The sequence below is a fragment of the Ensifer sp. BR816 genome, assembly GCF_000378985.1.
Taxonomy (GTDB): Bacteria; Pseudomonadota; Alphaproteobacteria; order Rhizobiales; family Rhizobiaceae; genus Sinorhizobium.
The window spans coordinates 1,197,263-1,253,286 of record NZ_KB905370.1 but is presented as its reverse complement, the minus strand read 5'-3'; the positions used below and the strand labels follow the sequence as shown (position 1 = coordinate 1,253,286).

General features: G+C 63.1%; 49 protein-coding genes and 1 tRNA gene (2 of these 50 running past the window's edge). 30 read left to right on the top strand and 20 right to left on the bottom strand.

All coding sequences use genetic code 11. The features are described from left to right. Window positions 1-1,696, bottom strand: the 5' portion of a protein-coding gene (gene ilvD, locus RHIBR816_RS0106050; protein ID WP_018235639.1) for a dihydroxy-acid dehydratase. The gene continues 143 nt to the left of window position 1, outside the view; the window shows 1,696 of its 1,839 coding nt (coding positions 1-1,696); the start codon lies at window positions 1,694-1,696; its stop codon lies off the left edge, out of view. A gap of 102 nt (window positions 1,697-1,798) precedes the next feature. Next, window positions 1,799-2,041 (bottom strand): hypothetical protein, encoded by a 243-nt coding sequence (locus RHIBR816_RS37890; protein ID WP_018235638.1) that lies wholly within the window; start codon window positions 2,039-2,041, stop codon window positions 1,799-1,801. Here RHIBR816_RS37890 and RHIBR816_RS0106040 point away from each other — a divergent pair. The 3 genes from RHIBR816_RS0106040 (at window position 1,974) to RHIBR816_RS35645 (ending at window position 6,442) form a co-directional block, all read left to right on the top strand. Beyond that, window positions 1,974-5,240 (top strand): AAA family ATPase, encoded by a 3,267-nt coding sequence (locus RHIBR816_RS0106040; protein ID WP_026186693.1) that lies wholly within the window; start codon window positions 1,974-1,976, stop codon window positions 5,238-5,240. The two genes, RHIBR816_RS37890 and RHIBR816_RS0106040, sit on opposite strands and share 68 nt — an antisense overlap. A gap of 41 nt (window positions 5,241-5,281) precedes the next feature. Beyond that, the gene (locus tag RHIBR816_RS0106035) at window positions 5,282-5,962 is read left to right on the top strand and encodes a peroxiredoxin-like family protein (RefSeq protein ID WP_018235636.1); all 681 of its coding nucleotides are present in this window, start codon (window positions 5,282-5,284) and stop codon (window positions 5,960-5,962) included. Between the two features lie 312 nt (window positions 5,963-6,274). Then, on the top strand, window positions 6,275-6,442 hold the full coding sequence (locus tag RHIBR816_RS35645; RefSeq protein ID WP_018235635.1) for a hypothetical protein: 168 nt from the start codon (window positions 6,275-6,277) through the stop codon (window positions 6,440-6,442). 328 nt (window positions 6,443-6,770) lie between these two features. On the opposite strand, the gene RHIBR816_RS0106025 is transcribed toward RHIBR816_RS35645, so the two are convergent. Beyond that, window positions 6,771-6,959 (bottom strand): hypothetical protein, encoded by a 189-nt coding sequence (locus RHIBR816_RS0106025; RefSeq protein ID WP_018235634.1) that lies wholly within the window; start codon window positions 6,957-6,959, stop codon window positions 6,771-6,773. A gap of 308 nt (window positions 6,960-7,267) precedes the next feature. Between RHIBR816_RS0106025 and RHIBR816_RS0106020 the strand changes: the two genes are divergently transcribed. From RHIBR816_RS0106020 to RHIBR816_RS0105970, 12 genes are all read left to right on the top strand, one after another. Next, window positions 7,268-7,741 carry a hypothetical protein gene (locus RHIBR816_RS0106020; protein WP_018235633.1) on the top strand — a complete coding sequence of 158 codons (474 nt, stop codon included), beginning with the start codon at window positions 7,268-7,270 and terminating at the stop codon, window positions 7,739-7,741. Window positions 7,742-8,042: 301 nt separating this feature from the next. Beyond that, window positions 8,043-8,276 (top strand): hypothetical protein, encoded by a 234-nt coding sequence (locus tag RHIBR816_RS0106015; protein ID WP_157628144.1) that lies wholly within the window; start codon window positions 8,043-8,045, stop codon window positions 8,274-8,276. Window positions 8,277-8,282: 6 nt separating this feature from the next. Continuing rightward, window positions 8,283-9,128 carry a helix-turn-helix domain-containing protein gene (locus RHIBR816_RS37420; RefSeq protein ID WP_157628143.1) on the top strand — a complete coding sequence of 282 codons (846 nt, stop codon included), beginning with the start codon at window positions 8,283-8,285 and terminating at the stop codon, window positions 9,126-9,128. Window positions 9,129-9,254: 126 nt separating this feature from the next. Further along, entirely contained in the window at window positions 9,255-9,725 is a 471-nt protein-coding gene (locus tag RHIBR816_RS37415; protein WP_157628142.1) for a hypothetical protein, read from the top strand. Next, window positions 9,722-10,054, top strand: a complete 333-nt coding sequence (locus RHIBR816_RS0106005) for a hypothetical protein (protein ID WP_018235630.1) — start codon at window positions 9,722-9,724, stop codon at window positions 10,052-10,054. The genes RHIBR816_RS37415 and RHIBR816_RS0106005 overlap by 4 nt, the downstream gene beginning before the upstream one ends. Before the next feature lie 141 nt (window positions 10,055-10,195). Continuing rightward, window positions 10,196-11,227, top strand: a complete 1,032-nt coding sequence (locus tag RHIBR816_RS0106000; RefSeq protein WP_018235629.1) for a phage major capsid protein — start codon at window positions 10,196-10,198, stop codon at window positions 11,225-11,227. A gap of 60 nt (window positions 11,228-11,287) precedes the next feature. After that, window positions 11,288-12,802, top strand: coding sequence for a phage portal protein (locus RHIBR816_RS0105995; RefSeq protein WP_018235628.1), 1,515 nt, complete (start codon window positions 11,288-11,290; stop codon window positions 12,800-12,802). Continuing rightward, window positions 12,799-13,029, top strand: coding sequence for a hypothetical protein (locus RHIBR816_RS0105990; RefSeq protein WP_018235627.1), 231 nt, complete (start codon window positions 12,799-12,801; stop codon window positions 13,027-13,029). The genes RHIBR816_RS0105995 and RHIBR816_RS0105990 overlap by 4 nt, the downstream gene beginning before the upstream one ends. Before the next feature lie 78 nt (window positions 13,030-13,107). Then, window positions 13,108-13,332, top strand: a complete 225-nt coding sequence (locus tag RHIBR816_RS0105985) for a hypothetical protein (protein WP_018235626.1) — start codon at window positions 13,108-13,110, stop codon at window positions 13,330-13,332. Between the two features lie 2 nt (window positions 13,333-13,334). Further along, a complete protein-coding gene (locus tag RHIBR816_RS0105980) occupies window positions 13,335-16,544 on the top strand; it encodes a tape measure protein (RefSeq protein WP_034815005.1) in 3,210 nt (1,069 codons plus the stop codon). Then, window positions 16,541-17,209 (top strand): hypothetical protein, encoded by a 669-nt coding sequence (locus tag RHIBR816_RS0105975; RefSeq protein ID WP_018235624.1) that lies wholly within the window; start codon window positions 16,541-16,543, stop codon window positions 17,207-17,209. Before RHIBR816_RS0105980 ends, RHIBR816_RS0105975 begins: the two co-directional genes overlap by 4 nt. Then, on the top strand, window positions 17,202-19,406 hold the full coding sequence (locus tag RHIBR816_RS0105970; protein ID WP_018235623.1) for an Ig domain-containing protein: 2,205 nt from the start codon (window positions 17,202-17,204) through the stop codon (window positions 19,404-19,406). Before RHIBR816_RS0105975 ends, RHIBR816_RS0105970 begins: the two co-directional genes overlap by 8 nt. A 39-nt stretch (window positions 19,407-19,445) precedes the next feature. Here RHIBR816_RS0105970 and RHIBR816_RS0105965 read toward each other — a convergent pair whose 3' ends face one another. After that, window positions 19,446-19,727: a hypothetical protein gene (locus tag RHIBR816_RS0105965; RefSeq protein WP_018235622.1), complete on the bottom strand. Its 282-nt coding sequence runs from the start codon at window positions 19,725-19,727 to the stop codon at window positions 19,446-19,448. Window positions 19,728-19,993: 266 nt separating this feature from the next. On the opposite strand from RHIBR816_RS0105965, the gene ligD reads away from it, so the two are divergent. Continuing rightward, window positions 19,994-20,965: a non-homologous end-joining DNA ligase gene (ligD, locus tag RHIBR816_RS0105960; protein ID WP_018235621.1), complete on the top strand. Its 972-nt coding sequence runs from the start codon at window positions 19,994-19,996 to the stop codon at window positions 20,963-20,965. 74 nt (window positions 20,966-21,039) lie between these two features. Here ligD and RHIBR816_RS0105955 read toward each other — a convergent pair whose 3' ends face one another. The 3 genes from RHIBR816_RS0105955 to RHIBR816_RS38950 form a co-directional block, all read right to left on the bottom strand. Next, entirely contained in the window at window positions 21,040-21,693 is a 654-nt protein-coding gene (locus RHIBR816_RS0105955) for a hypothetical protein (protein WP_018235620.1), read from the bottom strand. A 94-nt stretch (window positions 21,694-21,787) separates the two neighbouring features. Continuing rightward, window positions 21,788-21,994: an Arc family DNA-binding protein gene (locus tag RHIBR816_RS37410; protein WP_157628141.1), complete on the bottom strand. Its 207-nt coding sequence runs from the start codon at window positions 21,992-21,994 to the stop codon at window positions 21,788-21,790. A 201-nt stretch (window positions 21,995-22,195) separates the two neighbouring features. Then, entirely contained in the window at window positions 22,196-22,633 is a 438-nt protein-coding gene (locus RHIBR816_RS38950) for an Arc family DNA-binding protein (protein WP_084811233.1), read from the bottom strand. A gap of 113 nt (window positions 22,634-22,746) precedes the next feature. On the opposite strand from RHIBR816_RS38950, the gene RHIBR816_RS37035 reads away from it, so the two are divergent. From RHIBR816_RS37035 to RHIBR816_RS33730, 3 genes are all read left to right on the top strand, one after another. Then, entirely contained in the window at window positions 22,747-22,914 is a 168-nt protein-coding gene (locus RHIBR816_RS37035) for a hypothetical protein (RefSeq protein WP_018235617.1), read from the top strand. A 134-nt stretch (window positions 22,915-23,048) separates the two neighbouring features. Next, complete coding sequence (locus tag RHIBR816_RS0105935) at window positions 23,049-23,315, top strand: hypothetical protein (RefSeq protein WP_018235616.1); 267 nt, start codon at window positions 23,049-23,051, stop codon at window positions 23,313-23,315. Window positions 23,316-23,525: 210 nt separating this feature from the next. Further along, the gene (locus RHIBR816_RS33730) at window positions 23,526-24,671 is read left to right on the top strand and encodes a site-specific integrase (RefSeq protein WP_018235615.1); all 1,146 of its coding nucleotides are present in this window, start codon (window positions 23,526-23,528) and stop codon (window positions 24,669-24,671) included. Between the two features lie 61 nt (window positions 24,672-24,732). Here RHIBR816_RS33730 and RHIBR816_RS0105920 read toward each other — a convergent pair. Together RHIBR816_RS0105920 and cpdR1 are read right to left on the bottom strand one after the other, a co-directional pair. After that, window positions 24,733-24,807, bottom strand: a tRNA-Val gene (locus RHIBR816_RS0105920). Between the two features lie 302 nt (window positions 24,808-25,109). Continuing rightward, window positions 25,110-25,472: a response regulator CpdR1 gene (cpdR1, locus tag RHIBR816_RS0105915; RefSeq protein WP_003531148.1), complete on the bottom strand. Its 363-nt coding sequence runs from the start codon at window positions 25,470-25,472 to the stop codon at window positions 25,110-25,112. A gap of 191 nt (window positions 25,473-25,663) precedes the next feature. Here cpdR1 and RHIBR816_RS0105910 point away from each other — a divergent pair, with 191 nt between their 5' ends. Continuing rightward, window positions 25,664-26,545: an N-formylglutamate amidohydrolase gene (locus RHIBR816_RS0105910; RefSeq protein WP_018235614.1), complete on the top strand. Its 882-nt coding sequence runs from the start codon at window positions 25,664-25,666 to the stop codon at window positions 26,543-26,545. A 292-nt stretch (window positions 26,546-26,837) separates the two neighbouring features. Beyond that, complete coding sequence (gene hisN, locus RHIBR816_RS0105905) at window positions 26,838-27,614, top strand: histidinol-phosphatase (protein WP_018235613.1); 777 nt, start codon at window positions 26,838-26,840, stop codon at window positions 27,612-27,614. Between the two features lie 161 nt (window positions 27,615-27,775). Here hisN and RHIBR816_RS0105895 read toward each other — a convergent pair whose 3' ends face one another. Next, window positions 27,776-28,759, bottom strand: coding sequence for an alpha/beta fold hydrolase (locus RHIBR816_RS0105895; protein ID WP_026186689.1), 984 nt, complete (start codon window positions 28,757-28,759; stop codon window positions 27,776-27,778). A gap of 406 nt (window positions 28,760-29,165) precedes the next feature. On the opposite strand from RHIBR816_RS0105895, the gene RHIBR816_RS0105890 reads away from it, so the two are divergent. Next, window positions 29,166-29,627 carry an Hsp20 family protein gene (locus RHIBR816_RS0105890; protein WP_026186688.1) on the top strand — a complete coding sequence of 154 codons (462 nt, stop codon included), beginning with the start codon at window positions 29,166-29,168 and terminating at the stop codon, window positions 29,625-29,627. 75 nt (window positions 29,628-29,702) lie between these two features. Here RHIBR816_RS0105890 and RHIBR816_RS0105885 read toward each other — a convergent pair whose 3' ends face one another. Then, window positions 29,703-30,749 carry a low specificity L-threonine aldolase gene (locus RHIBR816_RS0105885; protein WP_018235609.1) on the bottom strand — a complete coding sequence of 349 codons (1,047 nt, stop codon included), beginning with the start codon at window positions 30,747-30,749 and terminating at the stop codon, window positions 29,703-29,705. A 551-nt stretch (window positions 30,750-31,300) separates the two neighbouring features. On the opposite strand from RHIBR816_RS0105885, the gene gltB reads away from it, so the two are divergent. From gltB to RHIBR816_RS0105870, 3 genes are all read left to right on the top strand, one after another. Further along, complete coding sequence (gltB, locus tag RHIBR816_RS0105880) at window positions 31,301-36,025, top strand: glutamate synthase large subunit (RefSeq protein WP_018235608.1); 4,725 nt, start codon at window positions 31,301-31,303, stop codon at window positions 36,023-36,025. Between the two features lie 100 nt (window positions 36,026-36,125). Continuing rightward, entirely contained in the window at window positions 36,126-37,583 is a 1,458-nt protein-coding gene (locus RHIBR816_RS0105875) for a glutamate synthase subunit beta (protein WP_018235607.1), read from the top strand. Window positions 37,584-37,724: 141 nt separating this feature from the next. Next, window positions 37,725-38,828: a transposase gene (locus RHIBR816_RS0105870; protein WP_026186687.1), complete on the top strand. Its 1,104-nt coding sequence runs from the start codon at window positions 37,725-37,727 to the stop codon at window positions 38,826-38,828. Window positions 38,829-39,096: 268 nt separating this feature from the next. On the opposite strand, the gene RHIBR816_RS0105865 is transcribed toward RHIBR816_RS0105870, so the two are convergent. Beyond that, window positions 39,097-40,353, bottom strand: a complete 1,257-nt coding sequence (locus RHIBR816_RS0105865; RefSeq protein ID WP_026186686.1) for a DUF459 domain-containing protein — start codon at window positions 40,351-40,353, stop codon at window positions 39,097-39,099. Window positions 40,354-40,465: 112 nt separating this feature from the next. Beyond that, on the bottom strand, window positions 40,466-41,683 hold the full coding sequence (locus RHIBR816_RS0105860) for a lytic murein transglycosylase (protein ID WP_018235604.1): 1,218 nt from the start codon (window positions 41,681-41,683) through the stop codon (window positions 40,466-40,468). A gap of 301 nt (window positions 41,684-41,984) precedes the next feature. Between RHIBR816_RS0105860 and galU the strand changes: the two genes are divergently transcribed. The 3 genes from galU to RHIBR816_RS0105845 all read left to right on the top strand — a co-directional run bounded on the left by galU (window position 41,985) and on the right by RHIBR816_RS0105845 (window position 44,377). Continuing rightward, window positions 41,985-42,872, top strand: coding sequence for a UTP--glucose-1-phosphate uridylyltransferase GalU (galU, locus tag RHIBR816_RS0105855; protein WP_018235603.1), 888 nt, complete (start codon window positions 41,985-41,987; stop codon window positions 42,870-42,872). A gap of 144 nt (window positions 42,873-43,016) precedes the next feature. Further along, window positions 43,017-44,018, top strand: coding sequence for a threonine/serine dehydratase (locus RHIBR816_RS0105850; protein ID WP_018235602.1), 1,002 nt, complete (start codon window positions 43,017-43,019; stop codon window positions 44,016-44,018). A gap of 29 nt (window positions 44,019-44,047) precedes the next feature. Further along, the gene (locus RHIBR816_RS0105845; RefSeq protein WP_018235601.1) at window positions 44,048-44,377 is read left to right on the top strand and encodes a DHCW motif cupin fold protein; all 330 of its coding nucleotides are present in this window, start codon (window positions 44,048-44,050) and stop codon (window positions 44,375-44,377) included. A gap of 36 nt (window positions 44,378-44,413) precedes the next feature. Here RHIBR816_RS0105845 and RHIBR816_RS0105840 read toward each other — a convergent pair whose 3' ends face one another. From RHIBR816_RS0105840 to RHIBR816_RS0105830, 3 genes are all read right to left on the bottom strand, one after another. Continuing rightward, window positions 44,414-45,856 (bottom strand): outer membrane beta-barrel protein, encoded by a 1,443-nt coding sequence (locus RHIBR816_RS0105840; RefSeq protein ID WP_026186685.1) that lies wholly within the window; start codon window positions 45,854-45,856, stop codon window positions 44,414-44,416. 105 nt (window positions 45,857-45,961) lie between these two features. After that, window positions 45,962-46,417 carry an NfeD family protein gene (locus RHIBR816_RS0105835; protein ID WP_018235599.1) on the bottom strand — a complete coding sequence of 152 codons (456 nt, stop codon included), beginning with the start codon at window positions 46,415-46,417 and terminating at the stop codon, window positions 45,962-45,964. Window positions 46,418-46,427: 10 nt separating this feature from the next. After that, window positions 46,428-47,411 (bottom strand): SPFH domain-containing protein, encoded by a 984-nt coding sequence (locus tag RHIBR816_RS0105830; RefSeq protein ID WP_026186684.1) that lies wholly within the window; start codon window positions 47,409-47,411, stop codon window positions 46,428-46,430. Between the two features lie 207 nt (window positions 47,412-47,618). On the opposite strand from RHIBR816_RS0105830, the gene RHIBR816_RS0105825 reads away from it, so the two are divergent. Further along, window positions 47,619-49,505, top strand: a complete 1,887-nt coding sequence (locus RHIBR816_RS0105825; protein WP_018235597.1) for a diguanylate cyclase — start codon at window positions 47,619-47,621, stop codon at window positions 49,503-49,505. 157 nt (window positions 49,506-49,662) lie between these two features. Continuing rightward, window positions 49,663-51,099, top strand: a complete 1,437-nt coding sequence (locus RHIBR816_RS0105820; RefSeq protein ID WP_026186683.1) for an amidohydrolase family protein — start codon at window positions 49,663-49,665, stop codon at window positions 51,097-51,099. 5 nt (window positions 51,100-51,104) lie between these two features. On the opposite strand, the gene RHIBR816_RS0105815 is transcribed toward RHIBR816_RS0105820, so the two are convergent. From RHIBR816_RS0105815 to RHIBR816_RS0105800, 4 genes are all read right to left on the bottom strand, one after another. Continuing rightward, window positions 51,105-52,724: an MFS transporter gene (locus tag RHIBR816_RS0105815; protein WP_245262556.1), complete on the bottom strand. Its 1,620-nt coding sequence runs from the start codon at window positions 52,722-52,724 to the stop codon at window positions 51,105-51,107. Between the two features lie 60 nt (window positions 52,725-52,784). Further along, window positions 52,785-53,783 (bottom strand): glutaminase A, encoded by a 999-nt coding sequence (glsA, locus tag RHIBR816_RS0105810; RefSeq protein WP_018235594.1) that lies wholly within the window; start codon window positions 53,781-53,783, stop codon window positions 52,785-52,787. Window positions 53,784-53,864: 81 nt separating this feature from the next. Further along, complete coding sequence (hemH, locus tag RHIBR816_RS0105805; RefSeq protein ID WP_018235593.1) at window positions 53,865-54,902, bottom strand: ferrochelatase; 1,038 nt, start codon at window positions 54,900-54,902, stop codon at window positions 53,865-53,867. Between the two features lie 217 nt (window positions 54,903-55,119). Continuing rightward, window positions 55,120-56,024, bottom strand: partial view of a 5'-nucleotidase C-terminal domain-containing protein gene (locus tag RHIBR816_RS0105800; RefSeq protein WP_018235592.1) — the end only. It continues 973 nt past the right edge of the window; only the last 905 of its 1,878 coding nucleotides appear in the window; its start codon lies beyond the right edge, outside the window; the stop codon is at window positions 55,120-55,122.

Below are 56,024 nucleotides of genomic sequence, written 5' to 3'. Positions count from 1 at the left end.
CAAGTTCGGCTTCCTCGACACGCAGGCTGATCGTGCGGTTGGGGATATCGATGTCGATCATGTCGCCTTCGCGGACGAGCCCGATCATGCCGCCGTTGGCCGCCTCGGGCGAGACGTGGCCGATCGACAGGCCGGACGTCCCGCCGGAGAAACGGCCGTCGGTGATCAGCGCGCAGGCCTTGCCGAGCCCCTTCGACTTCAGGTAGCTCGTCGGATAGAGCATCTCCTGCATGCCCGGTCCGCCCTTCGGTCCCTCATAGCGGATGACGACGACGTCGCCGGCCTTGATCTCGTTGCCGAGGATCGCCTTGACGGAGGCGTCCTGGCTCTCGAACACCCGGGCCGGCCCGGAGAACTTCAGGATGCTCTCGTCGACGCCGGCCGTCTTCACGATGCAGCCGTCGAGCGCGATGTTGCCCTTCAAGACCGCGAGGCCACCGTCCTTGGAGAAGGGATGCTCGACCGAACGGATGACGCCCTTTTCGCGGTCGGTGTCGAGGTCGTCCCAGCGCGCCTCCTGGCTGAAGGCGACTTGCGTCGGGATGCCGCCCGGAGCGGCGCGGAAGAAGTTGCGGACGGTATCGCTCGAGGTGCGGGTGATGTCCCAGCGATCGATGGCGTCGCCGATCGTTTCGCTGTGCACCGTCGGGCAATCGCGGTTGATGAGGCCGCCCTTTTCCAGTTCGCCGAGGATCGACATGATGCCGCCGGCGCGGTGCACGTCTTCCATATGCACGTCGGCCTTCGCCGGAGCGACCTTCGACAGGCAGGGAACCTTGCGCGACAGCCGGTCGATGTCGTCCATGGTGAAGTCGACTTCGCCCTCGTGGGCGGCGGCGAGGATGTGCAGCACCGTGTTGGTCGAGCCGCCCATGGCAATATCGAGCGCCATGGCGTTCTCGAAGGCCTTCTTGCTGGCGACCGAGCGGGGCAGGACGCGTTCGTCCTCCTGCTCGTAATAGCGGCGCGCCAGGTCGACGACGAGATGGCCAGCCTCGACGAAGAGGCGCTTGCGGTCGGCGTGGGTCGCGAGCGTCGAGCCGTTGCCGGGCAGCGACAGGCCGAGCGCTTCGGTCAGACAGTTCATTGAGTTGGCCGTGAACATGCCGGAGCAGGAGCCGCAGGTCGGACAGGCGGAACGCTCGATGACCTGGACGTCTTCATCTGAGACACTGTCGTCGGCGGCAGCGACCATCGCGTCGACGAGGTCGAGCGCGTGTTTCTTGCCATGCAGAACGACCTTGCCGGCTTCCATCGGCCCGCCGGAGACGAAGACGGCGGGAATGTTGAGGCGCAAGGCCGCCATCAGCATGCCGGGGGTGATCTTGTCGCAGTTGGAGATGCAGACCATGGCGTCGGCGCAATGGGCGTTGACCATGTATTCGACGCTGTCGGCGATGATCTCCCGCGACGGCAGCGAATAAAGCATGCCGTCATGGCCCATGGCGATGCCGTCGTCGACGGCGATCGTGTTGAATTCCTTGGCGACGCCGCCGGCCGCCTCGATCTCGCGGGCAACGAGCTGCCCGAGATCCTTCAGGTGCACGTGGCCGGGTACGAACTGGGTGAAGGAGTTCACCACCGCAATGATCGGCTTGCCGAAATCGCTGTCCTTCATGCCCGTCGCGCGCCAGAGGCCGCGGGCGCCGGCCATGTTGCGGCCGTGAGTGGTGGTGCGGGAGCGATAGGCAGGCATGAACGGGTTCCTTCACGGACGAATGTCGATACGCGAATATGGCGATCCTGGAGCGCCGGTAGAGGGTACTAGCGCAAAATTGCGTGCGCGTCATCTTTTGCGTCAGATAATTTCCGGCCCGCCTTGCCCGGCTTTCGCTCCGGTTCGCTCCGGGTCGGGCTCCGCCATGGTCGCGCGTTGCTTGCCAAGCCGCGGCAACAAGTCCATTGTTTTTGCAGCATTCACGCCCACGCCGCGGACGTTTTGGCCGCCGGGCGCCGATCGAGGTTCGTCCGCGATGAACTGCCATGAATGCGGTAGCGAGATAGAGAGCGGCTTCGCGTTTTGCCCGAAATGCGGCGCCAAGCAGAAGAGTTCGTGCCCCGATTGCGGCTATCTCTGTGCTCCGCATTTTGCCTTCTGCCCGCGCTGCGGCACCCGGCTCGGAGCGGTCGTGGGGGTCCAATCGGCGAGGAAGCAGCTCCCGACCCCGTCCGTGCCAACGCCGCCTGCAACATCTGCGGCCCAGGATATCGGCGCCGACCGGCGCACCGTCACGGTCGTGTTTGCAGATCTGTGCGGATTCACCGGCCTCAGCGAGCAGATCGATCCGGAAATTCTGCAGGCGCTGCAGAACGAGCTCTTCGAGGAACTGACGAGTGCGGTGGAATCATTCGGCGGCTTCGTCGACAAGTTCATCGGCGACGCGCTGCTTGCCCTCTTCGGTGCCCCCGTGGCGCATGAGGACGATCCGGAGAGGGCGCTTCGGGCCGCCCTGGAGATGATCAATCGCGCCGCGCAGGTGAGCGACCGCTGGCACCGGCGCATCGGACTGCCGCTCAGCCTCCATATCGGGGTCAACACCGGCCCGGTCGTCACCGGCGGTTTCGGGGCGGGCGACACGAAATCCTATTCGGTCACCGGCGATACGGTGAACACGGCGCAACGCCTGCAGACGATGGCCGGCCCGGATGAAATCCTGGCGGGGCCCGTGACCCACAAGCTCACGCGGCATGCCTTCGCCTATGAAACGCTCGGCGCCGTTGCCTTGCGCGGCAAGACCGGCAGCCTGCAGGTGCATCGCGTGAGCGGTGCGCTCGAGACGCCGCGCCCGGCAAGGGGCCTCGACACGCTCGGGCTCAGCGCGCCGCTCATCGGACGCGATACCGAAATCGCCCGCATGCGCGACTGCCTCGCGCTCGCCTGCGCCGGCACGGCGCAAGTGGTACGCCTTACCGGAGAAGCCGGCATCGGCAAGTCGCGCCTGGTAAGCGACTTCCTGGCCGCGATCGACGATGATCCGCGCTTTGCGCATGTGGTCGTCAGGCGTGCGGCCTGTTCTCCGCTGGGTGAGCCGTCCTACGGGACGCTTGCTACCGTGCTGCGCAGTGCCTATGGCATTTCGACCGGCGGCTCCGCCGAGGAGATGCAGGAGCGGCTGGCCACCGGCCTCACGGAGATCGGCTTTACCGCCGGCGAGGTCGGCGAACTGATGCCGCTCTTCTACCACATACTCGGGATGGGGGATCGAGAAGGCTTCCTGCAGCATGTCGCTCCCGAGCAGGTCCGGCGCCAGCTCTTCTCGGTCATCCGCACCATGTTCGAGCGGCGGCTCGAACGGGCGCCGCTGCTGCTCGTCATCGAGGATCTCCATTGGGCGGATGCCGCCTCGCTCGAGGCCTTGCGCTTCGTGCTCGATCGGCTGGATCACAGCCCGTTGATGGTGATCACGACGCAGCGACCGGATGCGGGGCCGGAACGGCTGATTCCGGCGCGCACCAGTGTCACGGCGCTTCGCCTCGGTCCGCTCTCGCCCGTCGATGGCCAGCGGCTCCTCGAAGGGCTGTTCGGCGAGAATTGCCTTCCCCGAAACCTTTCGGCGCAGATCCTCCGCCGGGCGGGTGGCAACCCGCTGTTCACCGAGGAAATCGTCCGCGGCCTGATCGAGCTGGACAGGCTGCGGCGCGACGGATCTCGCTGGCGCGTTGCCGAGGGTGAGGCGAGCGTCGACATTCCGGTTGGCATCGAGGCGATGCTGCTTGCGCGAATAGACCGGCTGCCGCAGGAGGTCCGGCGTCTCGTCCATAGCGCTGCGGTCATCGGCCCGCGCTTCGACGCCGAGCTTCTGGTCACGATTTTTCCCCAGGCAGCCGGGGTCGAACCGGGTCTGGAGCTGCTTTGCGACGCCGAAATCATCGAGGAAACGGCCCCGGGCGGGGCTCAGGGGGCGCAGACCTACCGCTTCGTGCAGTCGCTGTTGCATGAGGTGGTCTACAACAACCTTCTGGTCAAGCGACGGACGGAGCTTCATGTGGCGGTCGCCAGGGCGTTGGAGCGGCGCCATGGGGAAAATCCCGAGCGTTTCGAGGACCTGGCACTTCTGGGGCATCACTACAGCCAGTCGGACGACCGGGCCAAGGGTGCACGCTACCTGATGGCCGCAGGCGACCGCGCGCGCCAGCTCTGCGCCAACGAAGACGCGATCAGGTTCTATAGCCAGGCGATGGCCGCTCTTGCCGCGCTGGGCGAAGAGAGGCCGGAATGGTTCGCCGCCCGCGAGCGCATTGCCGATCTGCTGGTGCCTTCCGGCGAGCGCGCGCAAGCGGAGGAGCATTACCGGGCCCTGCTTGGCGCCCGTCCCGTCTCCGCAGACCCCATCGCCTCCGCCCGGGTTCTGCGCAAGCTCGGCCATGTTCTCTGGGAATCCGGCAGGCGAGAGCACGCACAGGCGAATTTCGTCGAGGCGGCTGCGCGGCTCGAACATGCGGAGGCACCGGTCGAAAGTGCGTCGCTGCTGCAGGAGCGCGCGCATCTTGCCTTCCGCATGGGCGACTATGTCGCGGCCTCCGAATGGGCGGGCGAGGCCTTGAGCCGGGTCGAGTCGCTCGCGGCCGACGCGAACGACGAACTGCGGCGCGAGGCGGCTCTGGTGACGGCCGAGGCGCTGAACACCAAGGGCGTGGCGCTCGCCCGGGGCGGCAATACGCGAGAGGCGATCGGCGCGGTTGAAAGGAGCGTCGCGGTCGCGGAAGGCGCGGCGCTGATGCATGCGGCCTGCCGCGGCTATACCAATCTTGCGGTGCTCTACACAATCGTCGATCCGAAGCTTGCCATCGAAGTCTGCCGGCGAGGCCTCGATATGGCTCGCCGCATCGGCGACCTCGGCTTTCAGGCGCGGCTGCTTGCCAATCTGGCGGTCGCCTATTGCACCTTCACCGACCGTTGTGCGGCTGAAGGCGTGCCGGCGGCGCAACGGGCGATCGAGATCGACCGGGCGCTGGACCAACGCGACCATCTGCCGGTATCGCTGCTCGTGCTCGGGCAGATATACCAGTGCCACGGCAGGCCGGGCGACGCCCGCGCCCTCTACGGCGAAGCGCTCGACCTTGCCGCCGAAACCGGCGAAGCGCAGGTGCTGTTTCCATGCTATGATGGTCTGGCGACGCTGTGCCTCGACGAAGGCGATCTTGCGGGGGCCGAGCGCCATTTCGGTTCGGCGCGAGACATCTGTGAAAGTCACGATCTCGACCCCGAAGCTCTGGTGGTACTGCCGTTCCTCGACTGAACCGCCCTTCCGCGAGCCCCGCGAGGTGAGGAGAAACAGCCATGGAAGACTTTCGTAGTTCCGGTCCGCTGCAGCCGGGTGATCGCGCGCCGAACGTCGTGCTCGATGCGATCACGCAGGAGGGCAAGATTGCCATTGACGATTTTCGGGGGCACAAGCCTGTTCTGGTGGGCCTGTTCAGGGGGTTGCAATGCCCGTTCTGCCGCCGGCAGATCGCCACGCTGGCGCAACTCAAGGCCGCTCTCAACGAAAAGGGCGTCGAGACCCTGACGGTGATCAACACACCGATCGAGCGGGCGCGGCTCTATTTCCGCTACCACCCCTTGCCGAATTTGCTTGCCGCATCGGATCCCGATAGGCTTTCGCATCGGGCGTTCGGCCTGCCGAATCTCGAATTCACCGAAGACGAGGACGACTGGCCGCGCAAGTTGGGGATGCGGACCGTCATGTCGATGCGCGTCGACTTGCCCGGCGAATTGCCGGAGCCGATGGACCCGGTCGCCGCTGGGGATTATCTCCAGAAGGCCGATGGCTACGAGATGACGGACGACGACAAAAGGATGGAGGCGGCCGCCATGGCGCAACTCGTCGGCGAGTTTCTGCTCGACCGCGACGGTATCGTGCGGTGGGCCTTCACTGAGGCTTCCGGCGAAGGTCGCAACATGTTCCGCAACCCGAGCCCGGACGAGGTGATGTCGGCGGCGTCGCAGGTTGTTCATTGAGAAGCTGGCGGTAGGGAGCCTTCCGCGTTCGCGTTGTCCGAAGGCTCCCGACAAGCATCTTCGGGACTGTGTCGGGCAACAAAAAAGGCCGGGACAAATCCGACCTTCCTCATCACCTTCCGCCACTGCCAGTCCATCCGTGGTCAATGGCGAGGTGGGTCCCTCCTAGCCGCCGATCATGACAACCGCATGACGCGCAATCAAAAAGATGATCGTTCGCGTCGACCGGGGAGCCCGGGAACCGATCCGACTATGTCGAATGCAAGTGTGAACGTTAGAGCTTTCTAAAGAATTCATCGACAAGCTGTCGATATGCGCGGCTTGCTACTCTTCATTGTTGCGTTAACTGGCCTCTGGGCGATCGACCGGATCGCCTGCGAGGGTCGATACGGCCGCGCGGCCTGGCGCGAAGCCAAGGAGCAAGCCAATTCCGTTCGCTATCGGGTGGAATATTGGGTCGATGACATCGTCAGGCTCTAAAGCATTTTGCGGTGAGCTGGAATCACCGGCCGTCGCACAATGCGGCAAAAAGAACAGACAGAGCGGCGGCGGCGCGAACCTTTGGGAGCGCATCCCGATCTACTGCATGCGTCCAGAGTGCTGCAGCGTCCTTAGTGCGTCTGAAAATGTCTGAAAAGACGCACGGCGCTGTAGGCCCTTGATCAACGGCATAATTGGCCGGAACAAGAATGGGCCGGGTTCCCCCGGCCGCCTTTCCCGCCATCTTCAACCTTTGCCGGTGCTCGATGGCGAAGTGCATCCTTCACCGCCGTTGGTCGAGGCATGACGATCTATCTGCCGCTGTGACCTATTGCTTGGGCATGACGCCCTTGCTCACCAGCCACGCCTCGAAGGTACCGGGACACCCATCATTAGTCCATTTCTCGCGGTACGACAAACCAGGGGTTTTGCGCTTAACGGCGATGCTGCCGTCATCGATGCTCTCGGTTACACCTAGTGCTTGTTTCTTTCGGGGATACTTCTTCTTCACCTTCATCAGTCTCACTGCGTGCTTCCCCCGCGGTACACCTAAGAGCCCGAGGGTCGCACAAGGAACGTTTCAGTCAAGGATTACCAGAAATATCAATGGGATAATGATATATGGGCTAAGACCTCTGGCCCATCTTTTGTTGGACTAAGGTCCGAACGAGAGCTCCGGACAAACTCACTCGGCCCCAGGCTGGGTGCGGCTGAGGGTTCGTTTCTCGAATGCTCGTCATAATTGTTTTTCGATGGATTACCTACCCAAATGTGTAACTAGACAGGTCCCATATCGCGAAGCATTTTTACGCCGGAGGGTGGACCATGTCGAGTATGCAGGAACTCGCAAAACAGAATCCCGGCCTTATCTCGGGGTGGCGTCTTTCCGTCACGCTGCAGCCCGGCACATCTCTAAAATGGCTTCTAAGGCACGGGGAAGTCAGGGAGGGTGCCTGCTACCCCGGCGAAGAAATCCCCACAAGCTCCGCAGTGTGGATGCCGGTCGTGAAGACATGGGCAGAACTCGGTATTCGGCGGCAAGAGTCCGCGCCGACGATGTCGTCCGCCGTCGGGCAAATACCTATGAATGGAGGCGACCTTCTACCTTTCCTTATCAAGTACCGATCGATTGTCGAACTCGTACCCGTCTCCCAACAGGGTCGTCAGATAAGGCGGCTGAAAACGGAGTATCCGGAATTTTCTCACCTGGTCGAACAGGCGACCAGACCCGCTGGAGGAAAACCGAAGAGGTTTTCGGGAATCTACAAAAGACACCTGCGGAGGCTGGGGAAGCGCTGAACCGGAGGGCGGTCGTCCGATCGGCCGTTGGAAGGCGTCACGGATGCTTCACACGGTCAACCGCGGACAGGTAGGTGCTCGCCAATGTGCTCCTCCACCGGGCGCAGTCGCGGCAAAACAACGGAAGGCGCTCGGGCAGCCTCCGCAAGGTTCAGTGACCCCAAGGAGCACTACGTAAAAAGGCCTCCCGATTTCCCGAAAGGCCTTTCAAATCAGAAACTTGGATGGTGGGCGTGACAAGGATCGAACTTGTGACCCCTACGATGTCAACACGGTAGCCGCGCCAGAAACGCGGGCTTTCTTGTCGTCGAAGATCGTAAAATCCAACACCTGTTCCGGTTCTGATCCCGCGTTTCTTGGGTATAACTTGGGCGAGCAAGAGGGCACGGTGAAGGTCGCCGCGATGTGGTTGGCTGCTCAAGGGGCCGACATAAAGGGGCCGATCATTCCCCTTCTGCGTACCCGATTTGGCTTCACGATCCTTGAGGCGATCGAAGCTTCCAAGCTAGCTCATCAGTTGAAATATGGAAGGTAACCGCCTGTGGCGCTGCCTTCCGTTAACGACATCCTCTTTGCGTATAAGGCGCTGCATGCCGCGCCTGGACTTTCGGCAGCCGATCGTCGCGTCGGCTTTGCGATCATAGACCATTTCAACAAGAGGACCGGTCAATGCGATCCCAGCATCGGGCGCCTGGCTACGCTGCTTGACATCGACGAGAAGACGGTGCGTCGCGCCACGAATGAGCTTTGCGCGCGAGGTCTGTTCAGGAAAGTCAGTCACGGCGGGAAATCGGGTCGCTCGAGCTATGAGCCATTATGGCCGTCGTTTCGCGCCATCATCGACCAATGGGAAAGGGCGATGCGCTCCGGAAACGAGCCGGAAGACGACGGCGGAGACCGGACAAAAATGTCCGCAGATACCGGGCAAAAATGTCCGGTTACCCCGGGCAAAAATGTCCGACAAACCCATAGAAGGAACCCATTGAAAGAACCCATAGCGCCGTTCGGAGCAAGTGGAGACGCGGATCCGGCTAGCTCGACGGACCCGGAAAAGCGGCTGCGAAAGAGCGAGCCTGAAGGCCGCAATGGGCTCTTGAGAGGGTGTGTGCAGCAACCATCTTCATCTCAATCAGAACGACCTGCGGTTGTGCTTTCTCCGTCTCACAGGGAAGCGGCCAGGGAGCGAGCATTGCAGCGGTGGGATGCCGATTTGCGCTCGCTCGGCTGGCATGCCCACAGCGAGGCGATTGAACACATGACCGACGTCCTGATCGAAGCCGCGACCGTCGCGGAGATGCGCCGCCGAGGTGGCGGACTGCGCGTGCTGATGGAGCGGCTGGGTCATCGCTTGCTGCTCAATGCGGCCGCCGTCGGCCGGAAGAACTGAGGGTGGGGGGGGGAGGGTAAGTCGATGAAGGCCGTTTTTCCTAGACCCGCGCCCCTCACATTCAGACTTTTTTTTTTCTGAGCGGTGCGTTTTTGGAGCCTGCTGGCCGGCAAGAGCGGAAAGCCAATGACAAATAATGAAAACAAAAACAAAGAGTTGCGACTGTCACCCCTACTATATGCTGGGCAAACCGACCTGTTTTCCGATCATTTTTTAACCGCCGATCCGGTTCCGTCAGTTCCCGCCGAAAATCCCCTCTCGCCGGCGGTTGTCGCCGCTTGCGCTGAGTGCGGCGCGACCTTCGAGGCAACTCGGCGCGCGGGCAGACCGTTCAAGTTTTGCTGCGATCCGTGCCGCCTGGCGCACCGATCTGCGCAGAGCCGAGAATGGAACCGCGCTGCTCGCGTCGAGCCGCCTGTGGCTGTGGTGGGCTGCCAGCGCTGCGGTCGTGCGCTGCCCGATCGCTCCGTCGCCGCCGGCCGGATGCGGCTGTTCTGCTCGAAGAGCTGCAGCCAGGCGACGTGGCGCCGGAGGGGCAAGGCCGAGGGCGCCGAAGGGCCTAAGGACCTCTTCGACGGCAAAGGAGGGTGGGCATGACCACTGCTCTCAATCGGCTCGACCATGAGATCTCAGAAACGCGACGGCATCTGGCGGCTCTCCTCGAGCTGCGCGACGAGCTGGCAGCTCCCACGCGGTACGAGCCGCAGATCGGGGCAGCTGGTTTGCTGCGGCAGGCCTGTATCGATCTCGCCATCCCCATAGGCGTCGACGATACCGTCTCTGAAGCGGATGCGGCGCGTTTGCTGGGGCGTTCCAAGCTGACACTGAGAAATCGCCGACTGACCGACAATCCGATCCCTTTCGTCAGGTCCGGAAGCCGCGTCATGTATCGCCTAAGTGACCTGGCGCGAATCGTAGACGAATAAGCGCCAGCCTTTCTGTCAAGTTCGTTTCGGTACGTTTTATGTCGATTTCTGGCGTTTTTTTCCGCTCCAAACGTACCGAAACGAACTACCGGGCGCCTCCGTTGTCGACCACCATCAAGGAACAAACGACAGGAGGTGAAGATGTCGGGTGCATTGTCCGCCGCTCCGCGCGGCATGAGCTTCGTCCGTCTGGCGATCGCAAAGTCGATCGGCGAAAGTCCGTCCGGGGCCGCAATGGTCGCCGCCAACAGGTGGGGCGAAACCAGCGCGCCGGCGCGGATCCTGCGCGCGGCCGTCGGCGCCGCCACTTCGGCCGGCCTGGGGGAAGGATTCGAGGACGCGGCGACGGAATTCTTCGACCAGGTCGCACAGATGTCGATCGTTGGCCGCATGGCCGGGCTTCGACAGGTTCCGCTGCTGACGCCGATTCTTAGCATCGTCTCCGGCGCAACGGGATTTTGGGTGGGAGAGGGCCAGGCAAAGCCGCTGTCGAAGATGATTTTCGCACGCGACAGCCTGCATCCCCTGAAATGCATCGCCCTCACTGTCGTCACGGAAGAGCTGCTGAAGAGTGCCGACCCAGCCGCCGAGTTGGCGATCAGGCGCGACATGCTGCGCGCCGCGGCCGCCGCGATCGACACGAGCTTTGTCGATCCCGGCAATGCCGGCGTCGACGGCGTGGAACCCGCATCTATCACGAATAGCGTTGTCGCTCAGACGGCCGGTTCCGATGCCACAGCCGATCTCAAATCGATGATCGCCAATTTCTCCGGCGATCTGGAAACGGCTTACTTCGTCATGCGGCCTGACGTGGCAGTTTCCCTCGCCGGCGCCGATCGACCGAACATCGGCGCGCGCGGCGGCGAAATCTACGGCATTCCGGCGATCACCAGCCGCTCGGCTCCCGAAGACACGATCATACTCGCCGACGCGGGCGGAATTGCTGTCGGCGAGGGCAGCGCAGCCATCAGGATGAGCCGGCAGCCGGCCATCGAAATGCTCGACAGCGCACTGCAGCAGGATGGAACGACGGGGGCTGGCGCCGCTGTCGTGTCGCTTTGGCAAGCCAACGCAATGGGCATCCTCGCGGAAAGGACGATGAACTGGAGCGTTGAGAGATCCGGCAGCGTTTCGGTGCTCGACGGCGTCGATTACGCACCTTTCGCCACCTGATCAGCGAGACGAACGTTCTTCAACCTGGCACGCGACAGAGATAGAGGCGAGAGGTGAAGCATGAGACTTCCGGCAATCCTTAGCGGGCTGATCAAGCGCCGCCAGCCGTCGGCAATCGAAACGAAGGCACTCTCGAGCATTACCGAAAACCGTGGGGGCTGGTTCCGGCTGTTCGAGAGCTTCCCTGGCGCATGGCAGACGAACGTCGTCGTAGATCGCAACCTGGTGCTCTCCTATCACGCGGTCTATGCCTGCATGACGCTGATCGCCTCCGACATCTCGAAGCTGCGCGTCAAGCTGATGCGCCGTGAGGAGAACGGAATTTGGGCCGAGTTCAAGAACGCCGCCTATGATCCGGTGTTGCGGCGCCCTAACCCGATCCAGAACCGGGTTCAGTTCTGGGAAGGCTGGATGCTTTCGAAGCTCATTCGCGGCAACACCTACGTGCTCAAAGGCCGCGACAGCCGCGGCGTCGTAAACAGGCTCTACGTGCTCGATCCGACGCGGGTGACGCCGATGATCGCGGACGACGGCAGCGTCTTCTACGAGCTCTCGGCCGACAACGTCGCGGGGCTGACGCAAGACGTCATCGTCCCGGCACGCGAGATCATCCACGACCGGATGAACTGCATGTTCCATCCGCTGGTCGGCGTCTCGCCGATCTTCGCCGCCGGCGTCGCAGCGACGCAGGGCCTTCGGATCCAGAACAATTCGGCCTGGTTCTTCGGCAACCGCTCGCAGCCGGGCGGCGTGCTGACGGCGCCAGGGGCGATCAGCAACGAGACGGCGGCGCGGCTCAAGGAAAACTGGGACAACAGTTTTACCGGCGAGAACTCCGGCAAGGTTGCGGTGCTCGGCGACGGGCTCAAATATGAGCAGATGATGCTGACGGCGGAGGAGTCGCAGCTCATCGAGCAGCTGAAATGGACGTCCGAGGTCGTCTGCTCAGTCTTCCATGTGCCGCCCTACAAGGCGGGCGTCGGCGTCATGCCGAGCAACAGCAACATTCAATCGCTGAACATAGAATACTATTCGCAGTGCCTTCAGTCCCTGATCGAGGCCGCCGAGATCTGCCTCGATGAAGGTCTCGAGATGGGGCCAGACATCGGTACAGAGTTCGACGTCGATAACCTCCTACGCATGGACACTGTGACCATGGTCACTGCGGAGAAGGAAGCTGTCGGCGCCGGGATCAAGTCGCCGAACGAGGCTCGCCGGCGCTTCGATCTCCCGCCTGTCGATGGAGGCGATACGCCTTATCTGCAGCAACAGAACTTTAGTCTCGCCGCACTTGCCAAACGCGATTCCCAGCCCGATCCGTTCAACGTCGCGCCCACGCAGCAGGAAGCCGCGCCTCCGCCGGCAGAACCGGAGGGGGGCGCCACCAAGCATGCATTGCCGAAACCCCGATATCGCATTCCCTGCGATCGAAAGGTTTTCGCTGCCGAGGAAACCACGGCAAGCGGCGATCTGATCAAGGCGCTTCTTTCCAACACGATCAGCTACGAGCAGTTCAAGGCGTCCTGGTCCGGTCTCCAGACATCGAGAGCTGAATTCGAAATGGGTGCGGCATGAACGTCGACCGTGTGCGATTGATCGAGCAGGAGTGCATCCTCTTCGAGAGGGTGCTGAAAGCGTCGAACGCAGTGTTTTTCAAGCATGTCGGCCGCCCGCCAAATCAAGAGGAATGGCGGGCGATCTTCGACGCAGTGCTGAAACATTTCAGGGTTCGGTGGCGCCGCGCGTCCTTTCGTGTCGTGAAAAGTGATCAAGCCGGTGACCTGCCCGTCATGCCGGTTTGATCATCGCGGCGGCCGGACCTCCGCGCCGGGACCTCGTTCGGTCGCCGCACCCCGGGAAACCAATCAGGGAAATGACGCATGCCCGAAGGCCGCCCGCCGACAAATCCGATCATTGACGCCGCAGTCGATCGCCTGATTGCTGCCATGCAGGCTCTCGGGGTCCGCGACGACGATATCGTCGGCTCGTTGCTCGGTCGCGCGTCGTTCCTCGCGGCAAGCACCATCGGGCGCAGCGAACTGGCGCGCATCCTTGATCTCTATGCACGGCTCCTTCGAGCCGACGATCATTCAACGGAGCAATGAAGATGGCGACCGATCTGGAAAGACTGCATGTCCAACTCTCCGCCGACATCCGCAAATTCGAAAAGGAAATGGCAAAGGCGCGCGCTGTCTCCAGCCGTGAGTTTAACGCCATCGAAAAGCGGGGTAAGCAGCTCAATCGCAATCTCGACGTGATCGGCAAGAATGCGGCGCGGTCGCTGGTGGCGCCGCTCGGCGGCGTCGTCGCGGCGCTCAGCGTGCGTGAGGTCATCCAGTATGCCGATGCCTGGACGAAGGCCGGCAACGCGCTGAAGGTCGCCGGCGTGCCGGCCGAGCGGATGACCGGCACGCTCGACCGACTGTTCAACATCGCGCAAGGGGCGGGCGCCGATCTCGGCGCGACCGTCACGCTGTTCTCGCGGCTCTCGCAGTCGGCCAAGGAACTCGGCGCCGACCAGGAGCAGCTGTTCAAGTTCACCGAAGGCGTCGGCGACGCGCTGAAGGTTGCGGGCACCGATGCCCAGTCGGCAAGTGGCGCGCTGCTGCAGCTGTCTCAGGCGCTCGGCGGCGCGGTGGTCAGGGCGGAGGAGTTCAATTCCATCAATGAAGGCGCGCGGCCGATCCTGCAGGCGGTCGCCGAAGGCATGGAGGAGGCCGGCGGCTCAGTCTCGAAGCTGCGCCAGCTCGTGATCGACGGCAGCGTCACCAGCAAGGAATTCTTCGCAGCCTTCCTGCGCGGCTCGGCCGGACTGAAGGCGCAGGCCTCGCAGGCGGCGACGACCTTCGACCAGGCGTTCACGAAGATCCAGAACGCCTTTACGCGCTATATCGGCCAGACCGATGAAGGCCTCGGCGCCTCGCAGCGGCTGATCAAGGGCCTCGAGGCGCTGGCCGACAATTTCGAGGGGACGGCTGACGCGGCTGTTGCCTTCGCGAGTATTCTTGCCGCGGGTCTTCTCGGACGCTCGATCGCCGGCATGATCGTGAAACTCGGCGAAGCCGGACTTGCTTTCGGAAAGTTCGTTCGGGAACTGCGTGCGGCTCAGGTTGCGGCGCGTGGCGGGCTGCTGCTTGGTGGGCTCAGTGCTGCCGCGGGACCGCTCGGCGCGGCGATCGGCGTGGCGGCGACCGCGGCTCTGTATTTCGCGACAAGCGCCGATGACGCGGGCAATTCGGCCGAGACGGCGGCGCAAAAGGCCGATCGCTATGCCGAAGCGCTTAAGCGGGTCAAGGGTGCAGCCGATGGCGCTGGGGAGGCCGCCGCCAAGAGCGGCAACAGGTTTGTCGAAACCGAAACATTCCGCCTTTCACAGCAGGTAAAGGGCGATATCGACGAATACAAGAAAACGGCCGCCGAGGTCCGGGAAGCTGCGCAAAGCGCGCTCGATCGCCTGAATGACGTTCGCGGCGAGTTTGGGGATGATCCTGAGTTCCAGGCACAGGTCAGAGCGCTCGAAACCCTCCGGGATTCGCTCGACGGTACAGCCGGCGGCGGTGCGAAGGCGCAAGAGGCGCTGAACAAGCTCGCCACGAGCGATCCCGGGTTTACGAACCTCGCAAACAAGCTGAACCCTCTGCTCGACAAGCTTATCGCCATCGGTGAGGAAGTGCGGGCAACGACATCGGACCTTCAATCGCTTGGCGGAGCACAGGCAGGAGATCCACGCGCGGCCGGCTTCCGCCAACTGTCCGAGCGCGACGTCGAGGATCGCAAGCGTCAGGATTTCCTGCGTGAGCGGCAGACCGAAGCGAGCCGGACGGAATTCCAGCGCGAACTGGATACGCGCACCGACCAGATTCTGAAGGCCGCAGAAGAGGCGGGCGTCGCGCTGTCGGAGGCAGCGGCGCGCATCCAGGCGGAAACGGAACTGGCAGCGGAGAAGGGCGTCAAGACGTTCGAGGGCGCGATCGGCGGCTTCGTTGATCGCGTCGTCGGTGCCGAGAGCGGCGGCGACACTGATGCCCGCAACCCGCGATCCTCTGCAACCGGTCTCGGTCAGTTCATCGAATCCACCTGGCTACGGCTGTTCCGCGAGCACTTCCCTGATCGCGCTGCGAACATGTCGCGCGAGACGATCCTGGCGCTGCGCACCGATGCCGACACGTCGAGGACGCTGATTGAGGCCTATGCGCGCGAGAATGCCGCTCTGCTTCAAAGGGCGGGGGTCTCCGTCAATGAAGCGGCGCTGCAACTCGCGCACTTCCTTGGTCCGCAGGGCGCGATCAACGTCTTGAAGGCAGCACCCGGCACGCCGGTTTCGGAGGTGCTGTCTGCCGGTGCCATCAAGGCCAATCCGGAGATACTAGGAGGCGGCGCCACCGTCGATGATGTGCGCGGGTATGCCGAGCATCGCGCCGGCCTCAATACCGTGCTGGCTCGCGAGAACGAAATCCGGGCGGAGCAGCGCGACCTGATCCGTGAGACCATGGCGGCGCTCTCCGAGGAAACGGCCGGCATCAGCGCAGAGACGCAGATGCTCGGCGCCTCCAATGCCGAGCGCGAACGCGAGCGGGTGATCCGTGAGACGCTGAACGAACTGCAGCGTCAGGGCGTCACCATCACCGACGAGATCCGCGCCGCAGTCGAGGCGGAAGCGAATGCCCGCTATGGCGCCGTCGCCGCCTACGACACGGCGACGGAAGCGGCCGAGCGTCTGCGCCAGAAGCAGGAAGAGCTTGCCGCCGTTAACGACGACATCGGCTATGCCTTCCAGAGTTCGATCAAGGGGCTGATTTCCGACCTGGTGCAGGGCAAAAGCGCCACGGAGGCGCTTTACAACGCGGTCAGCCGTCTCGCCGACCGGCTTCTCGACATCGCCCTCGACCAGATTTTCGCCGGCATTTTCACCGGTGGCGCCGCTGGTGGTGGCTTGCTCGGCGGTCTGCTGGGCTTCTCCTCGGGCGGCTACACCGGCAACATCGCCAAGAACAAGCCTGCCGGCGTCGTGCACGGGCGCGAGTTCGTCGTGAATGCCGAGGCGACGAAAAAGAACCGCGCTCTCCTCGAGGCAATCAACGCCGGCATGAGCGGCTATGCGCAGGGCGGCTATGTGATGCCGCGGATCGGCGGTGGCTCCGCGCCTCCGGTATCCGCGGCGGTGGCTCCGAGCGTCGACGCGCGCACGCAGATCGTCAACACCTTCGACGCGCAGTCCTTCCTGTCGCAGGCGATGTCGACGCAGGCCGGCGTCAAGACCATTCTCAATGCGGTCCGGGCGCAACCCGGCGCATTCAAGGCGGCGCTGAACGGATGAGCGCTCTTCTTGCCTTCGCGGAAAAATCAGCGGTGCACGTGATCTCCGATGCCGCATCGACCGAAGATGACGGCACATTGGGGTTCGTCGGTACGAAGGTCTTCGCGTTGGAGGATCTGCCGGCGGTTCTCGTTGTGCTGGGGCAACAGCCCCTTTCGCGGCTCTTCCTGGAATGGATGTCTGGTCGCGCCATGCATCGCGGCTTTGACGACCTTGCGACATCGCTGGCGCAGCACTTCGCCACGTTCGAAAGCGACGTATTGGCGCCGATCGCCGAGGCCGATTGCGACTATCTCGCGGTCGTGGCGGGATGGTCAGAAGCCGCCTTGGCCCCGCAGATCCGCTATCTCGCCGGGTCGGGACACCGCATGCCGAGCGGCATGCTGCACGACGCCAACGGCTTCCTTGTGCTAGGGCCGCGCGTTCCGATGCCGGCAGAGCTCGGAGGGTTTCTGGCGAAGGCGCGTTCGGGCGCCGATCGCCCGGCCTTCAGCGCGGAAGCTCACGCGCAGCCATATTTCGAGGCAATGCGCCACCATCGTCAGGGCGCCGGCTTCAGCACTGTCGGCGGCTTCCTCGAGGAGGTTGTCGTCGATCGAACCGCAGTGTCCAGGCGTGTGGTGAAGACCTGGCCCGATCGGATTGGAGAGAGAATCGATGTTTGACCAGCGCAACAGGCTAACCGAGGACAGTCAGATCCTTTCCTGGGGTGCTGCCGACGTCACGCCTGAGGACGGCCAGACGACGAAAATCACCGTGATGGATGCCGACCGCAACATTCTCGCGGTGCATTCCGGCATTACGGGCACGAGCTACGAAGTGCCGCTGTCGTCATTCTTCGACGGCGGCAGCCCGTCACAGCTGGTCGAGAGCGCGATCGTGCGCGTGACGTCCGAGCGCGACGGGCTCGAAAGCCTGCAGGGGCACGAGATCACCATCGTGCTTGCGGCGCTGACGATCTCCGGCACTCCCGTCCTGACCGCGACGGAGGGTTCGTCCTATGCCGGCTTCACGGTTTCCGCATCCTATGGCACGCCGCCCTATAGCTATTCGCTTGTTGGCGACTGGCCAGCGGGGATCTCCGTAGATTCATCCACTGGCGCCGTTTCCGGGACGCCGACGGAGGTTGGCAGCTTCACCGGCCTGTCGGTGCGGGTGACGGATGCTGTGAGCGATACCGACGACCTGCCGAGCTTCACGCTCGAGGTGGCCGACGGCTCGACCTATTATGCAGAGCTGACGATCGCGGCCGGCGAGGTCTCGTCGGATCTCACGGATTTCCCCGTGTATGTCGACCTCTCCGACATGCCGGCCGGTTTCTGGTCGCATGTGAAGGAAGACGGCGGCGATATTCGGGTGAAGACGACCGGCGGCGCCCTCATTCCGTTCGACCTCGTCTGGTTCAACCATGCGGCTTCCGATGGTCTGCTCTACTTCAAGCGGACGGTAGCGACCGCGACGGATACGGTCGTTCGAATTCACTATGGCGACAGCAACCTTAATCTGCTCCCAGCGGTCGATACGAATGGTCGCAACGCAGTCTGGTCCGATTATGATGTCGTGATTATCCCAGGCGTGGACATCTTCAACCGCACCGGCAAAAGCCAGGCGCGCGCGTGGGGCTATCCGCAAACCTTCGAACTTTTGTCTTCGGTAACGGTCACGGGCCATGAAGGCGTTATCCCGCTCCCAAATGGCGAGTTTGTTGTGCTCGGGTCGAATGCGCTGCGACGGTATAACGCCGCCCTTGACACCGTGCTGGCAAGCAATCTTGACCCTGCCGGCGACACAGGAACCGCAGCAACGGATGTCGGCGGCGGGTGCGTTGGCGGCGACGGTCGGCTTTACATTTCCGTGGGGTCGCCCTCGCAGATCGCGGTTTTTGATGCGTCAACCCTCGCCTTCATCGAGACTTTCGATACGTCAGGGGTAGCGAGCCCGGTCGGCGGGCCCGGCGCCTACTGCCCGGTCGATGGCTACCTTTATGGTGCGCCTTATGTGTTCTCGCCGGGAACCGATCAGCTATATAAATTCGACCCCGCAACCGGCGCGCACGTCGGCACGATCACGATGTCCGAGCCGCTTCAGAAAGTGCAAGGGGCTGTTTGGTACGGCAACGCTCTGTTCCTGGCGGACGACAATTTCGACCGTCATACCCGCGTCGAGCTGGACGGAACGGTCACTGTAGGTGGATTGTTCGGCAACAGCGGCACTATTCTCGAAGATGGCGGGCCAGCTGGCGGATTTTTCTACACGCTGCGCAATGTGAGCGGAGAGAATTCCATCGTTGAAAAATGGAAGCCGTACGACGGCGCCCTTGGTGGCGGCGCGTGCAGTTTCACATCCGATGCACGGCTCACCGCGCCGATAAGCGCCCCCGGAACGGTCTGGTCTCTCGGCGTGTCCCTCTCGCGCAATGACGGAACGACCCGCGTTGCCGTGGCGTTGGCGACTGCGAGCGCTTCTGTTGGCAACGTTGCCTATATTGCGAGCGGTGGCGCGCGTGTCCGAGCGTTCTTTGATGCAAGCAACAGTTCGCTGGAGTTTGCCTCGACGAAAAACCCAGCAGTCGGCACGATGGCCCGCGTCAATGTCGTCTATGACGGGACGACAGAGCGCCGGGGCTACTACAATGGCGGCGACAAGGTGACGGACTCCACGATCACGGCGGTCGGCTCAACCGTTCAATATCTTGTCTATGGGTCGGACCGCTACGATACGCAGTCGTTCTCATGGCGGGGCAAGGTCGGCTTTGCCTATCTGCGCATGAGCGCGCTCTCGGACGCCTGGATTGCGGCGGAGTATTCGAACCTCAACGCGCCGTCGAGCTTCTACGCGATCGGGGCGGAGCAGGAGACCTAAGGCACGGCTCAACCCCGCTTCGGCGGGGGTTTTTCATTTTCATTGGGCCATCTGCTCGGCGTAGCCATCGGCGGCCGGCTTCGGCATGAACATGTAGATCAGGGCGTCGCAGCCGAGACCGCAGCGCTGATGGTCAGCCGGATGCGTCCAGCGATGGCAGCTCTGGCCGATCGTGTCGATGAAATCGCGGATTGGCATTTCGGCGCCATGCGCCTCGATCAGCCGCGCAACGTCGTAGCGGCCGCGGCGTCCGCAATGCGAGCAGTTCAGGTGCATATGCGACAGGGTGAAATCGGCGAGTGTCTTCAGTTTTTCCGGCATGCGCGATCCTCCTCGGTCGAGGGTTTGATGGTCCCGCATGCCATGGATTTGGCGCCCGCCAGCGCCATGGGGCTGATATGATTGGCGGTCGCCCATAAGTCAATGGGGCCGGTTCTTTGCGCTAGTCTCAATGGGTTAATCGACAAATCCCCCGGATCTGTCACAATGACGACAGCCATATTATTGGCCTTTAACTCTGAGCCCGTGGCCCCCCGTTTCCCTCCATTAACCTTCGCTACGGGCTCTTTCCTTCGGCAAGAGCACGAATGGCCAAAGCCTCGTCGAAGCAGCCCCCAGACACGCCGCAGGATCCAATGCCGCCGCGCGTCGACCCATGCGTCGCGATGCTTGTCGATCGGCCGCCGAGGGGGCCGGAATGGGCCTTCGAGGTCAAATGGGACGGATACCGGCTGGCCGTCCATGTCGAGCCCGGGCGGATCCGCATCATCACGCGCGGCGGCTATGACTGGACCGATCGCTTTCCGTCGATCGCCGCCGAGGCGTCGCAGCTCGGCGTGACGACGGCCATCCTCGACGGCGAGGCGGTCGTGCTCGATGACAAGGGCCGATCCGACTTCGGCATGCTGCAGCGGGCGCTTGGCCGCCGGCCGGCCGCGCATGAGCCCGGCGAGATCGTGCTCTTCGCCTTCGATATTCTCTATCTCGACGGCCAGGATCTGCGCCGGCTGCCTCTCAGCGAACGCCGGCGGCTGCTCGAGCCGATCGTCGCCGGCGGCGACGGCGCCATCCGGCTTTCGGAGGAAGTCGATGCGGACGGCGACGAGCTGCTGCGCGTCGCCTGCGCGCATGGTCTCGAAGGCATCATCGCCAAGCACCGCGACCGTCCCTATCGTTCGGGGCGCCATCCCTGGTGGCTGAAGATCAAGTGCAAGCGACGCGACCGTTTCGCGATCGTCGGCTTCGAACCGTCGACCGCGCCTGGCGGGATCGGCCGGCTATTACTGGCGGCAAGAAGGGGCGGCGGCCTCGTCTATGTCGGCGGAGTCGGTACCGGCTGGTCGCAGGACCTTTCGCGGGAATTGCGCAAGCTCCTCGAGGAGATTGCGACCGAGGCGCCGGCGGTCGATCTGAAGCGCAAGGGCGCCGTCTTCACCGAGCCGTTGCTCGTCGCCGAGATCGAATATTTCGCATGGACGAACGAGGGGAGGCTGCGGCACCCGTCCTTCAAGGGGATACGTGAGCGTGCCGATGAATTGGCGATCTATGAGTTGAGATAGCAGGACGTTCATTGCGCGGCGATCGGGGGCCGTCACATGTGTGCGCCCTAATCGGGGTTTTAGATAGCGCATTACTAGTTGGCCAGATGCTCTCTCCAGGCCTTGAACGCTTCGGACGTCGCGATAATGTCGTTTGCAAACTCCCGCGCGCGATTCAGAGCATTTCCGATCAGCTCATCGCACGCATCTAAAACCTCCGGGTCGGTTTTCCCTACCTTTAGCGACATCACGGCAGTTTCCAGGCTGCTGCGAGCCTCCGACAATAGGGAAGGGCTTGCACTGCCGACCTCGTCTGCGAACTGGTCGAAAACGCTTACCATCGCCTTGCCCTGTACGTTCATTACGATAGCGCTTGCGAAGTCGACGCGGGCTTGTGTCAGGGGGGACTGTCTCAAAATGAACTCTGTGCTCGCGACCGAGGCGAGCAGATCATGCGCATGGCTGCGAGCGCGATTAACGACCGAATCCGTGCGAAGCAGTGTTACGTCGAGAGCCTGTTGATGATGCTTCCGACCGTCGCTTATCTGCCGGCTCAACACGGCCAAGGTGATGAAGGCGGCCACTCCGGCAAACCAGCCGCTGAGGGCCGAGACCCACTCGCGAAAGCAATTCTCCTGGCCCGATCCGCAGAACGGTTCCCTTCCAAAGAGGGTGAGCAGCACGAGTGTGACAACCACGACAAAAGGGATCAGCCAAACGAACCGATCCCACGCTTCCCTAAGTCCCATAAGCTTCCCCCAAACGTTCCGCCTTGGAACGTTTTACCCGTTCCCGTCCGAAACGGGTTTTGGCGCAATTATTCTCGCCGGTAGTCGCGCCGGCTCACTTGCGCCTTGCTGCGGCTATCTGATCGGCCAATTCGGCTGCAATGGCCCTCATTTCCGGCGACAAGGTCGCACCATCCAAGAAAGACTCGAGCAGCGCATTGATCTCGTCGGTCATTGAGCGGCCGTTTTTCTTCGCGGATTCGGCGATGCGGACTTTCATCTCTGGTGAGAGGGTCAGGTCGACATAGGACGTTTTCGTCATGGTGGCGCTCCTGGATGCGATATAAAATCGCTCGCGCTCGCGCTCCAGGCGTTCGAGCAGCGGCAGTGCAATTTGGTCCTCTACGATCGACCAGCTCCTGGCAAATCCGGAGCATTTTCTCGATCCGCTCAAGAGTGATCGGCTTCATCGACATAGGGCGTTTTCATCGCGCGCTCCCCGAGGACGACGAACCGCTCGCACTCATTCCTTTACGGTGCGGTCAAATAGTGCGTCGTAAGCATCCTTGGCCGATGGCACGGTCAATACCACACGCTGACCTCCAATGCGTCGGAGCTGCGTGAACTTCGCTATCGCCTTCGAACTTAATGGAAGTGTCTTCGCGTTTCTCGCTATTTCGCCGCGCTCCTGCAGTATCCGCATCTCCTCAGGAGTTAACTGAATGAGCAGCTCGGCCCAATCCTCCAGCTTTCGTCGGAGCAGGTAGTTCTCATCCAGAAACTTGCCGGTCATAAGCTCGGGTGGCTCGAACGACTGCTGCAGTCGATGAATGATCTCAGCATTCATGGATCTGCCTTCCGCGTTGGCCCATTCCTTCAACTGTTCTCTCATCCCTGGCGGGAGACGGAGCATGAATTTGTCGGCGAGGTCTGAGGGCGGCGGCGCTTTTTTCTTGTTCATAGCGCGAACCATAGTAGCGATTCGACATGTTTTCTATGCTGTCGAGTTGACATCATCCATTTTAGATGCCCATAGTCAAAAGGTGTCGAGTCGACATATCGGAGGGTGAAGAAATGGAAATGGTCTCAATCCAGCTGCGCATCCCTCTGGACCTCAAACGCTTTATTGAGGCAGAGGCGCGCCGCAACCTGAGTTCGCAGAATTCCGAGATCGTGCGCAGCGTTCGGGAGAGAAAAGACAAAGTCGATAGCAGAAACGAAAAAGGCGAAGCAACGGCCTGAGAAACCCGCTTCGCCCTTTGGTGCATCAAAGAAAGGTATTTTCGATGCGGGGTTATATTAGCGTAAGCGTAGAGACAAAGCAAACACCTGATATTTCATGCTGTTCTATTCTGAGTGACGCCGGGTCAGCAAATTTGCTGACCCTAATCGCCACCTACCGGCGCGAACTCGCATTCTTTGACTGCCATGCTCCGGAAGACGATGACGAGCGCGATCTCCTGGCGAAGAATACATTCAAGCGTCCGCTCCGCACACTTGAGCGCTGGGGCAAACCGGCGACCTCGATGGCGGAGGCGATCGAGGCGCTGAGGCTTGCGGACAGGGCGATGCACGACGGTGAGGATCGTATGGCCGCTTCGATGGTGACGGCGGCGCTCGGGTTTTTTGAGCTGAAGGGGTGAAGCCATGCAGGCAGCACGCGATATCGACGCTTCAACAATAAGCCTTGACGATCCCCTTCGGCTGGCTGTCGCCGCTGCGCTCGCCTTTCCCGATGGATCGATGACGGAAAGTGGCCTGGCGCGCGAGTTTCACAGAGGAAGGCTTACCTGCGAGCGGATCAACGGCAAGCTCTACACCACGCTCGCCAACATCACTCAGATGAGGGTGCTATGCCAAGAAAATCGAAAGGAGCCAGGCTCCATCTCAGAAAGGCAAGATCCGGCCGGCCGGCCGCCTGGGTCATCCTCGACGGAGCAACCGAGCGCAGCACTGGCTGCGGCGAAGATGATCGTGGAGGGGCTGAAAAAGCCCTCGAGCGCTACCTCGCGGAAAAGCACCGGCCGGACTGGCGGCAGGGTGATCCCGCTGAAGTAAAGGTCGCCGACGTGATTGCCTTCTATTGCGAGCAGCGCGCGCCTGAATTGGCGCATCCGGAACTGGTCGCGTGGCATATGACGCATCTGTTGGCGTTCTTCGGCGATAGGACATGCGATGTGATCGATGGCACTTCATGTCGTGCCTACCGAAAATCGCGCGAAACCGGGAAGATCGGCCGAAGAGCAGTGACCGCCGGCACAGCGCGTCGCGAGCTGGAGACGCTCCAGGCGGCGCTCAGTTTTGCGTACAAAGAAAAGAAGCTCATCTATCCTGTTCCGGTCACACTGCCTCCGAAGGCGCCGTCGCGCCAGCGATGGCTGACGCGCTCAGAGGCTGCGCGACTGCTCGCCGGGGCGCTCGGCATCGTGCCCGTCGCATTGGATGTCGAGACGCGCGAGCCGGCGAAGTGGGGCCGCATGTTCAAGCCCGTCTATCACGTCGCTCGGTTCATCCTTATTGGTCTCTACACCGGCACACGACACGAGGCCATCTTGGGCCTGCGCTGGGGTGTGAATTCCGATGGGGGTTGGTTCGATCTCGATCGTGGCATCCTCTATCGGCGGGGTGAGGGTCAGGCTGAAACGAACAAGCGGCGGACGCCTGCGCCTATTCCTGAGAACTTGATTCCGCACGTTCAGCGCTGGCGCAGGATCACCGTCAAAGGTCCCGTCGAGTTCGCCGGTCGGCTGATCAAGAAAGAGCGCCGGGGATGGGATCGAGCCCGCGTGCTTGCCGATCTCGGTGACGATGTCACGCCGCACGTCATGAAGCACACATGCATCACCTGGATGCTTCAACGCGAAGTGCCTGTTTGGGAAGTCGCGGGCTTCACGGGCACGTCAGAGAAAATCATCGATAAGGTCTATGGCCACCATTCTCCGCACCATTTGCAGGCGGCAAAACAGCGGTTTCATGGGCGAAACTTGGGCAACCAATAAAACGAAAGGAAGCGGCTATGACGAGGATTGCCGCAACACCTTGTGAAACAAGGGATCGGAATGGTGGGCGTGACAAGGATCGAACTTGTGACCCCTACGATGTCAACGTAGTGCTCTCCCGCTGAGCTACACGCCCATCCGATGCGGCGCATAGACCATAAAACCGGCGTGCGCGTCAATAGGCTTTTCGAAGGTTTTTTGACAGAAATTTTGCTAGCGCCCGCGGGGCGGGATTGTGTGGGCGCGCGTTTTGCCCCTAGCCCGCCGCGGGCGCATCGGGCAGGCTAAATATTTGAAATAGCAGAGGCGGCTGCCGGATGAACGGGCGGCATGACGAACGGGGTTGCGAGACCTGGCGGGGCGAATCACAAGCGGAAGCTGGTCAAGCAGATCGGCTTGGCCAGCCGTTTGACAGACAGGGAAACCGCTTGGGCAGCCTCAGGCGGCCAGCATCTTGTTGACCTCGTTGACGAGGTCGCGAAGGTGGAAGGGCTTTGAGAGGACCTTGGCGTCCTTCGGGGCCTTCGAGTCCGGATTGAGCGCGACGGCAGCAAAGCCGGTGATGAACATCACCTTCAGGTCCGGATCGAGCTCGGTCGCCCGGCGGGCAAGCTCGATGCCGTCCATCTCGGGCATGACGATGTCGGTCAGCAGCAGCGAAAAGGGCTCTTCGCGAAGCCGGTCGTAGGCGCTGGCGCCGTTGTCGTAGGACAGGACCTTGTAGCCCGCCTTTTCCAACGCCTTCACGAGGAAGCGGCGCATGTCGTTATCGTCTTCGGCAAGGAGGATTTTCGCAGTCATGAATTCGGCCGTGGCTACTTCTTTTCAATGCTTGTGGGATGCGGCAGCCTAGCAAACCGCAACAGCGTAAATATCCGGTGAACGGGCGGGGTCAACCCCCGAAACCGGCGGGAGGCCACTATGGACACAGCGGCGGCCAACTGGCAACATGATCAAAACAGCAAGATCCGCATATGGTAAAAAGGGTTCCGATGGGGGAAGTGGCCGAGTGGGACGTGTTCGAGGTCTTGGAGCCCGCCAGCCAGCGGATCCCCTTCGTGTTCAATTCCCCGCATAGCGGCCGGTATTATCCCCAATCTTTCCTCGATCAGTCGCGTCTTGATTCGCATTCGATCCGCCGCTCCGAGGATCACTTCGTCGACGAACTCTTCCAAAGTGCGACGCTTCTCGGAGCGCCGCTGCTGAGAGCCCATTTCCCGCGCGCCTTTCTCGACGTTAACCGCGAACCCTACGAGCTCGATCCGCGCATGTTCGAAGGGGCCTTGCCGGCCCATGCCAATATCAGCTCGATGCGGGTTGCCGGCGGGCTCGGGACGGTGCCGCGGCTGGTGGCCGAGAACATGGAGATCTATCGCAGCCGCGTTCCCGTCGAGGAGGCGCTGGCGCGGATCGAGGTGATCTACAAACCCTACCATGCGACGTTGCGCAAGCTGATCGCCCGCACCCATGTCCAGTTCGGCATGGCGGTGCTCATCGACTGCCATTCGATGCCCGGAAACGTGCACCTGGCGGGAAGTAGCCAGCGCCCGGACTTCATCATCGGTGACCGTTATGGAACCAGCGCCGCCGCGGAACTATCACGCGTCGCGGTGGAGCTCCTGGAGCAACTCGGCTATGCGGTGACGCGCAACAAGCCCTATGCCGGCGGGTTCATCACCGAGCATTACGGCCGGCCGACGCGCGGGCTGCATGCGCTGCAGATCGAGATCAACCGCAGCCTCTACATCGACGAGGCGAGCTTGGTCAAAAAGCCGGGTTTTGCCGCTTTGGCAACCGATCTTGCCACCTTTGTCGCAGAGTTGGCGTGCCATGTAGAGGACTACGGTGCCTATCTGCCGCTTGCGGCGGAGTAGCAGGAAAACCCTCTTTGCGCCTAAAAAGAACCGCGCCAGCGGCGCGGTCAAGTCTAGGGAGGAAACACCCAAGGAGGGTATTTGCAGCCACGCGTGACTGCATGAGAAGATTAATATTGCACTGCACAATTGTCAAGTTTGTGGGGTGCAGGCTTCGCCTTGAGCGGGCGCTGCGTTGATTTGGCGCTCGAGTGCAGTTCCCCGAGCCGGCGCCAAGCGGGGGCAAATCGTTGCCTTTCGACAAATTTCCTCTATTCAGAATGAACTCCCTTCCTCCCACAATGAGCGTGACATGCTGCCCGATCGTTCCTTCTTCGACCGCCTCGCCGACGCCGCCAAGGTGGAAACGCTGCCGCGCTTCCGCACCGGCACAAGCGTCGTCAACAAGCTCGAAGGCGGATTCGACCCCGTCACGGAAGCCGACCAATCGGCGGAGGCGGCGATCCGGCGATTGATCGAAGGGACGTTTCCCGAACACGGCATCCTCGGCGAGGAACACGGCAATATCGGTCTCGACCGCGACCATGTCTGGGTCATCGATCCGATCGACGGAACCCGCGCCTTCATTTCCGGACTGCCCGTCTGGGGAACGCTGATCGGGCTTTATAAGAACGGCAAGGCAATCATGGGGCTGATGGACCAGCCGTTCACCGGCGAGCGCTATTTCGCCGACGGCGAGAGGTCGACCTATCGCGGTCCCGGCGGCGAGAAGGTGCTTTCGACGCGTCCCTGCGCTGCGCTTTCGGACGCCGTGCTGTTCACCACCTCGCCGCATCTCTACACGGGCGACATCAAGGAGCGCTTCGAGGCGCTGCAGGCGAAGGTGCGGCTCTTCCGCTACGGCTGCGATTGCTATGCCTTCGCGCTGCTTGCGGCCGGCCATGTCGACCTCGTCATCGAATGCGGCCTGAAGCCCTATGATGTCGGCGGGCTCATTCCGCTGATCGAACAGGCGGGCGGCGTGATCACCGATTGGCAGGGCGGTCCGGCGGAAATGGGCGGCGAGATCGTCGCCGCCGGCAGCCCGGAACTCCATGCGCAGGCGCTGGAGATGTTGCGATCCCGCTGAACTACAGCGCTGCGCGTCTCTTCGGGCGCTCAGGGACGTTGCGACACTTGAATCTACGCATCGGCCCGAACATCGATTCCGATTTTCGGGCCGATGCGCTTGTCATTGTTTTGATGCATGTCGTTGTCCCGAAACCGCTGCACACTTTCGGGCGACATGCATTAGGCATCTTCCATTGTGCGCGGCGAACGGTCGGCCTCCTCGGCCTCCGCCTCCGGCAGGAAGGCCAGGATCGCGGCGAGCGCTTGAGCGCGGTAGCGGTCGGCCTCCTGGAACAGTTCGTGGCGCGCGCCGTCGATCGGGACCAGGTGGCCGGCGCGGAAGTTGCTGGCCAGAGTTTCCATCGCGAGATAGGGCACGAGTGCGTCGGCGGTCGGCGCCAGTATGACGGTCGGAACCGTGATCCGCGTCAGGTGTTCGCGGCGCGTCACGCGCCGGATCGTTCTGAACGCCTCGCTCAACCAGCGGCCCGTCGGTGACCCGATGCCCAATTGCGGGTGGGTGTCGACCAGCGCCAGGTTGCGCGTGTAGCGGCGGTTGTCCGTTGTCAGGGGGTTATTGCCGAAGGGCGCTGGGCGCTCCTTGTCGCGGCGCACCGGCAGGTTTCCGAGGCCGAACCAGCGCATGGTGGTCGCGACAGCCACGATGCCGCGCTCGCCGATTGCCTGGCCCATCAATCCCATGAAGGGCGCAAGGAGCACCATCCGTTCGATGCGGCTCGCCAGCAACGGCGCCAACGACAGGGCGACCAGCGCACCCATCGAGTGGGCGACGATGGAGAAGGGCAGGCGCGTGTCGGGCAGCACGATCTGCTCCAGGAATATCGTCAGGTCGCGCTCATACTCGGCAAAATGCTCCACATGGCCGCGACCCGGCTGCGGCAGCAGCCGTTCGGATCCGCCCTGGCCGCGCCAGTCGAAAGTGGCCACCCAAAATCCTGCCGCGGTGAGGTCGGCGATCGTTTCGAAGTATTTCTCGATCGTCTCGTTGCGCCCCTGCAGAAGCACGATCGTGCCGCGCGGGGCCGGTGTGTTCGCCTTGAACACCGCATAGCGGATCTTCCGGTTGCCGACGCCGTCGAAAAAGCCCAGCTTGGGCTTGCCCGGTATCGGATTGTCCGGCGTGGAATGAAGGATCGTCGTCATGAAGCGCGTCGGCCAACGGAAGGAAGTCGGTGACATAGGGATAGGCGGCAGTGCCGCGCCCGTCAAAGAAAAAAGCCGGAAGCGGTGGATGAAATCCGGACGATCACCGCTTCCGGCCGCTGAAGGGGAAGGGACATGTCACTTCAGCCCTGGGCGCTTCGCCCAGTGTGCCTCTTTTAGTCCTGCTTGGCTGAACGGCGGCCGAACCCGCCGTTCATGTATCGTTCACCAAAGGTCGGGCGCCGCTAGGCGAACCTTTGAACTCGGGCGACCCTTGAACTCAGGCGATGGCGTTCCCATGTCTTGGCTGCGGACGCCGAAGACGGGTCCGCTCACCGGTCGCGCCACAGCCAAAAAGGGGTGGCAGGCCAGACATCGCAAACCGTTGCTCTTGAAGGAGGACACCATGCGTCACGTTGATTTTTCCCCCCTTTACCGCTCCACCGTCGGCTTCGATCGCCTGTTCACCATGCTCGACAGCCTTGGTCAGCCCGATCAGGCGCAGACCTATCCGCCCTACAACATCGAGCGGACCGGCGAAAACGCCTATCGCATCACCATGGCCGTTGCCGGCTTCGACGAGACCGAGCTTTCTGTCGAAGCGCGTGAAAACACGCTGACAATCAAGGGCGAAAAGAGCGAGGAGAAGGGTGAGGAGAGCCAGTTTCTCCATCGCGGCATTGCCAAGCGCGCCTTCGAGCGCCGCTTCCAGCTGGCCGACCATGTCGAGATCAGAGCCGCCTCGCTGAAAAATGGCCTGCTTCATGTCGATCTCGTGCGCGAAATTCCGGAAGCAGCCAAGCCGCGCCGCATCGCGATTACGTCGATCTCGTCTCAGCCGAAGCAGATCGAGGCGCAGAGCGCCTAATACGACGATCAAGCCTTTGAGAAACGGCGCCCTCCGGGCGCCGTTTTTTCATGAACATTTCTGCCTTGGCAGCGGTCAGCAGCCGGCGAGGAATTGGTCGACGTCCTCAGGTTTCGTCGCAAAGCTCGTGACGAGCCGGTAGAGGCCTTCATCCTCGGCGAGGCTGCCGGCGAGATGGTGCGGCACGTGCCAGTCGTAGAAGACCGCCCCTTGCTGCTGCAGCCGCGCGGCGGCACCGCGTTTCAGGATCACGAAGACCTCGTTGGCGTCCGGTGTCCACGCCAGCCGGCTGTCGGCCAAAGCGGAAATTCCCTCCGCCAGGCGGCGGGCCATGGCGTTGGCATGGCGGGCGAGGTCGAGCCACAGGTCGCCGGCGAGATAGGCCTCGAACTGGGCGGCGATGAAGCGCGACTTGGAGAAGAGCTGGGCCGCGCGCTTGCGCAGGAAGTGCATGTCGTGCGCCTTGGAGAGGTCGAAGAGGATGAGGGCCTCCGCGCACCAGCAGCCGTTCTTGGTGCCGCCGAAGGACAGGAGGTCGACGCCGCGCTTCCAGGTCATTTCCGCCGGTGTCGCGTCGAGGCTGACGAGGGCGTTGGCAAAGCGCGCGCCGTCCATGTGCAGCGGCAGCCTGTGGGATTTGGCGATCGCGGCGATCGCCTCGATCTCCGGAAGCGAATAGACGGTGCCGCTCTCGGTCGCCTGCGTCAGCGTCACCGCCATCGGCTGGCCGCCGTGCACGAATTCCGGCGGAAACCGGCGGATCTCCGCCTCGAGCCGTGCCGCCTCCATCTTGCCGTGCTCGCCGTCGACCGGGCTCAGCCGTGCGCCATGCGAGTAAAACTCCGGCGCACCGCATTCATCGACATTCACATGCGCTTCGCGGTGGCAGAAGACGACGCCGCCGGGCCGGTTGGCGCTCGCCAGCGCAAGCGAATTGGCTGCCGTTCCGGTGCCGAGGAAAAATACCGCGACGTCCCTTTCGAATATCTCCGACAGGCGTTTTTCCACCTGCCGATCGAGATCGCTCGTGCCGTAGGCGGAGACATAGCCATGCGCATGGGCGGCGAGGTTTTCGGAAACGGCCGGATGGGCGCCAGCCCAGTTGTCGGAGGCAAAGATCATTGGCAAATCACCTCATTCTTTCGACCCTGCGGTCGCTGCGGCGAGACCATAGCCGACTCCGTCCGGCAGGCAATGCCTTGCTGCGTGCCAAGGCCAACATCAGACCAGTTTGAAACCAAAGTGAAGAAACGCGCCAGGATGCGTAATTAAATTTCAAAACTGCGAAATTTTCGGCAATGTTCGGCAAAATCTTCTGTACTATTTGCGACGCGCCCCTTGCAGATGGCGGCACTTTCTGGCATAGAGCGCATGAAATAGGACAGGTTTGCTGTCCTATTTCGGTCTAGGGACCGGAACAATCGCCGGAAGGCCAGCGAAAAGCGGCAGCCGGCGGGGAGCGCAAGGGGTTTCGCCGGATTTCATTCGGCTGTTATCGCCTGCCATCACGATGGTCGCGGACATTCGTGCCTGATGAGCAGCGCTTCATTTGCGACCTGATCAGGATCATGCGACGATAATGCCCCGGCTTGCCGCAATGCGAAAACGCAGGACGGCGACAGGCGCGTGGGCCGCGGTATGCCCGGAATCCCGGGTCAACAGGAGGGAAGACGATGACGGATCATTCGCCATCACAACAGATTGGGCTCAACCTCGCACAGAATGCTGCGACGGCTGTGAAAACGCCCGCATTCCCCTCCGGTTTGCCGCGAAAACAGGGCCTCTACGATCCGCGCAACGAACATGACGCCTGCGGCGTCGGTTTCGTCGCGCATATGAAGGGTGAGAAGTCGCATCAGATCGTGCGCGACGGCCTCTTCATGCTCGAAAACCTGACGCATCGCGGTGCGGTCGGCGCCGACCCGCTGATGGGCGACGGCGCGGGCATTCTCGTGCAGATCCCCGATCGCTTCTTCCGGGAGGAGATGGCGAAAGAGGGGGTCACCCTGCCGAAGGCCGGCGAATATGCCGTCGGCTATCTCTTCATGCCGCGCGATAAAAAGCTGATCGCTCATTTCAAGGAGGTGATCAGCGAGGTGGTTGCCGAGGAAGGGCAGCATCTGCTCGGCTTCCGCGACGTTCCGGTCGACAATTCGTCGCTCTCCAAGGCGCCCGACATCGCCGCCACCGAGCCGCACCACGTGCAGGTCTTCATCGGTGCCGGCCGCGACGCTGCCACCAATGCGGAATTCGAGCGGCGGCTGTTCACGCTGCGCAAGGTGATCTCCAACCGCATCTATGCGGAGGCGGACGGCGGCGATCTCGGCTTCTACGTCGTGTCGCTGTCGACCTCGACGATCGTCTACAAGGGCATGTTCCTCGCCTATCAGGTCGGCGCCTACTACAAGGACCTCGCCGACGAGCGCTTCCAGTCCGCGGTGGCGCTGGTGCACCAGCGCTTCTCGACCAACACCTTCCCGTCCTGGAAGCTGGCGCATCCCTACCGCATGGTCGCGCATAACGGCGAAATCAACACGCTGCGCGGCAACGTCAACTGGATGGCGGCGCGCCAGGCGTCGGTGTCCTCGCCGCTCTTCGGCGACGACATCTCCAAGCTCTGGCCGATCTCCTACGAGGGCCAGTCGGATACGGCCTGTTTCGACAACGCGCTCGAGTTCCTGGTGCAGGGCGGCTATTCGCTCTCGCATGCGGTGATGATGCTGATCCCGGAAGCCTGGGCCGGCAACCAGCTGATGTCGCCGGAACGCAAGGCGTTCTACGAATATCACGCCGCACTCATGGAGCCGTGGGATGGACCGGCGGCGGTCGCCTTCACCGATGGTCGCCAGATCGGCGCCACGCTCGACCGCAACGGTCTGCGCCCGGCGCGTTACATCGTCACCAGCGACGATCGCGTCATCATGGCGTCGGAAGCCGGCGTGCTGCCGGTCTCTGAAGACAAGATCGTCAAGAAATGGCGCCTGCAGCCGGGCAAGATGCTGCTGATCGACATGGAGGAGGGCCGCATCATCTCCGACGAGGAGGTGAAGTCGTCGCTCGCCGGCAAGCATCCCTACCGCCGGTGGCTCGACGATACGCAGCTTATCCTCGAAGACCTGAAGCCGGTCGAGCCGAGGGCGCTGCGCCGCGACGTGTCGCTGGTCGACCGCCAGCAGGCCTTCGGCTACAGCCAGGAAGACACGAAGCTCTTGATGTCGCCGATGGCAACCACCGGCCAGGAAGCGATCGGCTCGATGGGCACCGATACGCCGATCTCGGCGATGTCGGACAAGCCGAAGCTGCTCTACACCTATTTCAAGCAGAACTTCGCCCAGGTCACCAACCCCCCGATCGACCCGATCCGCGAGGAACTGGTGATGAGCCTCGTCTCGTTCATCGGTCCGCGGCCGAACATCCTCGACCACGCCGGCATGGCGCATGCCAAGCGGCTGGAAGTCCGCCAGCCGATCCTGACCAATGGCGACCTCGAGAAGATCCGGTCGATCGGCCACACGGAAGACCGCTTCGACACGAAGACGCTCGATTTCACCTATGACATCTCGCGCGGTGACGAAGGCATGCCCGAAATGCTCGACCGGCTCTGCGAGCGGGCCGAAGCGGCGGTGAAGGGCGGCTACAACATCATCGTGCTCTCCGACCGGCAGGTCGGCCCGGACCGCGTCGCGATCCCGGCGCTGCTTGCCACTGCGGCCGTGCACCACCACCTGATCCGCAAGGGCCTGCGCACCTCGGTCGGCATCGTGCTGGAATCCGGCGAACCGCGCGAAGTGCATCACTTCTGCCTGCTCGCCGGTTTCGGAGCCGAGGCGATCAACCCCTATCTTGCCTTCGACACGCTCGTCGATATGCACAAGCGCGGCGAGTTCCCGAAGGAGGTCGATGCCAGCGAGGTCGTCTACCGCTACATCAAGGCGGTCGGCAAGGGCATCCTCAAGGTCATGTCCAAGATGGGCATTTCCACCTATCAGTCCTATTGCGGCGCGCAGATCTTCGACGCGGTCGGCCTGTCGTCGAAGCTGGTCGACAAGTATTTCTTCGGCACGGCGACAACGATCGAAGGCATCGGCCTCGAGGAGATCGCGGCCGAGACAGTGGCCCGTCACAAGGGTGCCTTCGGCGTCGATCCGGTGCTCGCCAACACCCTCGACATCGGCGGCGAATACGCCTTCCGCATGCGTGGCGAGAGCCATGCCTGGACACCGGATGCCATTGCCTCGCTTCAGCATGCTGTGCGCGGCAATGCCGAGGACCGCTACCGGGAGTTCGCTGAGATGGTGAACGAGTCGGCGCTGCGCATGAACACGATCCGCGGGCTCTTCACCATCAAGAGCGCCGAGGCCGTTGGCCGCAAGCCGATCTCGATCGATGAGGTCGAGCCGGCGGCCGAGCTCGTCAAGCGCTTCTCGACCGGCGCCATGTCCTTCGGCTCGATCAGCCGCGAGGCGCATACGACGCTCGCCAAGGCGATGAACCGGATCGGCGGCAAGTCGAACACCGGCGAGGGCGGCGAGGAAAGCGATCGCTACCTGCCGCTGCCGGACGGCTCGATGAATCCGGAGCGCTCGGCGATCAAGCAGATCGCCTCTGGCCGCTTCGGCGTCACCACCGAATATCTGGTCAATGCCGATGTGCTGCAAATCAAGGTGGCGCAAGGTGCGAAGCCCGGCGAGGGCGGCCAGCTGCCCGGTCACAAGGTGGATGCGACCGTCGCCAAGACGCGGCATTCGACGCCGGGCGTCGGCCTCATCTCGCCGCCGCCGCATCACGACATCTACTCGATCGAAGACCTGGCGCAGCTGATCTACGATCTGAAGAACGTCAACCCGGAAGCCGATGTCTCGGTCAAGCTGGTGTCGGAAGTCGGCGTCGGCACGGTCGCGGCCGGTGTCGCCAAGGCGCGCGCCGACCACATCACCATCGCAGGCTTCGACGGCGGCACCGGCGCCTCGCCGCTCACCTCGCTGAAGCACGCCGGCAGTCCTTGGGAAATCGGCCTTGCCGAGACCCAGCAGACACTGGTGTTGAACGGCTTGCGCTCGCGCGTCGCCCTTCAGGTCGACGGCGGCCTGAAGACCGGCCGCGACGTCGTCATCGGCGCCCTGCTCGGTGCGGACGAGTTCGGCTTCGCCACCGCGCCGCTGATCGCGGCCGGTTGCATTATGATGCGCAAGTGCCATCTGAACACCTGTCCGGTCGGCGTCGCCACCCAGGATCCGGTGCTCCGCAAGCGCTTCAAGGGCACGCCGGAACACGTCATCAACTACTTCTTCTTCGTGGCCGAGGAGGTGCGGGAAATTCTCGCTTCGCTGGGGGTCAGCAAGCTCGACGACATCATCGGCGCCTCGGAACTGCTCGAGCGCGACCGGATGATCGAGCATTGGAAGGCGAGAGGCCTCGACTTCTCGAAGATCTTCCACAAGGTGGACGCGCCGAAGGAAGCGACCTACTGGACGACCCGCCAGAACCATCCGATCGACGACATTCTCGATCGCCGGTTGATCGAGAAAGCCAAGCTGGCGCTCGAAACCAAGGTGCCGGTCGCCTTCGAGGCGGAGATCAAGAACGTCGACCGTTCGGCCGGCGCGATGCTTTCCGGTGCGCTTGCCAAGCGTTGGGGCCATAAGGGCCTGAAGGACGACACGATCCACGTCACCCTCAAGGGCACGGCGGGCCAGTCCTTCGGCGCGTTCCTGGCACGCGGCGTCACCTTCGACCTCGTCGGTGACGGCAACGACTATGTCGGCAAGGGGCTTTCGGGCGGGCGCATCATCGTCCGGCCGCCGGAAAACGCGAAGATCGTGCCGCACCAGTCGATCATCGTCGGCAACACCGTGCTCTACGGGGCGATCTCGGGCGAGTGCTACTTCAACGGCGTCGCCGGCGAACGCTTCGCGGTGCGCAACTCGGGCGCCGTGGCGGTCGTCGAGGGTGTCGGCGACCACGGCTGCGAATACATGACGGGCGGTGTCGTCGTCGTGCTCGGCAGCACGGGGCGCAATTTCGCGGCCGGCATGTCCGGCGGTGTCGCCTATGTTCTCGACGAGGAGGGCGACTTCGCCCGCCGCTGCAACATGGCCATGGTCGAGCTGCAGCCGGTGCCGGAGGAGGACGACATGCTGGAGAAGCTGCACCATCACGGCGGCGACCTCATGTACAAGGGACGGGTGGACGTCTCGGGCGACATGACGCGTCACGACGAGGAGCGGCTTTACCAGCTGATCTCCAACCACCTGCACTTCACGGGCTCGCCGCGCGCCAAGGAGATCCTCGAACACTGGGCGGACTACCGGCCGAAATTCCGCAAGGTCATGCCGGTCGAATACCGCCGCGCGCTCGAGGACATGGAGCGCATGAAAATAGCGGTGGCGGCCGAGTAACCGGCCCCTGTGACTGCGGCCCCCGAACCGTTCCTGGTGACGGGGGCCACCACGCGCCTCAGGGCGCCTGTTCGAGATTTGAAGATATCAGGATCGTAAGATGGGCAAGGTTACAGGGTTTCTCGAGATCGACCGGCAGGTGGCGAAGTACCAGCCGGCATCCGACCGCATTCGCCATTTCCGCGAATTCACCATTCCGATGTCCGACCAGGAAGTGCAGAAGCAGGCCGCTCGCTGCATGGACTGCGGCATTCCATACTGCCATGGGCCGACCGGGTGTCCGGTGCACAACCAGATCCCGGACTGGAACGACCTCGTCTATAACGGCAACTGGGACGAGGCGATCCGCAACCTGCATTCGACCAACAACTTCCCGGAATTCACCGGCCGCGTCTGCCCGGCACCCTGCGAGGAAGCCTGTACGCTGAACCTCGAAGACGTGCCGGTGGCGATCAAGACCGTCGAGCAGGCGATCGCCGACAAGGCCTATGAGATGGGCTACATCGTGCCGCAGCCGGCCGTGACCAAGACCGGCAGGAAGGTCGCGATCATCGGTTCCGGCCCTGCCGGCATGGCAGCCGCCCAGCAGCTCGCCCGCGCCGGCCACGAGGTGCATGTCTACGAGCGCGAGTCGAAGCCCGGCGGCCTGCTGCGCTACGGTATCCCGGATTTCAAGATGGAGAAGAACTTCATCGACCGGCGTGTCGAGCAGATGAAGGGCGAAGGCGTGACCTTCCATTGCGGCGTCAATGTCGGCGTCGACCTGGCGGTCCAGACGCTTCTCGACGACAATGATGCCGTGCTCTATTGCGGTGGATCCGAGACCCCGCGCGATGCCGGAATTCCGGGCGTCGAGTTCATCGGCGTGCACGATGCGATGCCCTATCTGGTTCAGCAGAACCGCCGCCTCGGCCGCGAGAACATCGACAGCGTCGGCTGGCCGTCCGAGCCGATTGTTGCCGGCGCCAAGCATGTGGTGGTAGTCGGCGGCGGCGACACGGCGTCCGACTGCGTGGGCACGGCTTTCCGCCAGGGTGCCGTCAAGGTGACGCAGCTCGACATCCGCCCGCAGCCGCCGGAGAAGGAGGACAAGCTTGCCGTCTGGCCGTTCTGGGCGACGAAGATGCGCACCTCGTCGAGCCAGGCCGAGGGTGCCGTTCGCGAGTTCCAGGTCGCCACGCTCGAATTCATCGGCGACGAGGACGGCAACCTGACGGGCGTCAAGTGCTGCCAGGTCGACGACCGGCGCAAGCCGATTGCCGGTACCGAGTTCATCATCAAGGCGGACCTGGCCTTCATCGCCATCGGCTTCCGCGGCCCCTTCACCAACAGCGTGCTCAAGGACCTCGGCGACAGGCTGTCGCTTAACACCGACCGTCGCGGCTCGACCAACGTCATCGCCAACGAGCGGGACTACAGGACCTCGGTCGACAAGCTCTGGACGGCCGGCGACGTCCGCCGCGGCCAGTCGCTGGTCGTCTGGGCGATCCGTGAGGGCCGCCAGGCGGCGCGCGCGATCGACGAAGCCTTGATGGGATCGACGCTGCTGCCGCGGTAGCCGGCGTTAAGTGCTTTGTGCGTGGTGTCCCACGGAGCCTCTGCTGGGCACGCCTCCTTCAACGGTTGTCATCCTCGGGCTTGACCCCATATGCGCTAACTTAGTCTTGACGGTGATGGATTTAGATGATTCACCGTGGTGATGAGCGAATCATTGCAAGCGCTGGATTGGGACGAGCTGGTCGGACGACTGGGCTCGGCGGAAGCGTTGGAGGCGAGCGCGCGGGAGGCGGGCGCGCTGCTTCGCAAGCGGCAGGTGGGCGGGGCAGTCGACCTGTTGCGGTTATGCTTTGCCTATGTGCTGGGCGGGTTTTCGCTGCGGACCCTGGCGGCCTGGGCCGAGCAGCGGGCGCTGGCGTCGATGTCCGACGTGGCGATGCTCAAGCGTCTGAAGGGCAGCGCCGATTGGGTGGGCGGCTTGGTTGCGGAGCTGCTTGCCGCGCGCTGCCCCGAGGCGTTGACCGGCGTCGCCGGCGAACTGCGGCTGATGGCGGTTGACGCTACGGCTGTGGCACCGCCCGGGCCGAAGCGGGACTATTGGCTGGTGCACACGGTGTTCGACCTGTCGCGGCTGCAGCTCTGTTCGGTGCAGGTCAGTGACCGCCGTGAGGCGGAGCGGCTGTCGCGCGGCGCCAAGGCCGGCGAGCTTCGCATCGCCGACCGTGCCCACGCCAAGGCGACCGATCTTTGCGACGTGGTCGCGGCCGGGGCCGATTTTCTCGTCCGCGCCGCTTCGAACTATCCGCGCCTGCTGGACGGCAACGGCCAGCCGTTGGATCGTCTGACCCTCTGCCGCGAAGCGGGCGAGAAGGGCGGGCTCGATCGCGCCGTGCGGGTCCAGGACGGCAAGTCCAAGGCCGAAGTGGCGGCGCGGCTGGTGATCCTTCCCTTGCCGGCCGAGGCGGCCGAGAAGGCCAGGCGGGCGGCGCGCCGGGCGGCCTCGAAGGCGCAATACCAACCGAGCCAGGCCGGCATCGAGATGGCCGGCCATCTGGTGCTGCTGACGTCGCTGGCAGCCGACGATTGGCCGCCGGACCGGCTCGCCGCGACCTATCGCCTGCGGTGGCAGATCGAGCTGGCCTTCAAACGCATGAAGTCGCTGGTGGGACTGGAAGACCTCCGCGCAAAGGATGCCGACCTGGCCCGCCTGTGGATCAACACCGCCCTGCTGGCCGCCCTGTTGGCCGAGGACGACCTGCCGGCCCTCGATCCCGAGGCGCCGGACTTTCTCCCCCTGGCCGCCTGAAGCGATCCACCTTGCCGATCTGGCGCCTCGTCGTCATCGCCATCACCAACATCGCCATCGCCGTCTTGCACGGGCCTATCCGGGCGATCCCCATCGACCGGTTGCTGCATCGACTGCGCGAGCCACCGCGAAGGCGACGCGCCATTGCGCATCGACAACTAAGTTAGCGCGTATGGGGTCAAGCCCGAGGATGACAATCTTGGAGGATGCCCGATACGGTCTTCAGGGCACGGCGGTTCCGGTTTGCCTTGGCAACAGTGACCCGCACTCAATTCCGCAAGAGCGGATTGCTGAGGACGGTTGCCGGCTTTGCCAGCCGGAAGTCGTCGACGCGACCGGCGGGCGCCGCCGGAACCTCGCCCTTTTCAACGAGCAGGTCCCTCGGGCTCTTGCCGGTGCCTTTTTCAGGGGCGCCGGCGCCGAGAAGTGCGGTGGCGCCGTCGAGTGCCGGATCGGTGACGCCGATCGGCGGCGTCTTGACGATGTCCTCGTTGGCGAGCGGTGCGGTGACCACGAGATCCTTGAGTTCCTCGGCGCCCGGCACGCTCGCATCGGCGGCCGCCTCGCCGAGCAGCCTGCGGATGTCCTTCTCGACATAGAAGGCGAGCTTGCGTTTGCCGGCCTTGGTCAGGTTGATGCCGTCGGACCCGCGCAGGCGCACCTGCTGCCCGTTGATGTCGGAGCCGGTCAGCACGAACTTGCCGCCTTCGTCGACGAAGCCGTCCCAGATGTCGATGAACTGCCCGCCGACCTTCTCCACCTCCTCGCGGTAGATGCCGTTGAAGGTGACCATGTCGGCGGTCATGGCGGTCGACTGGAAGGGCGGCATGCCGACCCAGAGAACCGGCAGACTGTCCTGTCGGGCAAGTGCCGCGAGCGCGTTGACGCGCTTGCGGTATTCCGCCGTCCAGAGGTCGGTGCGGAACGTCTCCTTCGTCTCTCCGATCCGCATCATCTGGCGATCATTGGCGCCGAGGCTGACGACAATCACCGAGGGTTTGAGTTCGGAGACGTAACCCGGCAGGTTCTGCGGCCAATTGAAATAGTCGTCGCGGACGAGGCCGGACGAGCCGTTGGCGCGTGTCTCTACCACAACGCCTGGCGTCATTTCGAACGCAGTCTTCAGGCCGTCGCCAAGACTTCCGGCAACGAAGTCGCCGACGACCAGGACCCTTTTCGCGTTCGGCGACTTCTCGACGACCGGAGCGGGCGGGGGCGCGTCCACGACGCGCGGCTTGGAGCGTTGCTGGCGCGGCCGCTGCTGCTCGGCCGGCTGCTGCCGCCGCCTCTGTATGCGACGCGGCCTCGGTTGCGGAGGGTAGGCGCTCGGGTCCTGATATCGACGCTGCGGCGCGAAGCCCCCGAACAGCCGTTGAAAAAGAGTGCGACGCGGAACGGGCTCCTGCGCCTCGGCCATGCTGGCAAGGAAGCCGGTGACCAGCATCGCAGCCGCAGCCAGGAAGACTGGCGCTAGACGGAGCGGGCGTAGAAGCGACCCCTTCCCGGCATCTCTGGTTCTCGACATGCTTACTTCACCATCGACTGGCAGGCGGTCTCACCATACGCCAAATCACGACGATTTGGGATCGAATGATCGACAATCGCCCGTGATCCGGGGTGGTTGCCCGCAGAGCGGGTCACTTGCGCAGGGCGCGCAGGAGATGCTGCGTCGGCTCGCCGTCCGGCGCCAGGCCGTTCTGCGCCTGGAAGGCCTGGATCGCGGCTTTCGAGCCCGAGCCGAAATTGCCGTCCACCTCGCCGTCGTAATAGCCGAGTTCCTTGAGCCGGTTCTGCAGCTCGAATTTCTCGCTGATGTCGAGCGAACCGTCGGGCCGCGGCCAGCGCTGCTGCATGCCAGCATAGCCGGCGACCTGGTCGGCGAGAAGACCGACGCCGAGGGCGTAAGAGTCGGAGGCGTTGTAGCGCTTGATCACGAAGAAATTGCGGGTCATCAGGAAGCCTGGGCCGCTGCCGCCGCCCGGCAGCTTGAGTTCGGCACGGGTTTTCGAATTGCGGAACCCTTTGCCGTTCGGACGGAGGAAGCCGAGCGCTGCCCATTGGCCGAGGGTCTTCGTCTGGCCCGAATATTTGCCGGCATTGGCCGGCGGCACGACCTCGTAGCCCCAGGTCTCGCCCGCCTGCCAGCCGTTCTTCTTGAGGAGGTTGGCAGCCGTCGCCAGCGCATCGGGAACCGAATTCCAGATGTCGCGATGGCCGTTGCCGTCGGCGTCGACCGCGTAGAGCAGGTAGCTCGTCGGGATGAACTGCGTGTGCCCCATGGCGCCTGCCCAGGAGCCGGTCAGTTCGCGCGGCGTGATGTCGCCGCTCTGCAGGATCTTCAATGCCGCAATCAACTGGGTCCTGGCAAATTTCGCCCGTTTCGGGTCGGCATAGGCAAGGGTCGCCAGCGCCCGCGGCACATAATGCAGCCGGTCGTCCTTCTGGAGAACGGCGCCGTAGTTCGACTCCATCGACCAGATCGCCAGCAATATGGTCCTGTCGACGCCGAAATGCCGCTCGATCGCATCAAGCGTGCGTGCGTGCTTGGCTGCCATCTCCTGCCCGATGCGCCTTGTGTAAGGATTGACACGGGAGTCGATATATTCCCAAATCTTGTGCTTGAATTCGGGCTGGTAGTTGGCTTTCTCGATGACGGCCGGGTCCGGGGTCTTCACGCCGGCGAAGGCCTTGCGGTAGGTCGCCTGGGTGATCCCGCTCTTGGCCGCCGTCGCGTAGAAATTGTTGATCCAGTTCTGAAAACCTTGATCCGCCCGCGCGGCCGAGGGGCCAAGCGCGGCGGCAACGACGAGAGCGGCGGCGATATGTCGGAAGAACGTCCTGCGGTTTCTGATCATCTGCTGTCGGTTCCGTTTCTCGGCGGAGCATTCAGCCGGCGTTCATGCCGGACGGATTACTCCGGGTTTTGCAAATGTTGCCCGCAGCGGGCCGCTTGAGGGGCAGCATGCGGTCCTTCGTGAGGCCGAACGGCGGCAGCCGTTTCGGGTCAGTGGAGAAGCCTACAGAAACGAAGTCAACAAAGTCTTTACCATGAAATTGCCGAGTCGTCTTCCTTCGCAAAAAATGACAAATGACGACTAAAACCAAACCAATTCGCCTGTTTCAGGCTAGACTGAAGTCCACTCCAAGGAGGTGTTCATGACCGACAAGCGTAAAGTCCGCAAAGCCGTCTTCCCCGTTGCAGGTCTGGGGACGCGTTTCCTGCCCGCCACCAAGGCGGTGCCGAAGGAAATGCTGACGGTGGTGGACAAGCCGGTCATCCAATATGTCGTCGACGAGGCGCTGGAAGCGGGGATCGAGCATCTGATCTTCGTAACCGGCCGCAGCAAGGCGGTCATCGAGGATTATTTCGATATCCAGGTCGAGCTCGACCAGACGCTGCGTGAACGCAACAAGAAGATGGAGATCGAGCTGCTCGAAGCCATGCTGCCGAAGGCGGGCACGACGAGCTTCACCCGCCAGCAGGCGCCGCTCGGCCTCGGCCATGCCGTCTGGTGTGCGCGCGATCTCGTCGGCAACGAGCCCTTCGCGCTGCTGCTGCCCGACATGATCATGAAGGGCGAGAAGGGGTGCCTCAAGGGCATGGTCGAACTCTACGAGCATAGCGGCGGCAATGTCATCGCCGTCGAGGAATGCGCCCCCGAGCAGGCGCATAAATACGGGATCGTCGGCGTCGGCGACAGGGTCGGCGACGGCTTCAAGATCACCAAGATGGTCGAGAAGCCGGCCCCGGGCACGGCGCCGTCCAACTTCTTCATCAACGGCCGCTACATCCTGCAGCCGGAAATCTTCCCGATTCTCGAGCGCCAGGAACGCGGCGCCGGCAACGAGATCCAGCTGACCGACGGCATGGTGAAGCTTTCCGGGGCGCAGCCCTTCGCCGCCTATCATTTCCGCGGCGAGACCTTCGACTGCGGTGCGAAGGACGGCTTCATCCTCGCAAACGTTGCCTTTGCGCTCGAGCGCGCCGATATTCGCCCGACGGTTGAAGGCCCCCTGAAGGCGCTGCTGCAGGCGCTGAAGTAGTTCTCGTTCGAATTCTCAGGCCGCGTCCGTCGACGCGGCCTGGTTGCGACAGCCGCGACAAAATTGCTCCGGATACAATATTGCAGTTGCGCCGATCCCCCCGGTCGGCAGATTGAGGCGAAACCTCGCCAAGGAGCGCCGTCAATGGCCGAAGCCGCATCCCTTTCAAGATTCTCGCCAACCTATGCAGACATAGAGGCGGCCAGGCGGCGCATTGCCGGTATGGGCATCGCGACGCCGCTGCTCGAATCCCCCTGGCTCAATCGCGAGCTTGGCGGCCGGCTCCTCATCAAGGCCGAGAACCTGCAAGTGACCGGCTCGTTCAAGCTTCGAGGCGCCGCGAACCGGATGAAGGCGCTGACGAAAGACGAGTACGGGCGCGGCGTCGTGGCTCGGTCCTCCGGCAATCACGGCCTGGCGATTGCCTATTGCGCGAGCCTGATAGGTACCTCGGCAGTCGTCGTGGTCCCCGACACCGCTCCGGCCGCGAAGGTCGAGCGGATCAAGGGCTACGGCGCCACGGTCGTACAGGTGCCGATGCAGACTATTGCTGAGATGGCGGCCGATATTGCCGATCGCGAAGGACGTGTCTTCGTCGATCCGGCCGATGACTTTTGGGTCGTCGCCGGCCAGGGAACGGTCGGCCTCGAGATCGCGGACCAGGCGGAGGCGGTCGGGGCGACGATCGACGACGTTGTCGTCCCCTGCTCGGGCGGTGGCCTGGCCGGCGGCTGTGCTCTTGCACTCGAGCAAAGGTCACCTGGGACCCGGGTGTATGGCGTGGAGGCGGCCGGCTTCGAAAAGATGGCGAATTCGCTGGCGGCGGGTCGGCGAATCAATCTTCCGCCGGGCGGGCGTTCGATCTGCGACGCGATCAGCGGTCTCTACATGGCTGAGATCCCCTTCGAAGTCGTCAGGAACAGGCTGGCGGGTACCTTGGCGGCCACGGACGAGGAAGCCCTGACGGCGATGCGCGTCGCCTTCAGCGAGTTCGGACTTGGCGTCGAACCCGGTGGCGCCGTGGCTCTGGCGGCCGTCCTGACCGGCAAGCTGTCGCTCAGCGGAAGGACGGTCGTGGCTGTGGTCTCGGGCCGCAACGTCGATCTCGACCTCGCCCGACGAGCGCTGCAACGGCAGGCAGCCTGATTCCATCCCAGCCACACGGAGCACTTGCCATGGAAATGAACGGCATTCCATTCGGGACCACCGACTGGTCGGCCATCGAGGCGACCGAGCACAAGGGCGAAACGGGCGCGGCTTTTTGGCGGACCCAGCACTTCGGCCCGATTCGCGTTCGTGTCGTCGAGTATACGCCGGGATACCTCGCCGACCACTGGTGCTCCAAGGGGCACATCCTCTATTGCATCGAGGGCGAATTGCACACGGAAGTGGAGGATGGGAGGCGGTTTGTTCTGCGCCCCGGCATGAGCTACCAAGTGGCCGACAATGCCGAGCCGCATCGTTCGTTCACACCGGTCGGCGCAAGGCTTTTTATCGTCGACTGAAGGCCGGCGCCGCTGGGAAAGTGCACCGAGCGGGCTTCAGCGCCGCAGTGTCAGGCCGACGCCGACGCGGGTCGTATCGCTCGACGGGCCGTCGTCCCTGTTCGTGCGCTCGTAGCTGACGTCGCCGGTCAGCGCGAGATAGCGGCTCATGTCCCAGGTCAGGCCGGCACCGGTACGCCAGGTGGCCTCGTCGGAGGCGGCGGCATCCGAGGGGAAATCGCGCAGCGTCAGGCTGTTCGACAGGGTCGCGACCAACGTCGAGCGCAGCCGGTGGGTGATGATGTTCGTCAGCTCGTAGTTGATCGAGCCGGGATTGTCCGCCGTCGTGGACGGATCGAGATAGCTCAGGAGGCCGAAGAGCACGTCGGTGCCGCGCTGCGGCGACCAGTTGACCCGGCCGTCGACCGAAAGGCCGCTCAAGTCGCCCAGCCGGTCATCGTCAAAGCGAAACGTCTCGTAGCCGAGCGCGAGCTCGCCGTTGAGCTTCTCGCCGAGGTCAGCCTCCATGCCGGCCCGGCCTGCATAGCTCATATAGGAACGCTCGAAGCCGAGCGTATCTCGCCTGAGATCGTAGATCGATTTGCCGACCGAGGCTTCGAGGAAGGGGATCAGCGCCGGCGACAGCTCGTAACCAAGACGTCCTGTGAGCGTGCCGGTATTGCGGTTGCGGTCATCCTGCGACAGGGTCGTGCCGTTATCGAGCTCGACATCGCCATAGGTTTGGCGCTCGAAGTCGATCCCGACCGAGCCGCGAATGAGGCCGAGGTCGCGCTCGATTGCAGCGCCCAGCCGGTAGGTGTTGACGGCCGATTGCTCCTCGGCATTGGCGATGGCGTTCGGATCGTTGGCATCTTCGCGCTCGAAGCTGTAGCCGGCGCTCAGTCTGGCCGTCGTTTCGTCGCTGAGATCGAGGCGCAGTTCCGCGTCGACGTCGGCGCGCGGCTCTTCCTCGCCTTCGCCCGATATGTTGTTCTGCAGGACGCCTTCGCCGGTCACGCTCAACTGGTGACGCGACCAGTCCGATGTCAGCGATCCTTTGAGGCCGGTCTCGAGAAAGCCTCGGCTCTGGCTCGTGCTGCCGGTCTTCTGCCGCTCGTGGTTGAAGGTTTCGCTGAGCGCCGGCTTCAGGACGAAGCTGCCGATCCGGACGCCGGGCGCCAGACCGGCATCCGGATCAATACGCGTGCGCAGGCCGTCGATCGTCTCCTCGCGCCGGTTGAGGCGGTTGAAATCCTCGTCCAGCGCCGGTGGAAGGTCGGAGGGCGCGACGGCGGCGGTCGTCTGGGGATCGATGATCGCCGGGGAGGCGCCGGTCTGGCTCGCGCTGCCCGCGAGCGCAGCGCCCGTCGCGGGCGCCGCGTCGAGGCTTTGCGCGGCCGCCGGACTGGCGAAGAGAAGCGCACAGCCCATCAGTAGCCGGGCCCGCTTCCTCGCAAGCAAGGCGCCCGCCGTGATCGAGCGTGAAAACCTGGGCGCCATCTACCGTCTGTCCGCGAACCTGATTGCAATCGTTTCGCAATCGTAAAGGCACGTGGTTAAGCAATCGTTTCTTAAAGGGAAATCGGCGACAGCCGAGCTTGGGGATCAGGCAGGCTCGACAGTCAGTTGCCTTCCGTTGCTTGCGACGATGCGCACGCGCGTGCCGGTGGGCAGGTCCGGCCCTTCGACCACCCAGGTGGTGTCGTCGAGGCGAATGCGCCCGCGGCCCTCGGCAATCGGCTGCTCGAGCACTGCGGTGCGGCCGACAAGGCTCTCGCCGCGCTTGTTCAGGAGCGGTTGGTCGCTTGCCGCAGACGAGACGACGAAACGCCGCCCGACGAAGACCGAGACGAGCGAAAGCAGCGAGAAGACGACGAGTTGCACCTCCCAGATCCAGAAGGCCATGTCCCACAGGATGAGCGACAGGATGCCGGTGAGAAGCGCCGCAAGCCCGATCCAGATCAGGAAGACCCCTGGCAGCATCACCTCCGCCGTGAGGAGGACGAGGCCGAGGACCCACCAGCTCCAGGGGCCAAGCTCGATGGCGATGCGCTGGATCATGGATCGAGCCTCACGCGTTGTCGCTGGAGCCGGGGCCCGTGCGCGGCGTCGACTGGCGCGGGCGAGCAGGAACGGGCTGCCCGTCGCCGAACACTTCCCTGGCGATCGCGCCGATGCCGCCGAGCGAACCGATCAGCGAGGATGCCTCCATCGGCATCAGGACAATCTTCTGGTTGTTCGCGGTGCCGATCGAGGCGAGCGCTTCGGTGTATTTCTGCGCCACGAAATAGTTGATGGCCTGCACGTCGCCGGCGGCGATCGCCTCGGAGACCATCCGGGTCGCCTTGGCCTCGGCTTCCGCCAGGCGCTCGCGCGCTTCCGCCTCGCGGTAGGCCGCTTCCCGCTGGCCCTCGGCCTCGAGAATCGCCGATTGCTTGGCGCCTTCGGCGCGCAGGATCTGGGCGTTTCTGCTGCCCTCGGCCTCCAGCACCTGCGCGCGCTTCTCGCGCTCCGCCTTCATCTGCCGGGCCATTGCCTCGACGAGGTCCGTCGGCGGGGCGATGTCCTTGATCTCGACGCGGGTGATCTTGATGCCCCAGGGATTGGCAGCCTCGTCGACGACGCGCAGCAGCCGGTCGTTGATCGTATCGCGGTTGGAAAGCAGTTCGTCGAGATCCATCGAGCCCATGACCGAGCGGATGTTCGTCATCGTCAGGTTGAGGAGGGCGTTTTCGAGATTGGAAACCTGATAGGCTGCCTGGGCGGGGTTCAGCACCTGATAGAAGGCGACCGCATCGGCCGACACGCTGGCATTGTCCTTGGTGATGACCTCCTGGGTCGGCACGTCGAGGACCTGCTCCATCACGTTCATCTTCGCGCCGATGCGATCGACGAGCGGCAGGATGAAGTTCAACCCTGGTTCGATGGTCTTAACATATCGGCCGAAGCGCTCGACCGTGTAGCTGTAACCCTGCGGGACTGTCTTGACGCATGTGGCAATTACGAGAACTACGAGAACGACGAGCGCGATGACCGCATAATCCAAACCGCCCACGGAAAATCCCCCTTCTTTGCAACTCCTGGGATGGAGCGCTGCCCAGATCATGACGTGGCGATTCGCGGGAAGATTTCAAGCGATAAGCCGATTTTGCGTGTCGGGGCGCTTCCATACCGCACACGGCGGTTCCGATTTAAGAAAACTCAAACGAGTTTGTTGCATAAGTGGGGTCTTATCTATGTGTGAAAGGCCGAACGCAGCGCGATGAATGGCATCTGGGGGCAGTTTGTTGGCAACCTCGCATTTGTAAGCCTGGCAATTTCGGTCTGGGCGCATTTGTCGATCTGGCTCCGGCGCCGGTTTGTCGGACATGAGAAGATCCTGTTCGGACTGATGGCCGGCGTTGCATCGATCGGCTCGATCCTGCTGGCCGTTGAGTTCGGTCCCGGCATCCATATGGACCTGCGCTTCGCGCCGCTTGCGCTCGCCGGCATGTTCGGCGGGCCGATGGCGGCGGCGCTCAGTGCTTCCCTGGCCATCATTTTCCGCGTTGCGATCGGTGGTATTTCCACGGTCGATGGCGTCGTGGCGATCATTGCCGTTACGGGCATGGGCCTGAGCGCCAATCTCCTCATGAAAAAGAAATCGCCGACGCTTCCGCATGTCGTCGTGTTCGGGGCGGCGGTGGGAGCTCTGCTGATCGTGCTGATGGCGGTGCTGCCCAGCCTGTCGAAGGTCCATGCCTTGGCGGCGCTCGGCCTGCCGATGGCCGCGATGAACTGCGCGGCGACCATCCTCTGCGGTTTCATCGTGCTGACGACACAGCACCTGGAACTCGAGCGCAGAATGCTGGAGACCGCGTTCTCGCAGTCGCCGGACTATCTTTACGTGAAGGACAGAGACAGCCGGTTCGTTACCGTCAACGAAAACATGATCCGCCTCTATCGCTTCAGGACGACGGCGGAAATGGTGGGCCAGTCGGACTTCGATCTCCATCCGCAGCGGCTTGCCGAGGAGCTCTATCATCGCGAGCAGGAGGTCATGCGCACCGGCGTGCCGCTGATCGATTGCCTGGAGCATATCGAAGGCCGCGACCTGCTCGCCTCCAAGGTGCCGCTGCGGGACAGGGCGGGACGCGTGATCGGACTGGCGGGCGTGACACGGGACATCACCGAACGGACGGCGCTTGAACGGGAACTCAGGGAAAGCAAGAACCTGCTCTCCCATGCGATGGCGGGGATGTCCGATGGCTTCGCCATGTTCAACAGCGAAGGCTATCTTCTCTTCTGCAACGAACAATACCGCAATGCCTTTCCGTTGTCGGGAAGCGCCCGCGTGATCGGTGCGCATATCAGCGATATCGTCCGCCGCACCGCCGAAACCCGCGAGCGGCTCAACGTCCCTTACGAATCCGTGGACGATTGGATCAACGAGTCTACGTCCACGTTGCACAGCAACAAGGATGAAGAAGTTCAGCTTCAGAACGGCGATTGGCGCAGCATCAGGACACGGCTCGCGACGGACGGAACGGCGATGGTGGTCGTCTCGGACATTACGGTGATGAAGCAGGCCGAAATGGCTCTGAGGCTTTCGGCAGAGCAGTTGAAGAACCTGGCGGAGACAGATGGGTTGACCGGCATCGTCAACCGTCGCGCCTTCGACGAAGCCTTTGTGCGCGAGGCGGCGAAATGCGCGAGGAGCAACACGCCGCTCAGTCTGCTGATGATCGATATCGACCGGTTCAAGGCTTACAACGATACCTACGGGCATCTGCCCGGCGATCAGTGTCTGCGCCTCGTCAGCAAATGTCTTCTCAATTCGGCGACACGGCCGGCGGATATCGTCGCCCGCTATGGTGGCGAGGAATTTGTCGTGCTGCTGCCGGACACCGACGACAAGGCGGCCGCTATCGTTGCCGAGAAATTCGCCGGTCTGCTCGGCGAGGAGAACGTCGTCCACGCGCAAAGCGAATTCGGCCGTGTCACGGCAAGCATCGGCATAGCCTCGGCCATGGGGCATGTCCTGCAGGCCGAACCGAGCCGCCTTCTTTCGGAGGCGGATGCCGCGCTCTACGAAGCCAAGATCCAGGGCCGCAACCGCATTCTCGTGCGCGCGCTTGCCCATGCGACGGATGTCAAGTTGGCTGGTTAGGCGCCGACTTCGGAACCAGGGGCAGGCGTTCCGGCTCAACGATCAGGATCGGGCACTGCGCGCATCATGCGTACGCATACACGCCGTAGTGGATAATCCGCCCACCCAATGATAGTCTGGCCTTGGTCGTCTGATGACATGAAACCGGAGCGGTGTCATGATTCGGTTGGGTACCAAGTATCAACACCTCGTGCACGGTACTGGCTGCGGCTGCTTCAGCCCCGTTCTACAGCAAGCGTCGCGCCGTTTGGATGAATTTTCCCGCAGAAGCTTTCTTGCCGGTGCGGGTGCAGCGGCCGTTACCGGGGTAATGCCTGGCCCATCCTTCGCCCAGGGGCCTGCCTCCAAGGTTCTCTTGAGCAAGGTCCGGTTGTTCGATGGCAAGTCCGACACATTGCGGGCAGGGATCCAGGTCCTGATCGAGGGCAACAGGATCGTGTCCGTCGATGCGACGAACAGCGCTCCGCCGCCCGATGCGACCGTGATCGATTGCGGCGATCGCGTTCTGATGCCGGGCATGATCGATGCGCACTGGCACACGCTGTACGCTGCGGTTCCCTTGGCAGTTATTGCGACAGGCGATCCCGGCTTCGTCTTTTCCGCGTCCACGGCCGAAGCGGAACGGACTCTCCTGCGCGGCTTTACCACTGTCCGTGATCTCGGCAGTCCCGTCTTCTCTTTCAAGCAAGCGATCGACAGCGGCGTGATACCGGGTCCGCGCATCTTTCCGTCCGGTGCGATGATCACGACGTCCGGCGGGCATGGCGACCTTCGCATGCCGAGTGAGATTCCGCGCGACCCGGGGCGGCTCAGCGTCAGTGAACTGGTGGGCGCCGCGGCGATCGCCGACAGCATAGGAGACTTGAAGCAACGCGTACGGGAGCAACTCCTGCAGGGCGCCTCGCAGATCAAGATCGTCGGAGGCGGCGGCGTGTCGTCTCCGCGCAGCCCGCTCGACATGTCGACCTTCAGCGAGGAGGAGCTCCGCGCGGCGATTGACGTTGCCCGGGACTGGAACACCTACGTCACTGTCCATGCCTATGCTCCGAACACCGTCCAGCGGGCAATAGCTGCGGGAGCGCGCTGCATCGAGCATGCGCATCTGATGGACGAGGAGACGGCAAGGCGCATGGCCGACAAGGAAGTCTGGCTCAGTACCCAGCCTTTCCTGTCGACGGAGGATGTCGCGCAGCAGACAGGGCCATCGGCCGAACGCATGCTGCAGGTCTTTGCCGGGACTCCGAGGATCTACGAGCTTGTTCGCAAGCACGGGATCAAGACGGCATGGGGGTCGGATGTGCTGTTCTCCCCTGAAATCACGCAGCGCCAGGGCATCATGCTGACCCATCTCAGCCGCTGGTACACCAACGCCGAAACGCTCCGCGTGGCGACATCGGTCAATGCGGAACTGCTGGCGCTCTCCAATCTCCGCACCCCTTATCCGGGCAAGCTCGGCGTCATAGAGGAAGGCGCGCTCGCCGATATCCTGGTTATCAATGGCAATCCGCTTGAGGACATCCGTCTGATCGAAGACCCGGAAAAGAACCTGGCCGTCGTCATGAAAGACGGCCGGGTCCATAAGAACACGTTGTAGCGCCTTCAGCCCTCGGGGATCTCGCCCGGCCGATAATTGGGCAGCTTGCCGGCGGGCAGGATGGTCAGCAGCGCGAGCCCGGCCATGATCAGGAAGCCGAGCTTGAGTGCCCGCAGCCTCGCCTCGGTGTTGATGCGAAGGGCCTCGGCCTTCTGCTCGGGCGTCGCGGTGGTGGCCGCGACGATAGTCTCGAGCCTTTCGTTGCTGACAAAGGTGATGCTGTCGAGATTGACCTGTGACTGGATCTCGATCGGCAGGGTCGGATTTTCCGCAAGCTGGCGCATGACCGCCGAACTCAGCAGGCCGACGAGCAGGGCGCCGGCGACGGCGGTACCGACGGCGGCGGCGAGGTTGTTCGCCGTCCCCCGAAGCGAACCGACATCGCCTGCCAGTTCCTTGGGCGAGGAGGTGACCAGGACATTGAACAGCAAGGTTACGAGCGACCCCTGGCCGATGCCGAAGACCACCAGGCCGAAGAGCACGGGAATGGAACTCCAGTCATTGCGCACGACGAAAGCGAGCCAGATGAGCGCTACGGCACAGAGCGCAAATCCCAAGCGGCCGATCTGTCGTGGCGTGATCCGGCCGTAAAAGCGGACGATCAGCATGGCAGCAAAGAACACTGTCAGGTTGAACGGCAGCATGGCGACGGCGGTCGCGAGCGGTGAACGCCCCTGGACGATCTGGATGTAGAGCGGCACCGAAAAATTGAGGGCGGCCTCGAGCGCGACCACGGAAAACATGGCGAAGACGGCCGCGCGTTCCTGAGGTGAATCCAGCACGGCGAGCGGCAGAAGAGGCGTGCGATCGGCCGCCTCGCGGCGGCGCGTCCACAGCAGAAACCCCTGGCCGAGCACGATGCCGATGACGATCAGGATCGGTGCCGGCGACAGGCCAAGCACGTTGAACGGTGCCGCCGGCCGTGCCAGAGCAAGTCCCCAACCGTTCAGGTTGTTGAAGCCGAAGCTGATCAGGATGATTGCCGTTGCCGCAAGCAGCACGCCGACGAAGTCGATCCGCACGTCAGGGCGACCGTGATCGGGCTTGAGCCGGAAGCTCAGCACCAGGACGAGCGCCGAAACGGCGATCAGAATTCCAAAGACCGGCCGCCAGCCGATATAGGTGCCGAGCACGCCGCCGATCAGGAATGCCAGCACGCCGGCGCCCGCGCGGGCCGATCCCAACGCGCCCAAGGCGGTCGCCTGCTGGGTGCCGTGGTAGTTCTCGGCGATCAACGCGACGAGGGCGGGGACGATGACGGCGCCGGCGGCACCGCACAGTGCCTGCGCAGTGATCATGGCCGTCGCGTTCGGACTGAAGGTCATGAGAACCTGCGCCAGTCCAAACACAATGACAGCCAGCCGGAAGACGCGTAGCGCACCGAAGCGCTGGACGAGCTTCGCGCCGAGCATGACAAAGCCCGCGACGATCATGGAATAGGCAACGATGCCGGTGGCCACCGTCGTCGGTGCAACCTGGAAACTTTCGACCATGCCGCCGAGCGCGACCGGCAGGGACGCCACATTGAAAGACATGATCGCCTGGCCGAATGCAATCGCGACCATGGGGATCCAGGAGGCTCGCTCTTCCGCAAGTTCCTGCTGGGCAGATGTCGTCGCGGCCATGGATAGTCCCCCTTTTGGACCTGGCGAGTTAATCGGCTAGCTGAAGCGGCGCGCCGGCCATCAACCGGGAGGTGACATCAACAGATCGAGCCCGAGCCGTTGTGACAGGAATTGCGCCACCAATTGTCCCTTGACGCTGTTGCCCGCCTCGTCGAGGGGCGGCGCGAACGTGCCGAGGCCCCCCTTGCCGGGCGAGACGGTGACGATGCCGCCGCCGATGCCGCTCTTGCCGGGCAGCCCGATCTCGTAGAGCCAATCGCCGGAGGTCTCGTAGAGACCGGCGGTCAGCATGACCGCCAAGGCATAGTGGCAGACCTCGGGTCTCACGACCTGTTCGCGCGTCAGCGGATTGAAGCCGCCATGCGCGAGCGTTGCGCCCATGACGGCGAGATCTTTGGCGCTCACATTCAGCGAGCACTGCCGGGTGTAGAGCTCCGTCGCCTCCATGGGGTCGCAATAGATGCGGCCGAGGCTTTCGAGCATCCAGGCAATGCTCCGGTTGCGGGAGTTTGTCCGGGAGGCGGAGGCGTAGACTTCATCGTTGACGGACAGCTGCCGTCCGGCGAAGCGAGACAGGCCCTCGCTGATGAAGCGCCATTTCGCTTCCCCGGACTCGCCCGGCACCAGGCTGGTGGTGGCGATGGCCCCGGCATTGACCATCGGATTGCTGCGGCCTTCCGCGTTACGCTCGGTCCCTGCAACGGAATTGAAGGCGTAGCCGGTCGCATTCACGCCCAGCCGCTCACGCGCGCCGGTGGCGCCGATCACGTCGCAGATCAGTGCGAAGATGAACGGCTTGGAGACGCTCATGATGGTGAATTCGTGTTCCGCATCTCCGACGGAGAACACGCGCCCGCCCACGCTCACGACGCAAATGCCGAACAGATCGCCCGGCACACGGGCAAGGGCCGGATAGACCTGGGAATTCTGTCCCAGCGTGACGGAGGCAAAGCGTTCGTGGGCCTGCGTGACCAGCCGTGCGACGTGATCGGACGGCGGAAGGCTCCCTGTCGAGACATAGGAGCTTTGCGGGTCGAAGAGGGGATCCAGTAGCTCCATGTGCCCTCCTCAGCGGTTGGGCGACGAAATGCTACGTTCAACTCAGCGGTGTATTCTACATCAGAAGAAATGGCGCCGCAACTACAGCCAGCCCTCGAGTTCGCGGCGCACGATGTGGTTGAGCACGGCCATGCCCTCGGCACTGTCGTTCAGGCAGGGGATATGCGCGAACTTTTCTCCACCATTGTGATGGAAGCTTTCGGCCGCCTGGCCGGCAATTTCTTCCAGCGTCTCCAGACAATCGGAAACAAAGCCCGGGTTGATGACGGCGATGCGCTTGACGCCGTCCTTAGCGAGCTTCTCGACCGTCGCGTCCGTATAGGGCTGCAGCCATTCCTCCGGTCCGAAGCGCGACTGGAAGGTCACCTGCAGCTTCTCCTTCGACCAGCCGAGCCTCTCGCGCAACAGCCGTGCCGTCTTCTGGCACTGGCAATAATAGGGATCGCCGAGCTCGAAATAGCTCTTCGGAATGCCATGGAACGACGCGAGCACCACCTCCGGCTGCCAGTCGAGCCTGGCCAGGTGGCGCTCGATCGAGGTGGCGAGCGCATCGATATAGACCGGATCGTCGTGATAGGGCGGGACGGTGCGCAACGCCGGCTGCCAGCGCATCTTCAACAGGGCCTCGAAAGCCTTGTCGTTGACGGTCGCGGTCGTTGCCGCCGCATATTGCGGGTAGAGCGGGAAAACGAGAATGCGCTCGCAGCCCTGTTTCTGCAGCGCCTGCATGCGCGAGGCGATCGACGGCTGGCCGTAGCGCATCCCCCAGTCGACGATGACACGCGGGTGATCTGCGAAGTCTTCGGCCATCCGTGCGGCCTGGTTGCGCGTATAGGTCCTGAGCCAGCTCTCGTTCAGTTCCTTGTTCCAGATCAGCTCATAGGCCTTGCCGACCTTCTGCGGCCGCGTGTTGAGCACGATGCCGTAGAGGATCGGGTACCAGAAGAGGCGCGACCATTCGATGACGCGCCTGTCGCTCAGGAACTCGCGCAGATAGCGGCGCATGGAGGCGAAGTCGGTGCCGTCCGGCGTGCCGAGATTGACCAGCAGCACGCCGACCTTGCCGGAATTCACGGGCGGGTGAGCGGCGGCGGTCGGTTCGACATTTGCTTCGGTCATCGTCTTCCTCATGGGCGTCGATATGGCCTACAGCGCCGTGCGTCTTATCAGACGCACAAAGGTCGCTGTAGCACTTTAAAACGCTGCATGTTTTTTCCTGAAATCGGCGACGATTTAAGGAACATGCAGCAGCGGGACCTCTGTTTTCAAATCCTTCTAAAAAGAAAAGCCGGCGCGGGGAAGCCCGCACCGGCCCTTGCAACAGAGGCAAATTGTCTTACTTCGCCGGAATCTCCAGCTCCCGCCCGATATGCAGTGCTCGCGGCTCCGGGTAACCATTGGCAGCCGAGATTTTCTTCCATTCGAAGCCGTTGCCGTAGAAGGACTCGGCGAGATCCCAGAGCGTGTCGCCGCTGGCGATGACGTGCTTCTGCGGACCGCCGGCGGCCGCGGCCGATTCGGCCGATGGTTGGGGAGCGGGTGTGGCGGCAGCGCTTTCGGCCGGCTTGGTTTTCGCGGCCGGTTCGGACGCCGTCGCGCCGGCGGCAGCGGCGACCTCCGAGATGCGACCATCCATGTAGGGCTTGAACGGCTGATGCGCCGCGAGATAGTCGGCCAGCACCGTTTCCAGGCCCGGACCGTAGTCGTAGGCGTTCTCGCCTTTGGCCTTGAAGACGGCATAGCCGTCGCCGCCGCCGCGCATGAAGTTGTTGCTGACGAGCGAATAGGTCTTTTCCGGATCGAGCGGCTTGAAGGCGTCGCCTTCCTTTACCTCGACCGAAACAAGCCGGCTGCCGGCGGGCTTCGAGCGATCGAAGGAGAATTTGAGGCCGGCCACCTGCGGGAAGCGCCCGCCGCCTTCCTCGACCTGGCTGACGCCGTTCTCCAGCGCCGCGCGGATATCGGCGCCCTTCAACTGGAACGTCGAGAGCGTGTTCTGGAACGGCAATACCGTGATCACCTCGCCCATCGTCACGTCGCCCGCGTCGATCGAGGCCCTGAGCCCGCCGCCATTGGCGATGGCGATGGTCACACCCTGGCCCTTGACGCGATCGAGCATGGCGTCTGCAACGAGGCTGCCCATCTCGCATTCCTTCGCCCGGCAATTCTCGCGCGATCCGTCGATCGGCGCCTCCGTCTTGGCGACGACCTTGGACCTCAATTCCTCGATCGGCTTGGCAA

What these genes read in the sequence shown, in the direction of transcription:
- RHIBR816_RS0106040 (WP_026186693.1), top strand. Translation starts at nt 1,974, where the DNA reads ATGAACTGCCATGAATGCGGTAGCGAGATAGAGAGCGGCTTCGCGTTT.
- RHIBR816_RS0106035 (WP_018235636.1), top strand. Translation starts at nt 5,282, where the DNA reads ATGGAAGACTTTCGTAGTTCCGGTCCGCTGCAGCCGGGTGATCGCGCG.
- RHIBR816_RS35645 (WP_018235635.1), top strand. Translation starts at nt 6,275, where the DNA reads ATGCGCGGCTTGCTACTCTTCATTGTTGCGTTAACTGGCCTCTGGGCG.
- RHIBR816_RS0106025 (WP_018235634.1), bottom strand. Translation starts at nt 6,959, where the DNA reads ATGAAGGTGAAGAAGAAGTATCCCCGAAAGAAACAAGCACTAGGTGTA.
- RHIBR816_RS0106020 (WP_018235633.1), top strand. Translation starts at nt 7,268, where the DNA reads ATGTCGAGTATGCAGGAACTCGCAAAACAGAATCCCGGCCTTATCTCG.
- RHIBR816_RS37415 (WP_157628142.1), top strand. Translation starts at nt 9,255, where the DNA reads ATGACAAATAATGAAAACAAAAACAAAGAGTTGCGACTGTCACCCCTA.
- RHIBR816_RS0106005 (WP_018235630.1), top strand. Translation starts at nt 9,722, where the DNA reads ATGACCACTGCTCTCAATCGGCTCGACCATGAGATCTCAGAAACGCGA.
- RHIBR816_RS0106000 (WP_018235629.1), top strand. Translation starts at nt 10,196, where the DNA reads ATGTCGGGTGCATTGTCCGCCGCTCCGCGCGGCATGAGCTTCGTCCGT.
- RHIBR816_RS0105995 (WP_018235628.1), top strand. Translation starts at nt 11,288, where the DNA reads ATGAGACTTCCGGCAATCCTTAGCGGGCTGATCAAGCGCCGCCAGCCG.
- RHIBR816_RS0105990 (WP_018235627.1), top strand. Translation starts at nt 12,799, where the DNA reads ATGAACGTCGACCGTGTGCGATTGATCGAGCAGGAGTGCATCCTCTTC.
- RHIBR816_RS0105985 (WP_018235626.1), top strand. Translation starts at nt 13,108, where the DNA reads ATGCCCGAAGGCCGCCCGCCGACAAATCCGATCATTGACGCCGCAGTC.
- RHIBR816_RS0105980 (WP_034815005.1), top strand. Translation starts at nt 13,335, where the DNA reads ATGGCGACCGATCTGGAAAGACTGCATGTCCAACTCTCCGCCGACATC.
- RHIBR816_RS0105975 (WP_018235624.1), top strand. Translation starts at nt 16,541, where the DNA reads ATGAGCGCTCTTCTTGCCTTCGCGGAAAAATCAGCGGTGCACGTGATC.
- RHIBR816_RS0105970 (WP_018235623.1), top strand. Translation starts at nt 17,202, where the DNA reads ATGTTTGACCAGCGCAACAGGCTAACCGAGGACAGTCAGATCCTTTCC.
- RHIBR816_RS0105965 (WP_018235622.1), bottom strand. Translation starts at nt 19,727, where the DNA reads ATGCCGGAAAAACTGAAGACACTCGCCGATTTCACCCTGTCGCATATG.
- ligD (WP_018235621.1), top strand. Translation starts at nt 19,994, where the DNA reads ATGGCCAAAGCCTCGTCGAAGCAGCCCCCAGACACGCCGCAGGATCCA.
- RHIBR816_RS0105955 (WP_018235620.1), bottom strand. Translation starts at nt 21,693, where the DNA reads ATGGGACTTAGGGAAGCGTGGGATCGGTTCGTTTGGCTGATCCCTTTT.
- RHIBR816_RS37410 (WP_157628141.1), bottom strand. Translation starts at nt 21,994, where the DNA reads ATGACGAAAACGTCCTATGTCGACCTGACCCTCTCACCAGAGATGAAA.
- RHIBR816_RS38950 (WP_084811233.1), bottom strand. Translation starts at nt 22,633, where the DNA reads ATGAACAAGAAAAAAGCGCCGCCGCCCTCAGACCTCGCCGACAAATTC.
- RHIBR816_RS37035 (WP_018235617.1), top strand. Translation starts at nt 22,747, where the DNA reads ATGGAAATGGTCTCAATCCAGCTGCGCATCCCTCTGGACCTCAAACGC.
- RHIBR816_RS33730 (WP_018235615.1), top strand. Translation starts at nt 23,526, where the DNA reads ATGCCAAGAAAATCGAAAGGAGCCAGGCTCCATCTCAGAAAGGCAAGA.
- cpdR1 (WP_003531148.1), bottom strand. Translation starts at nt 25,472, where the DNA reads ATGACTGCGAAAATCCTCCTTGCCGAAGACGATAACGACATGCGCCGC.
- RHIBR816_RS0105910 (WP_018235614.1), top strand. Translation starts at nt 25,664, where the DNA reads ATGGGGGAAGTGGCCGAGTGGGACGTGTTCGAGGTCTTGGAGCCCGCC.
- hisN (WP_018235613.1), top strand. Translation starts at nt 26,838, where the DNA reads ATGCTGCCCGATCGTTCCTTCTTCGACCGCCTCGCCGACGCCGCCAAG.
- RHIBR816_RS0105895 (WP_026186689.1), bottom strand. Translation starts at nt 28,759, where the DNA reads ATGACGACGATCCTTCATTCCACGCCGGACAATCCGATACCGGGCAAG.
- RHIBR816_RS0105890 (WP_026186688.1), top strand. Translation starts at nt 29,166, where the DNA reads ATGCGTCACGTTGATTTTTCCCCCCTTTACCGCTCCACCGTCGGCTTC.
- RHIBR816_RS0105885 (WP_018235609.1), bottom strand. Translation starts at nt 30,749, where the DNA reads ATGATCTTTGCCTCCGACAACTGGGCTGGCGCCCATCCGGCCGTTTCC.
- gltB (WP_018235608.1), top strand. Translation starts at nt 31,301, where the DNA reads ATGACGGATCATTCGCCATCACAACAGATTGGGCTCAACCTCGCACAG.
- RHIBR816_RS0105875 (WP_018235607.1), top strand. Translation starts at nt 36,126, where the DNA reads ATGGGCAAGGTTACAGGGTTTCTCGAGATCGACCGGCAGGTGGCGAAG.
- RHIBR816_RS0105870 (WP_026186687.1), top strand. Translation starts at nt 37,725, where the DNA reads ATGAGCGAATCATTGCAAGCGCTGGATTGGGACGAGCTGGTCGGACGA.
- RHIBR816_RS0105865 (WP_026186686.1), bottom strand. Translation starts at nt 40,353, where the DNA reads ATGTCGAGAACCAGAGATGCCGGGAAGGGGTCGCTTCTACGCCCGCTC.
- RHIBR816_RS0105860 (WP_018235604.1), bottom strand. Translation starts at nt 41,683, where the DNA reads ATGATCAGAAACCGCAGGACGTTCTTCCGACATATCGCCGCCGCTCTC.
- galU (WP_018235603.1), top strand. Translation starts at nt 41,985, where the DNA reads ATGACCGACAAGCGTAAAGTCCGCAAAGCCGTCTTCCCCGTTGCAGGT.
- RHIBR816_RS0105850 (WP_018235602.1), top strand. Translation starts at nt 43,017, where the DNA reads ATGGCCGAAGCCGCATCCCTTTCAAGATTCTCGCCAACCTATGCAGAC.
- RHIBR816_RS0105845 (WP_018235601.1), top strand. Translation starts at nt 44,048, where the DNA reads ATGGAAATGAACGGCATTCCATTCGGGACCACCGACTGGTCGGCCATC.
- RHIBR816_RS0105840 (WP_026186685.1), bottom strand. Translation starts at nt 45,856, where the DNA reads ATGGCGCCCAGGTTTTCACGCTCGATCACGGCGGGCGCCTTGCTTGCG.
- RHIBR816_RS0105835 (WP_018235599.1), bottom strand. Translation starts at nt 46,417, where the DNA reads ATGATCCAGCGCATCGCCATCGAGCTTGGCCCCTGGAGCTGGTGGGTC.
- RHIBR816_RS0105825 (WP_018235597.1), top strand. Translation starts at nt 47,619, where the DNA reads ATGAATGGCATCTGGGGGCAGTTTGTTGGCAACCTCGCATTTGTAAGC.
- RHIBR816_RS0105820 (WP_026186683.1), top strand. Translation starts at nt 49,663, where the DNA reads ATGATTCGGTTGGGTACCAAGTATCAACACCTCGTGCACGGTACTGGC.
- RHIBR816_RS0105815 (WP_245262556.1), bottom strand. Translation starts at nt 52,724, where the DNA reads ATGGCCGCGACGACATCTGCCCAGCAGGAACTTGCGGAAGAGCGAGCC.
- glsA (WP_018235594.1), bottom strand. Translation starts at nt 53,783, where the DNA reads ATGGAGCTACTGGATCCCCTCTTCGACCCGCAAAGCTCCTATGTCTCG.
- hemH (WP_018235593.1), bottom strand. Translation starts at nt 54,902, where the DNA reads ATGACCGAAGCAAATGTCGAACCGACCGCCGCCGCTCACCCGCCCGTG.